The organism is Methanobrevibacter arboriphilus JCM 13429 = DSM 1125 (genome assembly GCF_002072215.1).
GTDB lineage: Archaea > Methanobacteriota > Methanobacteria > Methanobacteriales > Methanobacteriaceae > Methanobinarius > Methanobinarius arboriphilicus.
Map to the genome: position 1 here is coordinate 57,672 of NZ_JXMW01000003.1, position 57,671 is coordinate 115,342.

Genomic DNA, 57,671 nt, shown 5'->3' on the forward strand with positions numbered 1-57,671 from the left:
TTCATTAATCCAACTTCTAGAGTTTATCGGAAAAATAGCCTTATTTTTGTTCAATATTTTCATGTAATAATCTCTTACATGCTCTCTTCCAATATCTTTTAAATCTTCTCCAAACAAGATTAGTCTTAAATCAACAATATCTTGCATGAAATATTTGTAATTTTTATATTTATTAATAGTCTTTTCTACAAAATTAGCATATTTTTTAACAGAAGGTGTTATATTCAGTGCTATTTTCGAATCATTATTAATTTCAGGAGGAGTTATATTGTATTCTGGACCGTTTAAATAAATTGATGGGCATCCTAAAACATTTATTTCATTTTCATCGAAACCTAGCCTGTTTAAATATTTAAAAGTTAATTCACCTCTAACACCCACTGATTTAGATTTTTCTAATATTGCCCTTACAAATTTTTCCATGGTTTCATTTGTTTTGGTATCGTTGAAGCTATTAACATCTAAACCAATACCAATTCCTAGTCCTAAAACACATAGTGGAATATCTAAATTCTTTATTAATGTTGTTATTCTTTTAACATGATTTATTTGTGTTGGTTTTAAAAAATCAGCAACAGGAAGCACAAATGCATCGAATTCACTATTTATTGTTTCAGCAACATTTTTTTTATAAGATTTTTTTGATCCAAGCAAATAGCTATCAACTGTTATAGAATTATCTGGAGTTGAAATTAGTTTATAAACAGAATCGGAAATTAAATAGAACCCTACATTATGTCCAAACATGCTTCTTTTTCTGTATGAAAATGTTGTTTCAGGTGAAAAACTTTCAAAATAATCCTTTCCTGCACGAATTAGAATATTTTTTATATATACCACCGTTTAATAAAATTTTAATAGCTTTAATTTTAATAGCTTTAATTTCAATAGTTTTAGTCCCGATAACTTTAATTTCAATTTTTTGTTATTTATATATTTAAATAATCATTTGCATTAAATTATTTTAATATACTTTTTTATCTTTTGAAAAAATTCTTTAATTTTTTTATAGAACTATTATCCTTGTTAATTGGAATTATTTTTTCATTTGCAATGAAAAATGGAGGCTTATATTCGCATTGTTTTTTATTTGCTAGGTAATCAATCCTAGATAAAAGCTCTTCATCGTTTATACCTGTACTTTTAGAATAAATCTGTCTAGGTATTTTTGGAATCTCAATTTCTTTTTCTTTTTCTTGAATAATAGGGTTTGGATATTCATTTACTGTATCAACTTTATTCTCTTTAAAGAAATTAATTAATTTTTTATAATTTTTTTCAGAAGAATTATTAAAGGCTTCCCAATTTGTGTTATTTGCAACTTCTTTTAAAGATGTATCTTTAGAAATATCTTCAATTTTTATATATGGTATTTTATGGTGATCTGCAATTTCTTGTGTTCTAGAATCATGAACAACTAATGTTGATGGGATTCTAGCATTTAATGACGCTATTGTTCCATGTAATCTTGTTCCAATTGAATAATCAAAATTTTCCAATTCATTAATCCAACTTCTAGAATCTATCGGAAAAATAGCTTTATTTTCTTTTAGTATTTTATTATAATAATTTCTTGGTTTTTGTCCACCAGGACCCCACTCTTCTCCATATAAAATTAATTTTAAGTCCCTAATATCTTGCATGAAATATTCATAATTTTTATAATTTTTAATAGTTTTATTTACAAAACTCCCATACTTTTTTACAAAAGGAGTTATATTCAGTGCTATTTTTGAATTTTTATTAATTTCTGGAGGTTTAATATTATATTCTGGACCGTTTAAATAGACTGATGGGCATCCTAAGACTTTTATTTGGTCTTCATTAAATCCCAATTTATTTAAATATTTAAAGGTTAGCTCACCTCTAACTCCTATTGAGTTAGATTTATCTAATATTGAAGAGATGAAATTTTTAACAACTTTGTCAGTTTTATCATGATTAAATTTACCTACTTCTAATCTAACACCGATTCCTAGCCCTAATACACATATAGGAATCTCCAAATTTTTTATCAACGAAGTTAATCTTTTCATATGTCCAATTTGTTTTGGTTTTAAAAAATCCGCAACAGGAAGCACAAATGCATCGAATTCATTATTTATAGTTTCGGCAACATTCTTTTTATAAGATTGTCTTGAACCAATCAAATAGCTATCTGGAGTTATAGATGTATTTGGTGTTGAAATTAGTTTATATACTGAATCAGAAATTAAATAAAATCCTACATTATGTCCAAAAGTACTACGATTTCTAAAAGACAATGTAGCTTCAGGAGAAATGTTTGTAAAATAATCTTTCCCTGCTCTAATTAAAATATTTTTCATTAAATTCATTCCCCATAAAATAAAAATAGAAAACTAAAGTTTATGCATATTGATTAAGACTTTATAATATTTTATTTTTTTATAATACTTTAGATTGTAAATTATGATAAGTAATTATAATATATAGGTGCCGGTATAAATACTTCACGAAGGTTGAATATGTATGTTCTGTTTTAATTGAAATGCTAGTGGATAGTTGGTTTTTATATTCTTTACTAATAATGGGTTTTATATATTATTTACAAATAATAGTAAAACTATTATATCAAATGTTGTTTGATGAGATAATATATGAACTTGTATTGAATAGATACTTTAATTTGTATTATACTTTAGTTATTTATCATATTAAATGTTTGAAAATTTATAATATAAATAGAAATTTATAATATAAATATCATTAATAGAAACTTATAAATTAGCATAAAATAATTTATATTAAGTAAACTATATATTTTTTATATAAAAAACTATACTTATATCAATAATTTTAATATATCTGTATTAATATATTCATATTAATGTTTTTAATGTATATTAAAATTTAAAATATTAGAATTATACAATATTATATTTTAAAAATATTGAAATTTTATAATAAATATTATATATTTTTATTATATTATATATCTTTATTAATTTTATCCAGCAATTTAATGAAACAGGAGATACTATGATATTTGCAGCTATATTAGCAGGTGGAACTGGAACTAGAATGGGAAACGTTGGAAAACCTAAACAATTTCTTTTATTAGGTGATAAACCAATTATAATACACACAATAGAGAAATTTTATATAAATCAAAATTTTGAAGGAATCATTGTTTTATGTCCAAAACAGTGGGTTAGTCATACAGAGGATCTTATATCAAAATATATTCCAGATTCAAAGTCAATAAAAGTAATTGAAGGTGGAAATCTTAGAAATGATACTATAATGAATGCAATTTTATATATTGAGAATAATTTTGACATAAATGAAGATTCGATTATTGTGACTCATGACTCTGTGAGACCTTTTTTAACTCATAGAATAATTGAGGAAAATATTAAATATACAAAGGAATATGGTGCTTGTGATACTGTAATTCCTGCTACAGATACTATTGTAAAAAGTGAAGATAATAAATTTATTAATAGTATTCCAAATAGAAAACATATGTATCAAGGACAAACACCACAATCATTCAAGATTAATAAATTAAAACAACTTTATAATAATATACCTAAAGAACAAAAAGAAATATTGACTGATGCTTGTAAAATATTCTCAATAAACAATGAGAAAGTATTTCTTGTTAAAGGGGAAATAACCAATATTAAAATCACTTACCCTTATGACTTAAGAGTTGCTAATTCTATTTTAAAATAATTCAGCACAGATTTAAACATTATTAAATTAAGAAATAATCAATTAATGAACAATATATGAATTTATATATTCTGAATTTTTAGAGTGAAATAATGATTAACATTATATATAAATTAGTTTCTCCAAAACTATTTGAGGAAGTTTATGATGAGGCAACTGATTTAGATAATAAAGTAGTTGTAAGGCCAACTCATTTATCAATATGTCAGGCTGATCAAAGATATTTTCAAGGAAATAGAGATCCTGAAACTTTAAATGAAAAATTACCTATGGCATTAATTCATGAAGGAATAGGAGAAGTAATTAATGACAATACTGGAACTTTTAATGAAGGAGATTTAGTTGTTATTATTCCAAATACTCCTACTGAAGAGGATGATATAATAGCTGAAAACTATTTGAGGTCAAGCAATTTCAGAGCTAGTGGTTTTGATGGATTTATGCAGGATTATATAATTTCTGATTCAGATAGACTTGTAAAAATATCAAAAGATATTAATAGAGAAGTAGCTTCATTTACAGAACTTATTAGTGTTAGTGTTCATTCAATTGATAGATTTTCTAATTTTTCACATAAAAGAAAAAAGATAATTGGAGTTTGGGGAGATGGAAATCTAGGATATATAACCTCTCTTTTACTTAAAATATTCTTTCCAGAATCCAAAATCATAGTATTTGGAAAAAACAATGAAAAACTAAATTTATTTACATTTGCCGATGAAACATTCAGAATAAATGAAGTTCCAGATGAAATAAAAATAGATCATGCATTTGAATGTGTGGGTGGAAGGGGTTCCCAACCAGCTATTAATCAAATAATAGATTTAATAAATCCTGAAGGAACAATATCTCTTTTAGGTGTTTCTGAATATGATGTACCAATGAATACAAGGATGATATTAGAGAAAGGATTACTTTTATTTGGAACAAGTAGAAGTGGTCGCAGTGATTTTATTAAAACAATTGAAATTTTTAAAGAACACCCAAAAATATTAAAATATTTGGAGAATATTATAAATGATATTATTGAAATTAGAACTCTTAATGATATTAATCTAGCTTTTGAAAAAGATTTTAATTCTAGCTTTGGAAAAACTGTTTTAATTTGGAATAAATAGCATTTTTCTTATATGAATTCAATATTGTATTCCTAAATATTAAAAGTTAATAACTATTTAGTAGATATAATAAAACAAACTAAAATTATATATTTTTATTATATGAATGTTAGAATATGCTAAAAAATTCTATAATTAATTTAAGTTTATAATTAAGTTTATTAATTAATATAACTATTAAAATTTATAATTTAAATAGCTACTAAAATTCATAATTTAAAACTTATTTTAGAATATATAAATTAAATACTATATTTGCTATATATTTTAAATACTATACTTATCAATATTTTAAATACTATATTTATCAAATTAAATTAATATAACATTAATTGTTTAATCATTAATAAAATATTAAATTGTTTAATCATTAATAAAAACATCTTAAATATCATTAAATTTTCTTGATTGGAGTTAATCTATGGCTTTTGGAAATATTATGGATAATAGATTCATTCAAAACTTTATGAAGTACAGATATTTACTGTATGAGCTTGTTAAAAAGAGTGTGAAGTTAGAGTATAGAAGATCGTTTTTAGGTGTTTTTTGGATTTTTTTAAGTCCATTACTATATACAATAGTTTTGAGTATAGTATTCTCTACATTTCTAGGAAAATCTGTTGAAAATTACCCAGTCTATCTTTTATGTGGTAGATTAGCATTTGACTTCTTTTCAGGAGGATCGAAAGCGGCTTTAAGGTCATTAAAAAAAGCCACTATTATTAAAAGAATTTATGTCCCAAAATATATTTATCCATTAGCTAGTGTTCTTGGAAAATATGTTACTTTTATAATGTCTTTAATAGTTTTAGCTCTACTTGTAATTGTTACAGGTGTTGTATTAACTTGGCATATCTTTTTTGTGATAATACCTTTTGCACTTTTATTTTTCATGACATTAGGTGTTGGATTAACTCTTGCTACTATTGTAATGTTCTTTAGAGATGTTCAACATTTCTGGGGAGTTTTTACAACCTTACTTATGTGGGGTAGTGCATTATTTTATCCAGTATCAGTTGTTCCAGAAAAATATCAATTTATTTTTGATTATAATCCTTTGTTTCAAGTAATTGACATGATTAGAAGATCTGTAATATATGGTCAGGCATATGATCCATTTCAAGTTTTTTATGTTCTTGGAGTTACTATATTTTTCCTAACAATTGGAATTATCCTTTTATATAAATATCAGGATAAATTTATACTATATATCTAGGTGATAATTTGAGTGATAAGGTTATTACTGTAAATGATGTTTCAGTAAGATTTAATCTAAAAAAACAAGGTAAAATTAGTTTAAAAAATTATTTTAAAAACCTTAAAAATAGAGAGCTAATGTTTCAAGAGTTTTGGGCACTTCAGAATATTACTTTTGATGTAAATAAGGGTGATAGACTAGCTATTTTAGGTTTAAATGGTGCAGGAAAAAGTACTTTACTTAAAGTAATTGCTGGTGTTATGAAACCAAGTAAAGGGTCTGTTGAAACAAAAGGTAGGGTAGTACCTCTTTTGGAATTAAGTTCTGGTTTTGATAAAAGATATACTGGCCGCGAAAATATATTTTTAAGAGGAGCTACTTTGGGATTTTCTACAAAATACATGGAGGAACGTTTTGATGAAATTGTTGATTTTGCTGAAATAAGGAAATTTTTGAATGTTCCTGTTTCAAATTATTCTTCTGGAATGAGAGCAAGATTAGGGTTTTCAATTTCTACTATGGTTAATCCAGACATTCTCATATTAGATGAAGTTCTTTCGGTTGGTGATGCTAAATTTAGAAAGAAAAGTTTTAAAAAGATGATGGGGATGATTGAAAATAAGGATACTACTGTTCTTTTTGTTTCTCATTCAATAAAACAGGTAGAAAAATTATGTAATAAAGCAATACTTCTGGAAAACGGTAATTTAAAAATGTCTGGGGATGTAAAAGAAGTTGTGAAAGTTTATAAAGAAAAATATTAGATAATATAGAAATATTAGATGATTACAAGGTTAAAAAATGAATTTTAATTATAAATTATTTGCTATTATATTTAATATTTTTAACTTTTTTCCAATTAAAAAAGATGAAATTTCATTTATAATAGAAGGTAATTCATTTGATGGTAATTTAAAATATATTAAAAAAGAATTAGATACTAGGGGCTATTTTAAATATAATTTCATTTATAAGGACAAATTTTCTTTTAATAACATTAAATCCTTTAAATTTTTTTTTGAAATGATCTTCTTTTTATTAGAATTTTTCATTATTAAAACATATAAATTAGCTAAATCTAAATATATATTTCTGAATGATAATTTTTTTCCTATGGCATATATGAATTTTAGTGAAGATACTCTTGTTATACAACTTTGGCATGCTCCTGGTGCTTTTAAAAAATTTGGGTTCGAAATATTAGATGATAATAACATTAAAAATTTATTTAAATTAATCGGACCTAAAATTGATTATTTATTTGTTAGTTCTAATAATCTTTCTAAAATTTATCAAAAAGCTTTTTGTGTTGATGAAAATAAAATATTAGCTCTTGGAACTCCTAGAATAGATTATTATTTTAATAAAAATAATAATAATTCTGAAAATATTATGAAAATTAAGAATAAATTTGAAAAAGCTTATCCTGAGATTAAAGGTAAAAAAATAGTATTGTATGCTCCTACTTTTAGAACAAATAAAGAATTAAATGACAATATTTCTAACCATTTCAATGGTAATCTTTTTCAAAGAGAATTAGGGGATAAATATTGTCTTTTTTTTAAATCACATCCTAAATTCAATATTTCTAAGATTGATAATTCTATTGATGTAAGTGAATATGAAAATCTACAAGAATTATTATTAATTTCAGATATTTTAATCACAGATTATTCATCAGTAATGATAGAATATTCTATACTTTCTAAACCAATTATTTTTTATCCTTTTGATTTAGATTATTATTCTAATAATGAAAGAGGATTTTATTTTGATTATAATAATGTTCCTGGTCCCATAGCTAAAAATACTAAGGATATTATCAATATAATCCAAAATAATCATTTTGATATGGGTAAAATTGATAGTTTTTCAAATAAAAACCATGAATATTTAGATGATAAATCTTCTAAAAGGATTATTGACTATTTATTTGGAAAAGATAACTGATCTATTAATTTATTTTTTCAATTCATTTCATTTATATAATATTCAATTAATATTCAATTAAGTATTTTATTTAAATAATTAAATAATTAAATAATATTTAAATAATCTGAAATTCAATATTATAAATTATAAAAACTAATTAATTTGATAATATAGATAAACTAAACAATTTAAAATAATTTATTGATAGTGTACTTATGAATCCGAAAATCCAAATTGATGAATTGAGTATTTTGGATAACATTTTAAATTTATCTTTAAAAATAGAATTTAAAAGTCCAACTGAATATAATCCCTATCTAGAAATTATTTTTTCTAATTCAATTGAAAATAGAAGAATTCCTTTTAAAATTAGGGGCTTTTTTAGAGACAATATTTCTAATAATTGTTTTATATTAGCTAGTGAAACTTTTGAAATAAACCATATTTTTTGGAATAAGGATTTTATCGATGATATAAATATTAGCATTAGTTTAATATATGGAAATGATTTCATTGAAGAATTTTTAATAGATAAAACAAATTCTAACTTTAATTTTACATTAAAAGATAATGATTATGATCCAAAAATAGAGAATAATTTATTAAAACTTGAAGCTAGAAAAGATATACTAAAAAAAAAGCTGAATAATAGAAATAAGTTTACTTATAAATCAATAAGCTTTTTGGAAAGTTTTTTTTTATTCATACTTTCTATTCTAGCATTTCCTATTTTTTTTCTTGATGGATTTTTAGCTTCTAAAGGCTTAAAAAATAAATCTCCATTTTATTTAAAAGGAAGAAATACTTTTAAGTCAATATTACTTCATATAAATTGGAAAACTTTAAATTTTTCTGGATTTATATATGGTAAAAGATCATTTAAGATAGCTATAATGAAATTTTTATATATTTTCTTTAGAACGAAAAAAATTAAAGAAAACAAAATATTGTTTTTATCTGAAAGAAGAAATGATTTATCTGGAAATTTTGAATTTATATTCGATATTTTTAAAACTAATGATAAATTAGAGATATCAAAATTCTTAATTGATAAAAAAATAAAGGATTTAAGCTTTTCTGAAATGATTACTTTTGTTAATTCAATATCTACTTCTAAAATTATTCTTTTAGATGATTTTTATCCTAATATCCATAATTTCAAATTAAAAAAAGGTATTAAGCTTTTCCAACTATGGCATGCAGTTGGAGCATTTAAAACATTTGGTTTTTCAAGATTAGGGAAGTTTGGTGCAGCTAATCAGGATTCTCCAAACCATCGAAGCTATGATTATGCAATTGTCAGCTCAAAAAATATAAAAAGATTTTATAGTGAAGGTTTTGGTATTTCTGATGAAAAAGTCATAGTTACAGGGATTCCGAGAACAGATATATTCTTTGATGAAGAATATGGGGAGAAGATTATAAATAAAATTTATAGAGAACACCCTATTTTAAAAAATAAGAAAGTTATTTTATTTGCCCCTACTTTTAGAGGAGAAGGTAAAGATGATGCTTATTATCCAAAGGATAAATTTAATATTGAGACTTTTTTTGATTTATTAGGAGATATCGATAAAGATGAAGATGATTATTTATCCAATTGCATTTTAATAGTAAAACATCATCCTTTTATAAAAGAAAAAATGAATATTCCAAAGAAATACAAAGATCAGGTATTGGATTTATCAAGATATACAGAAATAAACGATTTATTGTTCATCACAGATCTTTTAATTACAGACTACTCCTCAGTTATCTTTGAAGCATCAATCTTAAATATTCCAATGCTATTTTATTCATATGATCTAGAAGAATATTCTAAAGATAGGGGATTTTATTTTGATTATAGAATTTTTGTTCCAGGAAAAATAGTTTTTAATCTTAAAGACTTAGTTAAAGCGATTTATCATAATGATTTTGAAACATTTAAAGTTCAAAAATTCAAAAATATGTTTTTCAATGATTTTGATGGTAAATCTTCACATAGAGTAGCTAATCTAATTTTAAAACTACTCAATAATGAATTTAATAATAAATAACTAATAATAACTAAAAATAATATTAAAAAGATAATAATAAAAAAATCAATAATAAACAAATATAAAAATATTAAATTAGAAAATGAATTAATATTAAAATTTAAAATAGTTTAATTTATTTTTGGAATGAGAATATATGGAAAAAATGCTAATTCGTTGTGGAACCTCTCCTTTAGATAATTTTAATCCTTCAAAAATGATTGTTAGAAATTCTATTGGTAATAATATTGGTAATTTAGTATATCAATTTTCAATATTTAGGGCATTGCTTAAAAAGGATGTTTCTCTAGTTTCTGATTATTATGGTGTTGATCGTGGATATATAACCTCAGCAAACTCTAAAAAAATTAATAAAAATTATTCTGCTTATATTTGTCCAATGGCAAATTCTTTTCGAGATAATTTTATTAAAAAGTTAAATAGATTCACAGAACTCTTTAAAAGCTTAGATATTCCTATTATTATTCCGGGTATTGGTCTTAGTGCAGATTTAAAAAGTGATGGATATGAAAATTTCTCATTTGACCAAGATGTTATTAATTTTGTGGAAAGTATAACTGAAAACGGAAATATAGTAGGGGTTAGAGGTAATGTAACTGGAAACTATCTTTCAAATTTAGGCTTCACTAAAAAAGAATTCATGGTTATTGGTTGTCCTTCAATGTTCACTTTTGGCAATCATTTAAAAATCAAAGATTTTATAATTGATGAAAATTCTAAAATATCTTTAAATTCTGCTCCATATGGTCATTTAATTGAAGAAATTATTTCAAAAACTATGAATGACTTTTCAAATTATTATTTTATTCCTCAAACTAAAAGTGAGCTAAAATTATGCTATTTAGGAAAACCTTCTTTAAAATTTAAAAATCATAATTATCCTACAAATATGGAATCAGATTCTTATAAAAATAACCGTGTTAAAGTGCCAATAAGTGTTTATACATGGATTAAATTTTTAAAATCTGTTGATTTAAGCTTTGGAGCAAGGTTACATGGAAATATCATGGCGGCCATTTCTGGAACACCAAGTATAATGATTGTTAAAGATGCTCGTATGAAAGATGTATCTGAATATCATGATTTAACAAGGATATATAAAGAGGACCTTAATGAGTTAAATTCTATACAGGATATTATAGATAATGTTAATTTCAAATCCCCTCTGAAGAATCATGAAAAACTTTTTAAAAATTATTTAAAGTTTTGGAAGAAAAATAATATAAAAACTGTTTTTGATCAAGATATAAATGTTAAAAGAGTTTATATAGATAAATTTATTGAAAAGATTCCTTATATGCCTCCTGTAGAAACTATTTCAAACCTTGAAAAAGAAGAATTTAATAATCGCATTAAAGAATATAGGTCTGAAAAAAAGATATGGAAAAATAAAAAATATCAAATTAAAAAGAAAAATGAATTTGAACAGATTAAATCTATGAAGATAGGCAAAAATAAAATATCAAAATTAATTAATTTTTATAAAAAATATAATTATTAGGATGTATTATTTAATATGGAATATAATAATTATTAGTAGATGTTTAATATGGAATATAATACTAATAATATTAATATCAATAATATTAAGAAATATTAATATTAATAATATTAGGAAATTTAATATTAATAATTTGTCAACTTCTAATTCACTGATTTTAATTATTTTATTAAAACTTTTAAATAAATTTGATATTTTATTTTTAAATAATAAAAGATTTATATATGTTTTAAGTTAATATATTTATAATTATATTTATTTTTTATTTTTTTCAGAGTAAAGGGCTATTTAATAGCTATTTTTATGATTCGTCATGTTAAACAATTTAATATATATTTGGGAGGCATTAAGATTAATTATAGATTTTCAATAATTTTGCCAGCTTATAATGTAGAAAATCATATTAGGGATACTTTAAATTCTTTAGTTAATCAATCTTTTCAAGATTTTGAAGTTATTCTCGTCAACGATGGTTCCACTGATTCAACTCAGAACATAATTGATGAATATTGTAATAAATATTCTAATTTTAAATATATTTATCAAGAAAATCAAGGTGTAGCTGTTGCTCGTAATAATGCATTGAAACTAGTAACTGGAGAATATATTGGATTTTTAGATCCTGATGGGGATCTTTTTTTTGAAGAAGCTCTTTATAATATTAATGAGACTATAAAATTTCATAAATCACAAAATACGATTCCTGATCTGATTATTGGTCCTCAAACTTCTTTTGATACATGGTCAAGAAGAGAATATAAAAATGCTAAAATACTTTCTCACTTAGATAATATTCTTCCTCATGATGAAAAAATAATTTGGACTATGTTGATACTAAATAAAATGTTTAGGAGAGAAAAACTCATTGAAACTGGAGTTAAAATGCCTCTTTTAACTCATTCTAGTGATGCTGGCTTTTTTTTCTCCTATCTATATCAGTGTGATAAAATTGTAGGTTGCCCTCACAATTTTTTATTATATAAAAAGAGATTATTCTCTGATGATTCTTCACTTTCACAAGATTCAAATTTAGATTCTGTTAATTCTTACTATAAATCTTATAAAATCATTTTAAACGCTTTCCAAGAGTATTGTGATAAATATAAGATTGAATTAATTAAACAAGGGAGAGAAAATGAATTAACGGGATTTAACAGATATATGTTGAATTATATTGATACTTTAAGATATAAAGAGTGCACAGCCTTATTTATAAAAATAACATACAGATTTTTTTGGAAAAGTGATGATAAAACATTGAAGAGAGTTAAAGAAATAATTGATGAGCTAAAAGAAGATATGTTTCCTCCAACTTGGGAGAAATGTATAAAAAGTAATAATGATTTAGATCTTAATAATTTGATTACTAGTCATAAAGAAATGGCTAAAAACCCAATAATTTCAATTGTTTTAGGCAACTTAAAAGTAGATTCAAATAAAGATTCAGACATTAATAACTTTAATATTAATAAAATTTCTTTAAATAGAATTATTCATAATATTTATAATTCTCATTTTCCGGCATTTGAATTAATAGTTCCTAATGAATTTAAATCAATCTTAGATGATAATGTAATTAATAAAGAAAATATTAAGTTTATTGAGTCTGACTATAGTCATGATTTTAAAAACAGGGCCATTGAATTATCTAAAGGAAAATATATGTTTTTTATTGAGGAAAATATTCTATTTTCTCCAAACTTATTTAAAAAAATGTTTGATAAGATTAATGGAAACGATTATAATTGGGTTATGGATCCAATGTGTTCTGTTATAGAAGACAAATTCTCAAATAATGATACTTATAATATCAATAAATTTTCTAAAAGAGAATTAATAAATTCTAATACAGAATATGATTGTTTTTTATCGGATAAACTATTTAATAAGGAATTTTTAAAAAATAATGATTTTAAGTTTTCTAATGATATTCGAGTAGATATTAAAAGGTTGTATGAAATTGGCAAATATAAAAAAATAAATGAAAATTTTATTTTAACAAATAATGAATACCTAAAAGCTCCTTTCATATCTTTAATTATTGATAATATGGATATATCTAATGAAAATTTCAATAAGCTACTTGAATCAATTTATACTCAGAATTTTAATTCTTTTGATGTTATTTTAAATGGAAAATTGAAATCTAAAGTTAATGAAGAATTTTTAGAAAAGTCAAACTTATCTATTTTAGAAACTGTTGAAAAATTTAACTTTAAAAAAATAGCCATAGAAAGGTCTAAATCAAAGTATGGATTTTTCATCGATGTTCCACTATATTTGGGTTCAAATTCATTAAAAAATCTTTTCTTTAATATTGAAAAAAAACAAAATATTAAAAGATCAGATAAAAATGGATACGCGTTTACATCTTCTCCTTTTTATTATTTTAATGATAATGATGGCGATAAAAAATTAATAAAAATTTTTTCTTCAAATTTATTAGCTTATACCTACAAAGATTTAAATTATTCTTCTTATAAGTCAAAGTTCATGATTTTTGATCTCTATTTATCAAATAAACTTTTTAATTTAGATATATTAAAGGAAAATAATATACATTTTGAAAATTCCTATGAAGATGTTTTAAATTTATACAAAAACTTCAAATTCTCTAAAATTAATCAAAAATCTATATTAACTTCTCTAAATCAGAAAAATCTTTTTAAATCAGGTTTTAACAATGGAAAAATACCTTTTTTAATTAATTTTCAATATTATATTCATAAGCTTATATTCATTATAATTATTTTAAGAAGAAATTTAAAAAACATTGCTAATTAAATATTATAAATAATACTACTATTAAAATTAAACAATTTTAATAGTATAATATTAAAGATAATAATATTTATTATAAATTTTGTTATTAAAGTTATTATTATAGTATCAATTATTATAGTATCTATTATATTTATTATTAAAAATATCTACAGGTGAATTTATGGAAATTTCTGTTGTTATTCCTAATTATAATGGTAATAAATTTCTTAAAGGATGTTTAGATTCATTAAAAGAAGAAAAAATTCATAAATTGCAAATTATTCTTGTTGATAATGCTTCTGTAGATAATTCAATAGAAATTTTTAAATCATATTTCGAAAAAAACAATGAAAATATCGAATATCATTTAATAGCTAATAATTCTAATCTTGGATTTTCTAAAGCTGTAAATCAAGGAATTGAATTAGTTGTAAATCGTGGAAGTGAATATGTTTGTTTATTGAATAATGATGTTGAAATTGATTCTAACTTTTTCAATAGACTATTTAATACTATAAATAATGATAAAAAGATTTTTAGTGTAAGTTCTAAGATGCTACAATATGATAACCCGGACTTAATTGATGATGCTGGTGATGAATATACTTTACTTGGTTGGACGAAAAAGTCAGGTGATGGGTTAGATAAATCAATAACAAGATATTCAAAGCCACGAGAAATATTTAGTAGCTGTGCAGGGGCTGCATTATATAGAACATCAATTTTCAATGAAATTGGATATTTTGATGAGAATTTTTTTGCATATATGGAAGATGTAGATATTGGGTATAGAGCTAGAATATTTGGATACAAAAATGTTTATTCTCCTGATGCTATTGTATATCATATTGGAAGTGGGTCAAGTGGAAGTAGGTATAATGAGTTTAAAATACCTTTAGCTGCTCGTAATAACATATGGGTTATATATAAGAATATGCCTTGGCCTCAAATACTATTAAATATAGGATTTTTAGCTATTGGATTTTTAATAAAATATATTTTTTTCATCAGGAAAGGTTATGGAGATTTATACCTAAAAGGATTAAAAGAAGGAATAAAAAATAGAAATAAAATAAAAAAAACAGAATTTAAAAGGAATAACTTAAAAAATTATTTTAAAATTCAATGGAGACTAATAATCAATACATTTAAACTTATTTACAAATAATTATAGAATTATTCTAATTATAGAATTATTTTAATTATGGAATTATTTTAATTATAGAATTATAGTGATTATAAATTTATAGTGATTATATGGATTTATCAATAATAATTGTTAATTATAAGACTTATGAATTAACAAAAAATACAATTAATTCTGTTTTAGAAACAACAGAGTCATCTTATGAGATTTTCATAGTTGACAATAATTCTCAAGATGGGAGTTATGAAAAATTAAAATCTTATTTTTCTCATTTTTCAAATGAAGCTTCCAATGGAAAGATAAATTTTATAAATAATCCAACTAATCAAGGATTTGCTGCTGCTAATAACATAGCTATTAAAAAATCTAAAGGGGACTTCATTCTTCTTTTAAATTCTGATACTATTGTAAAAGATGGCTCAATCGATGATTGTTTAAAATTTATAAAAAGTCATAATGATGTTGGGGCTGTTGGTTGTAAGATTCTTTTACCTAATGGTGATTTAGATAAATCTTGTAAACGTAGTTTTCCAAATCCTAAAAATTCTTTTTACAAGCTTTTTGGTTTTAATAAGATTAAAAATTCTAATTCCGATGATTATAATTTAGATAATCTTGATGATAATGGGATTTATGAAGTAGATAGCTTGGTTGGAGCGTTTATGCTTGTTAGAAAGGTAGCTATAAATGAAGTAGGTCTTTTAGATGAAGATTATTTTATGTATGGTGAAGATATTGATTGGTGCTATAGAATAAAAAGTGCTGGTTGGAAAATTATATACTATGGAAAATCTGAAATTATCCATTATAAAGGTGCAAGTAGCAAAAAACAAAAATCTAAGCTAATATTTGAGTTTTATAGAGCTATGTATCTTTTTTATAATAAACATTATGATAAAAAATACTCTTTTTTTACTAAATTATCGGTATATTTAGGTATAATCTTTCTTTTAACGATTAAATTAGTGTTCAATGTTTTTAAGAAATGATGCTGATTTAATTTCTATAAATATTAAATAATTAGTATTCATAATTGTATTTATATAAATTTATTTAAATTACAATAATGATATAAATAATAGTGATTATATTATATAATTGTATAATTATTTAACATATTAAAATATTATAATTTATATTAGTTCATCTCCAATATACATTATATCTAATTTATATCAACATATTAATAGGGATATTATGATAAAACAAAACCAAAGACTTTTAAATGCTATATTAATTACAACTGACGCCTTAGTGGTTGTTTTAGCATTTATTGCTGCTTGGTTTTTAAGATTTAAAACAACTATTTTTGGACCTTTGGGAGGATTTCTTCCATTTGAAAATTATTTGTTACTTGCACTATTTATTATTCCATTGTATTTAATTTTTTACTATTTTTCAGGATTATATAAGCCTTTTAGAAACCAATCAAGTATAATATCTGAGGCTACAGAGATTTTTAAAGTCAATTTAATGGCATTTATAGTTTTAATTGCATTATTATTTATTATAGATGAACCTAACTATTCAAGAAAGTTAATTTTTGTCTTTGCCTCTTTTAGTACTGTTTTTGCTATAATTGAAAGAGCAATATTTAGATCTATATTAAAACATATTAGATCTAATGATAAAAATCTTAAACATATTTTAATCGTTGGGGATGGAGAGTTAGCTATTAAATTTGCTAAAAAAATCATATCTAAGAAATATTTAGGCTATTCTATTAGTGGATTTTTAGGTTCTCATCATAAAATTGGTCATGTAATTGATGGAACTAATGGGGCTTCTGTTATTGGATTAATAGGTGATTTAGATGATTTTTTAGCTAATAATCAATATGATAGGGTTATAATAGCTATTCCTCTTAAATATTATGATAATTTAACTAGATTGGTGGATATTTGTGAAAATCATGGTGTAAAAGCTGAGATAATTCCTGATTATTATAGATATTTCCCTGCAAAGCCTTCTGTAGATATGATTGATGAATTACCTATTATCAATATTCGTTATGTCCCTTTAGATGATGCTTTAAATAGATTCATGAAAAAAATTTCTGATATTGTGATATCTTTAATAGCTATTATTATAACTTCTCCAATAATGATTTTAACAGCTATTGCTATTAAGATAAGTTCTCCAGGCCCTATTATTTTTAAACAAGAAAGAATTGGTTATCAAAGAATGCCTTTTATGATGTACAAGTTTAGAAGTATGAAGGTACAGGATGAATCTGAAGAGAAATCCGAATGGACTACTGAAGATGATCCTAGAAAAACTCGAATTGGGGATTTTATTAGGAAAACTAGTATTGATGAATTGCCTCAGTTTTTCAATGTTTTAAAAGGTGAAATGAGTGTTGTTGGTCCTAGACCTGAAAGACCTTTTTTTGTAGAGAAGTTTAGAGATGAAATTCCAAAGTACATGGTAAAACATCAAGTTAGACCAGGACTCACTGGATTGGCTCAAATACATGGGTATAGAGGAAACACTTCTATTAAAAGGCGTATTGAGTATGATATTGAATATGTAGAAAATTGGTATTTTGGTTTAGATGTTTTAATTATGTGGAAAACAATTTTAAAAGGTAATAAGAATGCTTATTAAATTTTCTTTATTAATTTTTAATTTGTAAATTTTTTAATATTTTTTTAATTAGCTTTTTATTAATTTTTAATTAATTTTTTAATACTTTTAAATATTTTTTAATATTTTTTAATTATTTTTTACTATATTTTATATTGCTACAAGGTTATTGTATGATTATAATTTTTTAAAATAATTGTAATAATATTTATATAATAGTTATTACTATTCTTTTAATAGTAATACTAAATTACTGTTAATTATTATAATAGTTATGTTAATAAAAGTTATAATAAGTTTCAAATATTTTTTGAAATCTGTGAGATCTGAATATCAAAATATTATATAACAGGTTTTTTATAAAAATCTTTGAATTAAATATAAAAATCTTTAAGTTAAATAATATAATTATATTATTAATATAATTAAAAATTTATATGGAGTTTTATATTTATAAAAAAGAGCTTTTTGTTTATAAAAAGAGTATTATAGTTGTAAAAGAGTATTATAATTGTTAAAATTTAATATTTATTTTAAAATATTACTCCTCATTTGCTCTTGGAAAAAGTTCTAGATATATAAAAAAATAATTAATATTTAATTGTGAGGGTTTGGTATGGATAATGAAATAATAGAAGAATATAACAAAATCAAGGATAAAATCTCTGAAGAAGAATTTTTAGAGAAAATGAATGAAAAAAAGAAAGATTATAAGGATATAAGCTTTATGAGTGATGTTGACATTGCTCGGACTGTTGTAGGGGAATATATCAATGAAAAAAATGAACATAGGTCTGAAAGTCAAGAACATGCAATGGATAAAATATCTAAATTAGAATCTGGAGCTCAAAATTTAAGTGTAATTGGCAGAGTAATTGGTATTTCAAATCCAAAAATTTTCACAAGTCGTAAAGGGAAAGATGGAAAACTAGCTAATTTAAAAATAGCTGATGATACTGGAGAAATAAGGGTAGTTTTATGGACTGAAAACATAAAATTATTAAAAAATTTTAATGAAGGAGATATTATTCAAATAAATAGAGTTGATGTTAAAGATGGTTATCAATCTGGAACTAAAGAAATTCATTTACAGCCACGTTCAACAATAAATGTTTTAGATAGTAATGATTATCCTAATTTTCCAGAATATGAGGAAATAATAACTCCTATAGATGAAATTGCCCCAGATACTACTGTAAATATTATTGCAAGACTAATAAGAGTTCCTAAAATTAGAAGCTATGAAAAAAATGGAAAAGACGGTAAAGTAACTTCTTTAGAACTACAAGATGAAACTGGAAAAATTAGTTATACATTATGGAATAAAGATACTGGCTTAATAAACAGTTTGGATATTAAGGAAGGAGATTCTTTAAAAATATTAGGTGCTTCTGCTAGAGAAAGAAATGGTGAAGTATCTTTATCTCATTGGGATGGAAGAATAGTTAAAGGGGATTTTGAAGTTCCAGAATATGAGGATAAAATCTTAAAAATTGCTGAAGCTCAGGAAATGAAAGATGTGACCTTACTTGGGATTGTCACTAAAATTCAAGATACTATAGAATTTGATAGAGCTGATGGTTCTAAAGGGGCTGTTAAATCTATTGAGGTAGCTGATGATACAGGTTCTATCCGAGTAACTCTTTGGGGTGATGATACTAAATTAAACATCAATAAAGGAGATATTATTAAAATTACTGGTGGAAACATTGAATTTGATGAATATACTGAAACTGGTTATAGAGTTAATACTAATTGGAACACTCAAATAATAACTAACCCTGATGAAGATAATAGCTTAATCGATCTTTTAAAAGATTATCAATCAAAACTAGGACCAATTAAAGTTGAAGTTATTCAAGAAATTGAGGAAGATGGTGAAGAGGTTGATGTTCTTGGTAGAATTATAACCATGCATGATCCAAGAGAGTTTCAAAGAGATGATGGTACTACTGGTTTAGTTAGATCTGGAGATTTAGCTGATGAAACCGGTGTTGTTAGGTTATCTTTTTGGGATGAAAAAGCTCAAAATAATTTTGAACCTGGAAATGCTTTTTTAATTGAGAATGCAAGGACTCGGATGGGTCTTTATTCAGTTGAACTTAATATAGGAAAAACTGCAAGAATTATAAAATTAGATGAAGATGAAACTGGTGATTTACCTTCTTTTTCAGAACTTGAGGACATGATTTATATTCCTAAAAAAATCGATGAATTAGAAGAAGATGATTCTAATATAAGAGTTTTAGCAAGAGTTATTGATATTCAAGATGTGAATGAATTCCAGAGACAAGATGGAACTCCTGGATTAGTTAGAAATATTGAAATTGGTGATGATACTGGAATTATAAGAACTACTCTTTGGAATGAACAAGCAAATAATCCTTATGAAGTTGGAGATGCATTAAAAATTGAAAATCCGAGGGTAACTTTTAGAAATGATAATCTTGAGTTAAGTATTAGTAATAATACTAAAATAACTAAGGCAAAAGATGATGAATTAGATGAATTACCTTCTTTTGAAGAGTTGGAAGAAATTTTATATAGATCTAAAAACATTGTTGATTTAGAGGATGATGATAGAAATATTAAGATTCAGGGGGCACTGGGTGATACTTTTGGTAATAATATTCTTTCTGCTAGATGTCCTAGCTGTAGCAATAGGTTAGATCAAATTGATGATGAATATGTTTGTGATTATTGTGGAGAAGATGTTGAAAAGCCAAGATATCTTTTAATGATTCCTGCTAGGATTGAGGATGATACTGGAGAAATTTCTATTACTTTCTTTGGTAAATTAGCTGAAAAACTTCTTGGAATGACTACTGATGAAGCAGCAGAGATTGTTGAAGAAAGTGCTGATGAAGGTGTTTTAGAAGGAAAAGTTGAGAATTTAGCAGGGCTTAGTATTAAAATTATTGCTGATGTTAATTTTGATGAATATAATGAAGAAATTAGATTAAATCCTAAAAAAATTATTTCTACAGAATTATAGTAGCTGATTTAGTAATTTATCTTTAGAACTATTAAATTATGAAATTTATAAATGAATTATAAAAGCAAAAATTATATAAATAAAATATAAATAATATAGGGATGAGTATTATGGTAGAACTTGAAGATTTGCCCAGTGTTGGGGAAAAAACCGCACAAAAATTAAGAGACGCCGGTTTCGCTGATATGATGAGATTAGCTACGGCTACTGCAAAGGAATTAGCTGTAAAAGCAGAAATTGGAGAAGGTGTTGCTGAAAAAGTTATTGAAGCAGCTAGAAAAGCAGAATCTATTGACTTTGAAACTGCATACGATGTTATGGAAAGAAGACGTGATGTTGGAAGGATTACAGTTGGAAGTGAAGCTTTCAATGAATTAATTGGTGGAGGAATTGAAACTCAATCTATTACAGAAGTTTTTGGTGAGTTTGGGTCTGGTAAAAGTCAAATTTCTCACGAATTAGCTGTAACTGTTCAACTTCCAAGAGATCTTGGGGGGCTTGATGGAGAATGTGTTTTTATAGATACTGAGAATACTTTCCGTCCAGAAAGAATTGAACAAATTTCTGATGGTTTTGAACTTGATCATGAAGAGGTTTTACAAAAAATTCATATTGCTAGAGCTTTTAATTCTGCTCATCAGATTTTAATGGCAGATAAAATTAATGAATTGATTCAAAGTGGATCAAATATAAAATTAGTAATTGTTGATTCATTAATGGCTCATTTCAGAGCAGAATATGTAGGAAGAGAGTCATTAGCAACAAGACAACAAAAATTAAATCAACATTTGCACGCTCTTCAAAATATAGCTAATACTTACAATGTTGCTGTTTTCATTACTAATCAAGTTCAAGCAAGACCAGATGCTTTCTTTGGTAGCCCAACAAAAGCAATTGGAGGTCATGTTTTAGGTCATGCTTCTACTTATAGAATTTGGCTTAAAAAAGGTTTAGCTGGTAAAAGAATTGCTCGTTTAGTTGATTCTCCTCATTTACCAGAAGGCGAATGTGTATTTAAAATTACTAGTGATGGTATTGTTGATTAAGTTATTAATTTAACTTCTTTTTTATTTTAATTTTTTATTCTTTAATTTTTATTCATTTGATTTTTAATTGTTTAATATTTTCTTGTTTTTTCTTAATTGATTATCTTAATATTGACTTTGATTTATTTTTTATATTGACTTTGATTTAGATAATGCTTTAGTTTTATTAATGATGAAATAAAAAAATATTATTAATTAGAATAGAGTTTACCTGATAAAATTAAGAGATTACCGAATATATTTTTTATGAAAATTAAATTTCATAATTAAAAATGTTATAATCATATTTATTAAAATATTTTATAATCACATTTATTAAAGTGAAAACTATGTCTGAAGTAATGAGTACTATAATTGTTATTTTATTTTTGATTTTTTTGGGATATTTTCTTAAAAGAATTAATTTGCTTAATATTAAAGACATTGAAGTGTTGAATAAATTAGTTATTAATGTTGCAATGCCATGTCTTATTTTTTCTTCTTTATATTCTGCAAATTTATCTAATATTACAACCCTAGCTGTAATGCCCACAATTAGTATTACTGTAGGTGCAATTTCAGGGTTGATTGTTTATATTATCCTTAGAAAGAAAAATTTGCCTGAAAAAAAATTATGGGGGGCTATTGTACCTGTTGTTATTGGAAATACTGCTTTTTTAGGATTTCCAATGGTTTTAGGTGTTTTTGGCCAATCAGGTCTTTTAAGAGCAATTTTTTATGATATGGGTACTCTAATATTGTTCCTTTCTTTAAGCATAATATTGATTGCTAATTTTGGAGGTAATATTAAGGATGTGTTTAAAAGAATTCTAGGTTTTCCAGTTTTATGGGCGTTTATTTTGGGAATTACTTTTAATCTTTTAAATATTCCTATTGGAAATATACCTGCTAGTATAATTGGATATTTATCTGCAGCGGCTATTCCAATAATAATGATTTCATTAGGCCTTTCTCTCCAATTTAAAGGTCTTAAGAATAATTTGAAAATAGCTGGATTGGATGTCATTGTTAAACTTGTAATTGCTCCTATTATTGCTTTAACTATTGTGACTTTGTTAGGTTTGTCTAATATGGAATTTACAATAGCCATTGTGGAAGCTGGAATGCCATCTGGAATGTTGACAATGGTTTTGGCAGTTACTTACAATTTAGATTTTGGTATTTCTGCTGATTGTTCAGTTGTTACTACTGTTTTTAGTTTGATTACTTTACCTATCTTAATTGGGATTTTGCCTTTTATTACTGGCACTATATAAAATTATATTTTGTTTTAAAAGTTTACATAATTTTCTTTTTTTTTTAAAAAAATTTTCTCTTTTTTAATTTTTTATAATTATAATTAAAAGACTTTTTAACCATTTTTCACCGCTTCTAATTCCTTTTAATATTTTTTAGTTCTTTTCAATGGCTTAATTATTATTTTATTCTTTTTAATCCTTTTTTTATTTATTCTAATCAATTTAATTCAAATTCTTTTTATCATATATAAACTTTACTCAATAATAAAAATAGAAACCTTTATTTATTTAAATGGCATACATAACACTATCTAAGATTTTATAAATATTAATAAATTGAAATTATAAAAAATTAATTAATGATAAATTAGTCAATAATTTAAATATTAGTTAATAATTTTATTTAATAATTTAAAATATTTAGTATTAAACAATATTCTTTAAATTTAGTATAATTAATTATTGAAAAATTGATTATTAAAGGTTATTTAGGGCATTATAAAATATTAGATATCATCAACTTGTACAAGGTGATTATAAATGGCAGAAGAGAAGAGAGATATAGAAAATGAAGAGCCACGTATTGGAGTATATGTTTGCCACTGTGGTGTAAACATTGGTGGGGTCGTCGACGTCCCAGCAGTTGCCGAATATGCAAAAACACTCCCTAATGTGGTTATTGCAAAGGATTATAAATATTATTGTTCTGACCCAGGACAACAAGTAATTCAAGATGATATTAAAGAACATAATCTTAACAGAGTAGTTGTAGCTGCATGTTCTCCTAGGCTCCACGAACCTACATTTAGAAGATGTATTAGAGAAGCTGGATTAAACCAATTCTTGTTTGAGTTTGCTAACTTAAGAGAGCATGATTCTTGGGTACACATGGGTGAACCAGAAGCTGCTACTGAAAAAGCAAAAGATTTAACAAGAATGGCTGTAGCTAAAGCTAGACTTTTAGAACCTTTAGAAGCTTCTGTTGTGTCTGTGGATAATAAAGCTATGGTTATCGGTGGAGGAGTAGCTGGTATTCAATCTGCTCTTGATTTAGCTGATATGGGATTCCAAACTTATATGGTTGAAAAACAACCTACCATCGGTGGAAGAATGGGACAACTTGATAAAACTTTCCCAACACTTGATTGTTCAATGTGTATTCTTGCTCCTAAGATGGTGGATGTTGGTAAACACGAAAACATCGAACTTTTAACTTACTCTGAAGTAAGAGAAGTAGATGGTTATATTGGTAACTTTAAAGTAAAAGTTGAAAGAAAACCAAGATATATTGATGAAGAGCTTTGTGTCGGCTGTGGATCTTGTGTAGAAGTTTGTCCAATTGAAATGCCTAATTACTTCGATGAAGGTATTGGTATGGTCAAAGCTGCATTTATTCCATTCCCTCAAGCAGTACCTTTATGTGCTACTATCGACAAGGATTACTGTATTGAATGTAAACTCTGTGATCAAATATGTGAACGTGGAGCAGTTAAACATGACCAAGAATCTGAATTTATTGATTTAGAAGTAGGAACTATTATTGTAGCTACTGGTTATGATCCTTATGATCCTACAGAAAAACTTGAATATGGTTATGGTGCTCATACTAATGTAATTACTGCTATGGAAATTGAAAGGATGATTAATGCATCTGGTCCTACTGAAGGACATGTTATTAAACCATCTGATCATGAATCTCCAAAACGTGTTGCATTTATCCATTGTGTTGGTTCAAGAGATGATAAGATTGGTAAACCATATTGTTCAAGAGTATGTTGTATGTACTCTATGAAAAATGCTCAATTGATTATAGATCACGAACCAGATACTGATGTAACTCTTTATTACATGGATATCAGAGCTTTCGGTAAAGGATTTGAAGAGTTCTATAAAAACTCTCAAGAAAAATATGGTATTAAGTTCTTAAGAGGACGTCCTTCTGAAATTATCGAAAATGATGATTTAACTTTAACTGTAAGAGGGGAAGATACATTACTTAACACAGTAACTGAATATGATTATGATTTAGTTGTTTTAAGTGTTGGTCTTATACCTCCTGAAGGAGCAGAAGAGTTAAGACAAACTATTGGTTTATCTAAGAGTGGAGACGGTTTCTTAATGGAAGCTCACCCAAAACTCAGACCTGTTGATACTTTAACAGATGGTGTTTACTTAGCTGGTGTTTCACAAGGTCCTAAGGATATTCCTGATGCAGTTGCACAAGGTTCTGGTGCAGCAGCACGTGCAGCGATCCCTATGGTTAAAGGTGAAGTGGAAATTGAACCTATTATTGCTACTACTGATGTAGATGTCTGTGGAGCATGTGAAGTTTGTGTTGAACTTTGTCCATATGGTGCAGTAGCTATTGAAGATGATCAAGCAACTGTTAATGTTGCACTATGTAAAGGATGCGGTACTTGTGTAGCTGCATGTCCATCTGGAGCTATGGATCAAAATCATTTCAAAACTGACCAAATCATGGCACAAATTGAAGCTGCTCTTGAAGATGGTAAATAAACCTGGAGATTTATTCTCCATTTTTTATTTTTTTATTTATTTTTAAAATATTCAATTAAGAATTTATTTGTTTTTACTTTGTTTTTTTTTAGCTGTATTTGGCTATATTTAGCTATTTTTAACTATACTTAGTTATATCTAATTATATTTAACTTTTTTTAACTTTTTCAATTTTTTCAATTTTTTTATTTTATTTGTTTTTTATAATTTGACCTTATTTTTGAAATTTTTAAAACTATAAATAATTAGAAAATAATATAGAATAATTGTAATATGAAAATGTTATATTTATAAAAATCTTAACTAAAATATTTTGATATATCTTAATATTATAATATTTTAATATAAATAAAATATCTTAATATGATATATCTTAAAATTTATAAAATTATCATTTTGATAAATTACTAGTAAGTTTTATTATTAAATTTTTTATTATTAAATATAATTTCAAGAAGTATTAATTTTTAATATTCGTTATATAGGTGTATAAATGTTTGAAAATGAAAGTAATGTTACTGAAATTCAAAAATTGATGAAAGACCACAATGATTGGATGAAAAATAGTATAAATCTCATTGCTAGTGAAAATATAACTAGCTCTCAAGTACAATCTGCAATGGCTTCAGATCTTTCTCATAGGTATGCTGAAGGTAAATGTGGTGAAAGACTTTATGAAGGTTGTAAATACATTGATGATATTGAATCAATTACTATACGTCTTTCAAAAGAACTTTATAAAGCAGAACATGTAAACGTTCAACCAACATCTGGTGTTGTAGCTAATCTTGCAGCATTTTTTACTTTTTCAAAGCCAGGAGATTCTATAATGGCTCTCGAAGTTCCCGTAGGTGGACATATTAGTCATGCAAATGTAAGTGCTGCTGGTATAAGAGGTCTTAAAGTACATCAACATCCCTTTGATGAAAAATCCATGACTATTGATGTTGATGCAATGAATAAAAAGATTCTTGAAATAAAGCCTAAAATAATTCTTTTCGGTGGTAGCTTATTCCTTTTCCCTCATCCTGTTAAAGAAGCATACGAAGCTGCTCAAGAAGTTGGAGCTAAAATTATGTATGATGGTGCTCATGTTTTAGGTCTTATTGCTGGTGGAAAATTCCAAGATCCTCTTCGTGAAGGTGCTGATGTTTTGATGGGTAGTACTCATAAGACATTTCCTGGAACTCAAGGAGGTATTATTTTAACTAAAGAAGAATATGCTAAAAAAATTGATGAGGCAGTTTTCCCTGGTGTTGTTAGTAATCATCATCTTCATCATGTAGCTGGACTTGGAATAGCAACAGCTGAAATGCTTGAATTTGGCGAAGATTATGCTAGTCAAACTATTAAAAATGCTAAAGCTTTAGCTCAAGCTTTAAATGAATATGGTTTTAATGTTCTTTGTGAAGATCAAGGATTTACAGAATCTCATCAAGTAGGTTTTGATGTTTCTAATATTGGTAGAGCATCTATTTTAGCTAAAGATTTAGAATCTAATAATATTATTTTAAATAAAAATCTCCTTCCATGGGATGATGTTAATAGATCTGATGATCCTTCTGGTATTAGAGTGGGTACTCAAGAGATTACAAGAAGAGGCATGAAAGAATCTCAGATGTCTGATATAGCTGAATTTATAATGAGAGTTTGTATGGATAAAGTTTATGTTAAAGATGAAGTTAGTGAATTTATGAATGATTATACTAAAGTTCATTATGCTTTTGAAGAATCAGAAGCTTATAAATATATTCAATTCTAATTTTGATTTAGAAATAATTTATTATAGGAGTTAAAAATGCGTATTGGATGGGCAATAACTGGAGCTGGACATTTATTAGATGAAAGTGTTGCAGTAATGGAAGAGTTATCTAAGGATAATAAGATAACAGTTTTACTTTCAAATGCTGGAGAAGAAGTTCTAAATATGTACGGCCTCTTTGAAAGAGTTGCTGCTATTACAGGAGGATATTATAAAGAATTAGCTTTAGAAAGCGATCAAAGTTTTAGTTATCCTATTTCTGGACGTTTTTCTCTAGGAAAATATGATCTTTTAATTGTTTCTCCTACCACTTCTAATACTGTTGCTAAAATAGTTCATGGAATTTCTGATACTCTTGTTACAAATTCTGTTGCTCAAGCTGGAAAAGGTGGAGTTAAAACTATTATTATTCCAGTGGACATGGAAGAAGGTGATGTTGAAACAATTCTTCCATCTAAATTAGATCTTGAAAGCTGTGCAGATTGTGATGAGTGTGAAGCAGCTAAATCTTGTCCTCAAGATGCGATAATAGCTAAACAGGAAATTGATTTACTTAAATGTGTTGGATGTGGAGATTGTCAAGATTCATGCTCATTTAATGCTATAAAAGCTGGAAAATTAATAACTATTCATATGAGAGAAATAGACATTGAAAACACTCATAAATTGGTCTTAATGGAAGACATAGATGTTTTAAAACATCCTAATGAAATTGTTGAGTTTATATCTAATATATTATAATATACTTGATATAGGTATTATAGTTAATATATTAGCTAATATAGCTCTATTGTCTAAAAATATAATCAGTATAACTATTATAAACAATACAATTAATTATAACTAATATAATTAATAGAATTATTAGTATATAGGTGTTATCTAAAAATATAATCAATATATTTATTATATAAACTCACAAACAAAATCTAATTTATCCCCAATTTTTATTTTATATTTTTTAATACTTCCTTCTTTTAATTCTAAAATATAATGTGCTTTGTTTTTGGGGTTATAAAACTTCCAGGGTGAAATATGTGCTGTTTCTATAACTTTTTTTTCTTCATTTAAAAAAATGACATCAATATTTATTCGCATAAAGAATGTATGTATTGAAGAATAAATTTTAACATTAGAATTAGCTGTTTTTATAACAAGAATATATTCTAAATCTTTTTTAAACATCAATCCTTGGAATCTAGATAAAAAATCATTTGCAAATTTTATAGGACCTAAAACTATTTTTTCTTGGAGGTTCTTTTTTTCTTTTATTAAAATAGTTTTATTGTTTATCTAAATCACCTTCTATAAATTATCTTTTTATAGACTATTGCATTATTTGTCAATTTTTATATATAATTAATTTTTTATTATTCATCAATTTTATATTATTAATTGATTTTCATATTTAATCAACTTTCATATTATTAATTAACTTTTACTTTCCTATTATTAATTAAATTTTATATTACTAATCAATTTTTATACTATTCATAAATTTTTAATTAATATTTTCATTTTTCATTAATATTAAAAAATTTATAAAAGCTTTTAAGTATTGAAGTTAAATTAATTATTTACATGATATTATAATATTATATTTTATTATCTATCACATACTAAATCCTGTTATGTTATATATCTCATTATATTCTATATTTTATTATTAATTTTTATATTATTAATACTTATAATACTAACATTTATTTATTATCTTATCAAAAAGATAATATGGAAAGTTAAATTATATCTATATATACTATTTAAACTATTAAATCTTAAAATTTAAATCTTAAGGTTAATACTAAAATTAATACTAAAATTAAAAAATAGATTGATCTTTAATACTTTACTAAAATCTTATGTGAGGGTTTTTATGAGAAATATCATTGTTGAAAAGCTCAACCAAACACCAATAGAAAAATTAGACATTGAAATTGTAGAAAGGAAAGGAATTGGTCATCCTGACAGTATTAGTGATGGAATTGCAGAGTCTGTAAGTCGAGCTCTTTGTAAACTTTATATGGATGAATTTGGAGGAGTACTCCACCATAATACTGATGAAGTTCAAATAACTGCTGGTGAATCGAATCCTATTTTTGGTGGAGGAGATATAATTAAACCTATTGATTTCCTTCTTACAGGTCGTGGAGTTTCTGAATATGAAGGTAAAAAGTTACCAGTTGATGTTGTAGCTATTGATGCTGCTAAAGCTTATTTAGATGAATATATTCCTAATCTTGAAGTAGAATCTCATGCTGTAGTTGAATGTAAAATAGGACATGGTTCAGGAGACCTTGTCGATGTGTTTAAACGAGATGGTGCACCTTCTTCTAATGATACTTCTTTTGGTGTAGGTTATGCTCCATTTTCAGAAGTTGAAACTATAGTCTTAGCTATTGAAGAATTATTAAATTCTAAAGCTTTTACAAAGAAAAATCCTGCTGTTGGTGAAGATATTAAAGTTATGGGCCTTCGTGATAATGATAAAATTACTTTGACTATTGCATGTGCTATGGTCTCAAAATATGTTGCTGACCGTGAAGAATATATATCTGTCCGTGAAGGCTTGAAAGATGTAGCTTTTGATATAGCTAGCCAAGTTACAGATAGGGAGATTGAAGTATTTGTAAATACTGCTGATAATGATAATGCTAAGGGTGAAGAAGGTTATTATTTAACAGTTACTGGAACTTCTGCTGAAATGGGTGATGATGGTTCTGTTGGTAGAGGTAATAGGGCTAATGGTCTTATAACTCCTAATAGACCAATGTCTATGGAAGCAACTTCTGGTAAAAATCCTATAAATCATGTTGGTAAAATTTATAATATTTTATCTAATGAAATGGCTAATGATATAGCTAACCATGTTGAAGGAATAAAACAGATTAATATAATGATTTTAAGTCAAATTGGCAAACCTATTGATCAACCTAAGGCTGCAACTTCTCAAATAATTCTTGAAGATGGATATAAAATGGATGATGTTAGTAAAAAAGTTGCTTCTGTCATGGATAGTTGGCTTGAAAATATATCAACTATAACCGAAAACGTTGTAAAAGGCAAAGCAAGAACATTTTAAGAATATTGTTTAATTAAATTGTAGGTTACAAAGATAATCTACCTTTTTATTTTCCATTATTTTAATATTATTAAATCTATTTTTAGTTTTATTTTTACATTTTGTTTAATCACTTAAGCAAGTTTAATCACATAAGCAAATATTAATTATTCCATAATGTTTAATTATTAATTATAAATTTTATTTAATAATCTTATTTAATCATAAAACTTATTTAAATCATATAGCTTATTTAGCTTAAGTTTATTTAACTAATAAATCTTATTTAAATTATATAGTTTATTTAATTATATAGCTTATTTAAATCATAAGTTTATTTAACTCATTATTATAAGGAGAATTCTAATGCCAATAAAAGAGGCAGAAAAATCATATGAACATAAAAAAATAGAAAAAGAAGTCCAAGAGGAATGGATTAAAAATCAAGTTTATTCTAAAACAAACCAATTAAGGGAAGAAGGTCCAAAATATTCCTTTTTAGATGGTCCTCCTTATTGTAGTGGTAAAATACACCTTGGAACAGCTTGGAATAAAATTATTAAGGATACTTATCTTCGATTTAAGTCAATGAAAGGCTATTCATTAAGAAGACAGGCTGGCTGGGATACTCATGGTCTTCCTATTGAACATAAGGTGGAACAGTTACTTAATATCAAGAATAAACAACAGATTGAAGAAGATATTGGAATAGCTAATTTTGTTTCAAAATGTAAGGAATTTGCATTGAAAAATAAAGATGCAATGACAAGTCAATTTGAAGATCTTGGAGTATGGATGGATTGGGATAATCCTTATGTGACTTTTGATCCAAAGTACATGGAATCTTGCTGGTGGACTCTTAAAAAAGCACATGAAAAAGATCTTCTTTTAAAAGATAAAAGAGTTATTAGTTGGTGTCCAAGATGTGAAACAGCATTAGCTGCTGCTGAAATAGACTATGAAGATAAAATTGACCCTTCAATATATGTTAAATTCCCATCAACAGAACCCATATTAGACAAAAAAAGTAATCCTGATGCATTAAAAGAGTATTTTTTAGTTTGGACTACTACTCCTTGGACACTTCCAGCTAATTTGGCTATTTGTATGAATCCTGATTTTGATTATTCATTTGTTAAATTTTTCAATGAGATAAAAAGCGATAAAATATCAAACGATTTAATATTAAATAATGAAGGAATATTAATTTTAGCTAGTGATTTAGTTGAAACAATATTTGGTCCAGCTGTAAAAATAACAAATATTAAAAAAGATACTGGTGAAGTAGACGAAAATGGAAAACCTATTAAAGAAGTTGAAGAAATTAGAGAACCTATATATGAAGTTATAAAAATCGTTAAAGGTTCTGATTTAGAAGGTTTATCTTATGTATATCCTCTTTTAGATGAAATTCCCGAACAAAAGAAATTTGATGAAGATAATGAAGATAAATATTCATCTAATGTTCACACAATTTTACCAGGAGACCATGTAGAGCTTGGAGAAGGAACTGGACTCGTTCATACTGCTCCAGGTCATGGACCTGACGATTTTGAAATAGGAAAACAGTTTAATCTTCCAATATTTTGTCCAGTTGATGAAGAAGGGAATTTCACTCAATTTGGAGGCAAATATTCTGGAGAATTTGTTAAAGGTGCAAATCCAAATATTATCAATGATTTAAAGATGAAAAATCTTTTATTTAAGGAAGAAACAATAGAACATAGATATGGAACTTGTTGGAGATGTAAAACTCCAATTATCTATTTAGCTACAGAGCAATGGTTTCTAAAAATAACCGAAATTAAAGACAAAATGCTATCTGAAATTGAAAAAGTTGAATGGATTCCTAAATGGGCAGGTGAAGGAAGATTCCATGATTGGGTTGATAATGCAAAAGATTGGACAATTTCAAGACAAAGATATTGGGGAATTCCTATTCCTGTTTGGGTATGTGAAGATTGTGGAAATATAAAGGTTATTGGATCTGTAAAAGAATTAAAAGATAATTCTATCAATGAAATTAAAGCTAATGATGAAGATTTAGTTCATAGGCCTTATGTTGATGAAATAATTATTAAATGTGATTCACTTGGGTGTGATTGTAATAGCAATGATAAAGTGGAGTCTGATGATCTAAATAATATATGTAATGGTGATATGAAACGTATTCCTGATGTATTAGATGTTTGGATTGATTCAGGAGTAGCTGGATGGGCATCTCTTTATTATCCTCAAAAAAAGGACATGTTTGATGAATGGTTCCCATATGACTTTATAACTGAAGGGCACGACCAAACAAGAGGTTGGTTCTATTCACAACTTGGTACTAGTGTTATTGCATTTGATCAAGTACCTTATAAAAAAGTTTTAATGCATGGCTTTGTCCTTGATGAAATGGGCAAGAAAATGAGTAAATCTCTTGGAAATGTTGTTCAACCTGAAGATGTTATTGAAGATTATGGTGCAGATGTTTTAAGATTCTATCTTTTATGGGCAAGTAAGCCTTGGGATGATCTCAAATTCGTTTGGGACGAGCTTAATAATATAAAAAAGATGTTTAATATTCTTTGGAATGTTTATGTTTTTTCAACAACTTATATGTCTCTTGATAATTTTAATCCAGAAAAGTGTGATTTAAATGATGAAAATAGTGTTGTTCTTCGAGATGAAGATAAATGGATTATTTCTAAAGCTAATTCATTATTAAGGGATGTTGAAGAGGATTTAGGCAATGCATTTTTCCATCAAGCTACAAGAAAGATTAACAGTTTTATATTGGAAGATCTTAGTCGTTGGTATGTAAGACTTATAAGAGGTAGAACTTGGGTTGAAAAAGATGATCCTGATAAGTTAGGTGCATATTATGGGCTATATACTGCAATTGAACTTTTAATTAAAGTTTTAGCTCCAATAGCTCCTCATATATCTGAAAAAATTTATGAAAATTTAGTTAAAGGTACTAAATCTGATGGGAAGCTAAGTATTCATATGGAAGATTGGGATTATGATGAAAATCTAATTGATGTTGATCTTGAAAATCAAATGGACATTGTAAGAGAAATTATTGAAGCTAGTGCAAGAGCACGAGATGTAGCTAAATATAAATTAAGATGGCCTGTAAGTGATATCACGGTTGTTTCTGATGATAATTTTGTTTTTGAGGCTGTCAATAATCTTAAATCCGTTATTAAAGATCAGTCTAATACTAAAGAAGTAATCACTTCAAAAGAGTTTGAAAATATTAAATACATAGCTAAACCAAATTTAAAAACTCTTGGACCTAGACTTAGACAAGATATGGGTTTTGTTAAGAAATATTTAGCTGAAAATGATGGAAATGAGATTAAATCTGAATTAGAAACTAGTGGAAAGATTAATATTTCTATTTCTAATAATAAAAAAGATTCTAATAATGAAAAACAAGAAAATATTAAAATAATTGAATTATCAGTTGAAGATGTTTTATTTGATAATGAACTTCCTGAAGAGATTGTTAGTTCTGATTTTGATGGAGGAAATGTTTTTGTTAATACTCAAATTACTCCAGAAATACTATCTGAAGCTATGGCAAGGGAATTAATTAGAAGAATCCAAGATATGAGGAAAGATATGGATTTAGATGTTGAAGCTAATATTAATGTTGCTGTTGATGCTGATGAAGACTTTAAAACTACAATAGCATCTCAAATTCATTTTATCTCAAATGAAGTTAGAGCTAATAATATTTTGTTTGAAAATATTCATGAAACTTCTATAAATGATAATGATAATAAAGATAATAAATATAAAAAACAATATATTAAAGAGTGGAAAATAGAAAATGAAAATATTATTCTTAAAATTGAAGTTTAAATTATTAAAGCTGAAGCTTAATAATATATTAATATTATTCAAAAACAATTTTATAGGGAGTATGTGTTTTTAATGACTTTAACAGATTCTGAAATTGATTATATTGAACAAATGCTTGGAAGAAGTCCTAATGAGTTGGAAGAGGGAATGTTAGATATAATGTTTTCTGAGCATTGTTCTTATAAAAGTAGTAGGCCAATACTTGGACTTTTCCCTACTGAAGGGGAAAACATTATATTAGGTCCTGGTGATGACGCTGGAATGGTTTCTATAACTGATAAGTTAGCTCTTGCAGTAGGAATTGAAAGTCATAATCATCCTTCAGCTATTGAACCTTATGGTGGTGCTGGAACAGGAATTGGTGGGATTCTTCGAGATATTATTTCAATGGGAGCAATGCCAATAGCACTTTTAGACTCTCTTCGTTTTGGACCTCTTGAGGATCAAAAATCTAGATATCTTTTTGAACATGTTGTAAAAGGAATTTCTGATTATGGTAATCGTGTTGGTGTTCCAACAGTTGGTGGAGAAGTTGAATTTGATGAATCTTTTAGAACAAATCCTCTTGTAAATGTTATGTGTGCAGGAATTGTTGAAAAAGATAATATAGTTAAAGGAATAGCTCCAAATATAGGAGATGTCTTTTTGCTAATGGGTGGACTAACTGGTAGGGATGGAATACATGGTGTTACCTTTGCTTCAGAAGAACTTACATCTGATAGTGAAATTGAAGATAGGCCTGCTGTTCAAGTTGGAGATCCTTTTACAAAAAAGAAAGTTTTAGAAGCTTCTTTGGAAATACTTGAAAATATCGATGTTGCTGGAGTTAAAGATCTTGGTGGTGGAGGATTAACCTGTTGTATTTCTGAACTTGTTGATAAATGTGGAAATGGTGCTTTAGTTGATTTAAATTCAATTCCTTTAAGGGAAGACGGTATGACTCCTTATGAAGTTATGCTTTCTGAATCTCAAGAAAGAATGGTTTTTGTTATTAATCCAAAATATGTAGATGAAGCTTTTGCTATTTGTGATAAGTATGAACTTCCAAGAGCTATTATTGGTGAAGTTACTGATACGAAATTGATGGTTGTTGAAGACACTACTAAAAAAGATGTTAATGGAGACAATAGGATAATAGCTAATATGCCTGCTGTTCTTCTTGCTGACCCTCCTTCTTTAAATCGTGAAATAAGAACTCCAAAAAAAGATAGAAACTATGTAGCTGTTGAAAATCCACCGATTGATCAATCTATATTAAAAATATTGTCTTCTCCCAACATAGCTACTAAAAAATGGGTTTATAAACAATATGATCATGAAGTTCAAGTTAGAACTATTGTAAAGCCTGGTGATGATGCTGCTGTACTTAAAATAGATGATGAAAATGCGGTTGTTCTTAGTTGTGATTGTAATAGTATTCATACTAAGCTTTCTCCTTATGATGGTGGTGCTGGAAGTGTTGCTGAAGCAATTAGGAATGTTGTTTCAATGGGGGCAGAACCTTATGCTGTTGTTGATTGTTTGAATTTTGGAAATCCTGAAAATCCTGAGATACTTTGGCAATTTAAACAATGTGTTCAAGGAATGGCAGATTTAGCTGAAAAATTTGAAACTCCTGTTATCAGTGGTAATGTAAGCTTTTATAATGAAACTGAAGGCATTAAAATTAATCCTTCTCCTACTGTAGGTGTTATTGGTGTGGCTGGCCTTAATAATATTAGAACTATGGAGTTTAAAAATGAAGGAGATAAAATTTTAATTATTGGTGCAACTTATGATGAGATTGATGGTTCTGAATATCATAGAGCTGTTCATGGTCTTGAACAAGGTGAAGCTCCTAAAATTAGAATTGATAATGAAATAAAATCTTCAAAGTCTATTTTAAAACTTTTAGCTAATGATAATGGTGAATTTAATAGTGTTGAAAATATTTCAAATAATACTGTAACTGCGATTCATGATTGTTCTGCAGGAGGAATTGCTATTGCTCTTTCTGAAATGGCAATATCAGGTGGTATTGGGGCTGAAGTCGATCTATCTAATATTCCTATTGAAAATTCTGAAGATATTAATGATAATAACTTATTATTTTCAGAAAGTCATGGAAGATATCTTGTTACAGTTAAATCTAATGAATTAAAGAATGTTTTAGATTATATAGATGTTCCTTGTGCTTGTATTGGGGAAGTTAAAGGAGACTCTTTGAAAATAAGTGGTTATGATAATAATATTAATGTACTTGTTAATGATTTAAAAGATGCATATAATGGTGTAATTGAACAATATATGACATAGTCATGACACATAATATTTTATGAAATAATACTAAACATTTTAGTTTATAACATAATACTAGATATTTTATGTTTTTATATTTTTTATATTTTTCAATAATAAATTGTATTGTTTAGGGAGGATTCATGTTTTTATCAGAATTAATTCCAATGAAGGATGCATTAGATATCCTTGATAAAAATCAGATAATTATGGAAACAGAAATTATTGATTTAAAAAATTCATATTTAAGGGTTTTATCAGAAGAAGTTTATTCTTTTCACGATTCTCCTCCTTTTGATAAATCAGCTATGGATGGTTATGCTGTTATTGCTAGTGATACTTTTGGTGCTTCTCCAAATGCTATAAAAAAACTAAACATCATTGATCAAATTGGTGCTGGAGATTTTTCCAATAAAATTATCAATTCTGGAGAAGCTATTAGAATTGCCACTGGGGCTCCAATCCCAGATGGGGCTGATGCTGTTTTAATGGAAGAATATACTATCACTAATTCTAAAGGATCTTCTGATGAATATATCGAAATTCATTCTCAAGTTACTCCTGGTGAAAATGTATCTTTTCAAGGAGAAGATATTAAATCAGGAGATTTAGTGGTTAAAGATTCAACCATTATTCGACCTCAAGAGATGGGAATTATAGCTTCTGCAGGTATAAGTAATATTGAAGTTTATAAAATACCTAAAGTTAAATTGATTATAACGGGTAATGAATTGATCAATCCTACTAAAAAACTTGAAAAAGCCCAAATAATCAATTCAAATCAATATGTTATATCTTCCATGATTAAAAGTTGTGGAGTTCATGTTGATGTTGTTTCTGCTAAAGATATATTTGAAGAAGTTAAAAAAACTTTATTAGATTCTTCTAAAGACTATGATTTAATTATTACAACTGGAGGGACAGCTATCAGTAAAGGTGATGTTGTTGTAGATGCTGTTGATTCTATTGGTGATGTTTTGTTTCATGGCGTTGCATTAAGACCAGGAAAGCCTGTTGGATTTGGTATCATTGCTAATACTCCTGTATTCATGTTATCTGGCTATCCAGTAGCGGCAATGGGTCAATTTGATGCTTTAGTTCGAAATTTCTTATTTAAAATGCAAAATATTGAATTTAATCCTAGAAAAGAGAAAAGAAGGGCTGATGTTAAAATATATTCTAACTTGGGACGTACTGATTTTATTAGATCTTATGCTGATGATGATAAAGTCAAAGCTGTTTTAAGTAGAGGTTCTGGAATTCTTAGGTCTATGATTGAAGCTAATTCTTATATTATTGTTGATGAAAATCAGGAAGGTATTTCTAAAGATGAAATTGTAGATGTGGTCTTTTTTGAATCTATGAATTGGAATAAATAATTTTTTATATTTAAAAATAACTTTTATAATAATTCTTATAACAATTCTCAAATAATTTTTATAATAATTTTTTATTTAGTAGTTCTATTTTAAATAATAGGATTACTAATAACAAATATTAATAATGTTAACATGTTAATTAGAATAAATTTGTGTAGATTTATTTAGGTTTATGTAGATCTATATAGTTTAGATTTATTTAAATTTATTAGATCAGATCTATTAGATTTGTTTTTGATAAAGAGTGAAATAATGAATGGTTTATGGTATTACGCAATAGCATTTGCAATTATATGGGCTATTGCCCTAATTTTTAAGAATAAACTTACTAATCATGGATTAGAAGTAAATTTTCCACTGTTAATGTGGAAAACCAAAAGACTTAGAGGATTTATAAATAAATTAGCTAATATTTCTCCAAAATTTTGGCGATGGTTTATGAATGTTGGTATTTTCATTTCTTTTGGCGCTATGATTGTAATGACTTATTTACTTCTTTCATCTCTTTCAACAGTATTTGAAACTCCTTCTGTTTCCCTTGTTATTCCTGGAGTTGAAATTCCTGGTTCTCCAATATATATTCCATTTGCTTATGGGATAGTTGCTCTTGCAACTGTATTAATTGTTCATGAATTTTCTCATGGAATTTTATCTAGGGTAGAAAAAATCAACATAAAATCAATAGGTTTATTGTTATTTGCTGTTCTTCCAGGTGCTTTTGTTGAACCTGATGAAGAAGATATGAAAAAAGCTGAAAAAACTTCAAGAATGAGAGTTTATGCTGCTGGATCGATAGCCAACATATCTCTTTTTGTAGTAGCATTTTTAATTACGATGTCTATTTCATCTTTTGTTATTCCTGAAACATTTCATGAGGATGGGATTCAAATAGAAAGAGTTCTTGAAGGAACTCCTGCCTATAACATTCTACAAACTGGAATGATAATAGAGTCTTTAAATGGAGTAAATGTTACAGATGGAAATGCTTATTCAAGTGCTTTATCTACTTTAAAACCAGATGAAACTGTTAATGTCACGACGGACAGGGGAAACTATAGTTTTAAAGCTGGTAAAAATCCTAATAATAATTCTCTTGGTTATATGGGGGTTCAAGCTGTTAAAAATTACCAAATTAATGATAATGTAGCTGATACTTATGGAAATACACTTCCTTGGATTTGGTTTTCACTTCTAGAATTGTTTAATTGGATTGCATTCCTTAATTTAGCTATTGGCTTGTTTAATCTTCTTCCAATGAAACCATTGGATGGAGGACATTTACTTGAAGAGCTTTTAGACTATAAATTATCTGAAAATATTGTAAAACCTATAATAGTCCTTATATCTTCTTTCATGATATTTATAATAGCTATAAGTCTAATCGCTGGCTTAACTGGAGGATTATTTTAATATAATTTATATCTTAATATAATTTATAAAAATTTATAAAATTTTATTTTTATAAGTTTAAAAATGAAATTTCTTTTTTTATTTATTTACATTTCTAATATTTTTTATGTATTGATTTTATTTTCATTTATTTTTTAATAATTTATTGATTACTTTATATTATTTCTTATTTTCATTTTTTTCATTTTTTAAAGCTTTTTTCACTGATTCATAATGTAGTTGAGATGCTAACTGTTTATGGGATTCTTCGTCTGCAAATAATCGTAATTTATGCCCTCTACAAGGATAATGTTGAATTCGAAGACCTGCTTTTTTAGCTAAATTTTCTACATCATCTACATTTTCTCCTAGAATATCTTCAGCCATAAAATTGGTAGCCCCACAGGGTGATCCTCTTATAACATCAATTTCAGCTATTTTTTCTCCTTGGCAGTTTATTTTTATTTTTGGCTTTCCAAACACACTTGTGAATTCATCAAAAACTGGATTTTTTTTACCTATTTCTAATTCACACATTGCATCAGGAACAGAAACATTTTCATATTTTAGAAGTTGATTTTTAAACCCTTCACCTCGCCAAGTTCCGATTATTATCCATGCAACTTTATCATGCAACTTTTCTACAATTTCCATGACCATATCGGCTTGTTTTATATAAGTTATTAATAAATCAAACTTCTTTAATTTTTCAAGGGTATTTTTATCAATGTTTATATCATCTATGAATGTTCCTTTTGGAGATTCTATATTAACCATTTCTACATTAAACTTTTTTTCTATAGTCTTCAATGCTCTTTCTCCAAGATGGGGTTCATCTCTGATAATACCTATATTGATATTCATAATATCCTCTTAAATTTGGTTTTTATCATGTTTTTATTTTTGAAGGTTTATTAAAATTATATTCACATTTTTTTTAATTCAGCTTCTATTACATTTTTCAGTTCTTTAACAGCTTTTTCACCCTCAGAGTCTAATCTAGAAGGGTCTATAACTTTTAAATTTTTCTCTTCTAAAATTTTGTCTATATTATAAGTTTTTTCTGTTTCAATATCTTTTGATTTAAGTATTTTGTTCACACAATCATCTGAACATCCATTTATAGCTATAATGGGATATTTTTTAATAATTTGATTAAATTCTTGATTATCTGCTGCAGTAGCCGTAATACATATAGATAATATATTATCATTCTCGGTTGATAAATCATTACATGCAGCTCTACCAACAAGCCCTAAAGCACTCATTCCATTACATGCAGCTATTGAAATTTTGTTTTCCATTTTTTCACCAACTATTATTCTATATTTAAGAATTTTATAATATTTATAAATATTTTCTAGTTTAATATTATGATAGTTAATAGTATAGTTTATTAATAAAATAATCATTATTACTAAAATAAATATTAATAACTAGTATTAATGATTCATTATTAAAATTTAATTAGAAAATTAGAATAATAAAAAAAATTAGAAGTCAATATATAATCAATTTTTGATTAAAATGAATTAAATGATTATAAATTTAAAATAAAAGTATTAAAATAAGTTATAATGAAAATTTATATTTAAATATCACTATAATTATATAATAGAATATGAGTTATAATAGAATATAAATATAATAGGATATAAACTATATGAAAATGAATTATAATATGAGTTATAATAATATAAACTATAATAAAAATAAAGAAATAAAAATAGATAAATAAAAATAGATAAATAATAAAAATATATTTATAATATATTTAAATTTTTTAGAATATATTTAGAAATATTCAGAAATATTTGGAATAAATTTAGAATGAGTTTTCTAAGATTTATTTAGAAGTATCTTTCTAATATTCCTTCTAATATTTTAGCATGGCGACCTTCGTCTTTAGAACTTTCTTTAAAGAAATCACACGGATCTTCAAGTTTACAATCTCCAGCTTTCTCAGCAGCAGATCTTTTTTCTTTATTAGCCATTAATTCCCCTTCTAACATCATTTCAACATTTTCTTTTAGGGTTGGCTTTATAACTCCATTCATCTCTGCAAATCTAGCAGCATGTTCAGCTTCTTCCCATGCAAGCCTTTTAAAAACTTCAGCTAATTCCCCATATCCTTCTCTAGAAGCTTGTCTGGACATAGCTAAATACATTCCAACTTCCTGGGTTTCCCCCATGAAATTTGCTTTAACTTCCTTCTCTAAATCTGTTCCTTTAGTTACACCTATTTTATGTTCATACTTTGGCATTTTTTCTCCTCGTATATACTATTTTTAAACTTAATATTTTGGTTTTATATGTATAATTTTTAATTTATGTAAATATTTATGAAGTTTGTTGTTATTATAGCTTTTTATTTTATTTTAAACTTCTTTATAATAGATTTATACAAACTTTTTGATAAATTAATTTTTTATTATAATTTTTTAGCTTCTTCAACTAATTTTTGCCCTAACTTGAAACAAGATTCATTTTCTTTTTCATCAGGAACATAATATACTTCATAGTTATCTACAACATCAAATCCATATTCTCCTAAATCTTTAGCTAAAGATCCTGGTGCTCCCCCTTTTCCACCCATGGAACCGAAAGTTATAGCTTTCCTTTCAATTCCTGTTCTTTCAAATTTTAAACCTTTTAAATAGTACATCAAATCTCCAATGCTTGGATAAGGCTGATCATTGATTGTAGGAACTCCAATAGCTATTGCTTTACTATCTAATATACTTTTAACTATTTCACTTCTTTCATCTTCATGTAAAAAGAACATTTCAACATCATATCCTTCTGCCATTACTCCTTCAGCTATTTCATGAGCCATCTTTTGTGTGGAGTAATGCATGGTGTCATATACTATTGTTACTTTATCTTTACACTTTCCAGTTGCCCAATCACTATATGCACCGATAACTTTCATAGGGTCTGTCCATATTTGTCCATGTGAAGGAGCTATCATTTTTATTTGTTCAAGTAATCCAAGTTCTGTAACCTCTTCAAACTTCTTTAAAACTAGTTTAGATAGTGGCACTATGAGATTTCCATAGAATTTTTTGGTAGCATCCATTAAAATATGTTCTGGTATTTCATAATCGAAACGTTTTGAATAGCATAAATGTTGACCAAATGCGTCATTTGGGAATAATATTCCTTCTTCTAGGAATAATGTAAACATACTGTCTGGCCAGTGGAGCAAGAATGCATCTAAGAATGCTAAAGTTTTACCACCAAGATCTAATGTATCTCCTGTTCCAACAGTGATAAATTCAGCTTCACTAATTTTAGGATAATGTCTTTTCAATCCTTTTACAGCTATTTCAGTACAATAAATTGGGGCTTCTGGATATCTCCTATGGATATCTACTAAAACGCCACTATGATCTTTTTCAACATGGTTTTGTATAATTACATCTACTTTAGATTCATTATCAGTTTTTCCTTCTTGTTGAAATGCATCATCTACACGAGCCATTAGTTCTTCGGTTTTCCCTGGATAAGCATTGTCTATCAATGCTACTTTCTCATCACCAAAAACTAAATACGCATTGTAACTTGTCCCATCTAAAGTATATCCATGATAAGTTCTTAAATCCCAATCAAGAACTCCTATCCAATATACTCCATCACCTATTTTTGTTGCTTTTGCCTTCATTTTTTTATCTCCAATTATTTAATATTTTATTAACATTTTATTTAATATTAATATTTTTATTAATATTAAACATATTTGTTCGTATGGATATGAACATATTTAGAGGAACTCATATTTAAATGTTGTTTTTTTGTAATATTTTTTTATCTTATAATAGGTTTTATTTTCTAATATGCATTGTTTTTATAATTCAAATAGCTTTATATGTAGTAAGTTTATGTACGATTAAAAATAATATTATACATATTTTAATTATATTTCCAATATTTACGAACTGTTTTATTTTAATAAGTATCTTTAATAGGATTTATTTTAATTTAAAACATAATTAAACATTATTTTTTAGATTACTAGGATATTATCTAATTATTATTTACTATAAACTTATCTAACCTTTAGTAATTATTTATATTTTGAAAGAAAAAGATTTATATACTTCTTTTTATAGATAAAACTATATATTCTTTCAATATTAAAATAAAATAAATACACATATATAGTTCTATCATGCTAATTTTAATGCTTATATGGCACTGTTAAGATTATAAAAATTTAAATGAATATTAAGAACTTTAAGTAATATTAAGAACTTTAAATAATATTAAAAATCAGTCTAATAATAATTTAATAATAATTTAATAATAATTGATGTCATATTTATAAGGGGTATAAATATGGATTTTACTGATAAAATCACTGAAGCAAAAAAACAAAAACCTATTCAAATTTTTTCCAAAGGTCATAAGGAAATAGGGGTTAATGTAATTAAAAGCCCTGTAAAACTTGTCATACTGTCTATGTTAAAAGATAATGAGATGGAATTTGACGAAATCGTTAAAAATACTGGCAAATCTAAATCAACAATTTCTGTTCATTTAAAATCTTTACGAAATGATGGTGTTATTTCTTTTAAATTTGATCCAGATGATCAGAGAAGAAAAATATTCTATATAAATTCAAGATTTTTAGGAGAAATTGAACCTCCTGAGCCATTTGAACTTGAAGAACAAAAAACTAGCTTTTTATTAGAAAATATTGTAAATAAAGAAATAGATAAAGATGGCAAATTTAATTTTTCACATCTATTATTTCATACATTTAGATCGACATTAATTCAAGAAGGATTTAATATTAATCCAATACTTTATGAATCTGGTCGTCGTATAGGATTAGCTTTGTATGAACAAATTAAAGCTGATGATATAGATGCCTTTATTAAAAATTTAAAAGAATTTTGGAAAGATTATGGATTAGGCCGTTTAGAGCTTAAACTCGGAGAAAAAATAGAAATTACTGCTTATGATTGCTTTGAATGTGAATTGCTCCCTAAAACTGGAAAGCCTGCCTGTTATTTAGATGCTGGTATAATTGAAGCTACTTTATCTTCTTTCTTAAAAAAAGAAGTAAGGGTTATTGAAACAAAATGTTTCACAATGGGCGATAATTGCTGTGTTTTTGAAGTAGAAACTTTAGAATAAGATTTTCAATAATTATAATATTTTTTTTAAATAATTGGATTATATCTAATATTTATTTTTAAGGATTTATTATATCTAATTAATAATATTAGTTTTTATATTAATTACTAATAATTCTTAGATTAATCAAATTACTTTTTGATTAGTTAATAATTAATTTTAGTTAATTGCTAATAATTCTTAGATTGATTAATAATTACTTTTTTGATTAGTTAATAATTAATTTTAGTTAATTGCTAATAATCCTTAGATTAATTAATAATTAATTTTTAGATTATTTATTTTTTTAATTTTAATATCGTTGTTGTTAAATAGGGTTTGTTTTTTGGAAATCCTTCTATTATTTTTTCATTTTCCATTGTACAATTTTGAACAGAGGTAATTTCTTTTTCTCCGCTTTGTTCATATATTATATTTTCTAATTCTTCAGTATTTCTGGATGTTTTCATTAAAACAAAGCTATCTCCTTCTTTAAGTAGCTTGTCAATTCTATCATCTATTTTTGGAATTATCATTAAAATTTCATCTTTTTCTACCAATGGTTTACCAATACTTGAGGCACAAGCTGTAAATGAGTTAATTCCAGGAATTACTTCTATTTTGAAACTTTTTTCCAATCTTTTTTGGACATAGGAAAATGTACTGTATATTGATGGGTCACCTAATGTAATAAATGCAACATCTTGTCCTTTATTTAAATATTTAGATATCAATTCAGAAGCTTCATCCCAATGTTTTTCTAAAGTTTTTTTGTCTTCAGTCATAGGGAAAACAGGTTCTAAAATTTTTAAACTTGGGGTTTGATTTTCAAGATTATCTTTATAATTATATTCGCTCTTTTCATTCTCTCTTTTTTTTATAATCGGATTAATGATTGAAAGAGCTATACTTTCTTTTTTTGGTGCAGATCTAGGAGAACATATAATTGGCACATTTTTTAGAACTTTTAAAGCTTTTATTGTTAAGAGTTCATAGTCTCCAGGTCCAATACCAATTCCAAATAATTTACCTTTTTGTAATGTCAATAAAACACCATTTTCTATTTTTTTATTGGATTAAAATAAATTTGGTTATAAAATTAGTCTTTTTAGACTTATTAATTCTTTCTAGACTTATCAATAATAACAGATGGTTAATTACAAATTCATTTATATAATTAATTTTAGTTAAGCTATAAATAAGTAATTTTAGTTATCAATAACAAGTTTTTAAAACAAATATTATTTTTCATAACCATTAACTATAATTTATTTATACTCCTATCACTAATATACTTTTGATGTCAAATTCTTTATTTTGTCCAAATTGTGGAATGCTAAAAACTAACTGTGTTTGTGGAAAAACACAAAAAAACCTTAAATCTAATTATTCAATAGATTCTAATGATATTTCATCTAATATAGTAAATATGAGTTCGATTAATATAGATGATTCTTATTCTATTGGGGAAAATTCTATTGGAGAAGAAAGAATAAATGAATTAAAAAAAGAATTTCCAAATATTGATAATGAAATAATTGAAAATTTCCCTTTTTCTTCTCCAAGAAAAGGTCAGCTTGAAATTATATCGGATATTAATGAAGCTATTGAAAATGGATATAAATATATAATTCTCGAGGCAGGAACTGGAACTGGAAAGTCAGCAATAGCTACTACATTAGCTAAAATGTATCAGTCAGCATATATTCTTACTATGACTAAACAATTACAGTCTCAATATTTTAATGAATTTAAATTTCCACTGGTTAAAGGTAGGGGAAATTTTTATTGCTTGAATGATGATTTAGATTCTACGTGTGATGTTGGAACTTGTAAAACTACACCAACTTCTAAAAACTTTTTTTGTAAATTTGGTATTTCTAAAACTCCCAATTTAACTGGTTCAGAAGCTTTTGAAGATCAATTTGGAGGCTCTGTTTTTTATCAATCTGAAGAACATTGTCATTATTGGCAACAAAAGTCTAATGCTATTAATTCTCCTATTACTTTAATGAATTATGATTATGCTATTCTTGAATTAAACTATGTAAAGCATTTTGCTCCTAGAAATCTTTTAATTCTTGATGAAGCTCATAATATTGAAAATAAATTAATGAATACAATGGAACTTACTTTATACAATAGAAGGCTTAGAAAAGATATTAAAAAGGTTATTAACCCTAATATACTTAAAGAAAAGGATTATAAGGATTGGATAATGGAAATTGACGCAATTAAAGATGCTTATCGTGATATTGAACTTAAAGATCTTCCAAAAAATAAAGTAGATAGAATTAATTCTACAATTTCACGACTAAAGCAATTGAGAGAAAATCTTGAAAATGAGCCTAAAAATTGGATTATTGATCCTTTATCTGATGGTGTTTCATTTAAACCACTTAGAGTTCATCAATATGCAAAAGATTATTTATTTAAACATGGAGAAGTTTGTATTTTTTTAAGTGCAACTATTTTATCCCATAAAATGTTTTCTAAGTGGCTTGGTTTAAATCCTAATGAAGTTTATCATATTAAAGTCGATAGTCCTTTTCCTCCTAGTCAAAGACCTATTGAACTAAATATTGCTGGTAAAATGTCTTCTAATAGAATTAAGAGGAGTGCTCCTAAAACTTTACCTATTCTTGAAGCTATATTAAAGAAACACAAGAATGATAAAGGTTTAATTCATACAAATAGCTATAAATGTCAAGAATATATTATTAAAAAAATGCCTAATTCACGATTAATCTCTCACACTTCTACTAATAGAGAACGTGTTTTAAATCATTTTGAGAAAAGTGAAGATCCTCTTGTTTTAGCTAGTCCTTCAATGAGTGAAGGAGTAGATTTGCCTTATGATAAATGTAGATTTCAGGTTATTTATAAGGTTCCTTTTCCTTATTTAGGCGATGAACAAGTTAATATGCGTATGAAAAGAGATAGAAGATGGTATGCATATAAAACTGTAATGACATTGATGCAAGCCTATGGAAGGGGTATGCGGGCTGAAGATGATTCTTGTTACACTTATATTCTTGATGGAGATATAGACATTCTATTTAAAAGTCCGTTATATAGATCTTTAGTTCCAGAGTTTTTTAAAGAGGCTATTATTAAAGATTAATTGATTTAATATATTTTAATCCAATTTTAAAGAGTTATTTTTCTATATTTATAAAATTTTTCCCTATTTTTTATTTTTTTATTTTTTTCTATTTTATTACTCTATCTTTCTATTATTACATTATTTTTCTATCTATGTTACTTTGTTTTTCTATTATTATTACGCTATCTTTCTATTGATATTGTTTTATTCTTCTATTATCACTATTTATTGATATTGTTTTATTTTTCTATTATCATTATTTATTTTTCTATTAGTATTATATTATTAATATAATTATAATAATTGTTAATAATTTTACTTTATAATGTTTTTTATTCATATTTTTTTATTTTTTCTTAAAAGAAAAACATCTTTTTTAGATAAAAAATTATCAATGTCATTAATATGTTTAAAATTTTTATATATCATAATGATTTCGTAATACTTGGAATGTTTGCATATATCCTAAAGATATATATAATTAAGAATAAACATTAATTTTTAATTCTTTAAATATAATAATATTTTTAGAATTTTGGGGGGAGAATATGGAATTTAGATTACATAATGTAATCGCTTTTTTAGTCTTAATTTTAACAGTTGTTTTAAGCGTTGGATTTGTATGTGCTTCTGAACTACAAGATAACCAGAGTAATAGTGCTGATGGTTCTGTTTTAGGTGTTGAACTTAGTGATACATTAAATGATGATGTTACGTCTTCTAATTCTAATTTAGCTAATAGTGCTGATAATGGGGTAGATGCCGATAATGTTATAAATACTAATATAAGTACTAATGGTACAGATATTAATGATAATATAATTACTAATACTTCTGTATCTAATAATATTTCCACATCTAATAATATTTCTGTATCTAATAATACTTTTGTATCTGATAAATCTAATGGAATTTTTAATAATCTTAAAAATATTTCTATTTCTGGTAAAGTTATTAGATGTGATTCTGGATTAGCTTTTTCTGGAGTTACTATTAAAGTATTTGATTTAAAAGGAAATTTACTTTACAAAACTCAAACTGATAAAAACGGTAAATATAATATAAATTTTACCAATGAAAATTCTATTTTTAAAGTAACTGCAAGTTATTCTGGGCATGTTACTTTGTCAAAAATTTTAAATTTATCTTATTCTAATGGTTTTTATAGTGGAGTTTGTAACTTTCAGTTGGGACCTGAACCTATTATAATTTTAGATGGGGATTTAACTGAGTTTTTGAATGAAGAATTTAAATTCCAAATTCATTTTGATAATATTGGTAATGAAACAGGGTTTGGTCCAATAGTTTATTTAACATTACCTTCTGGAGTTCAATTTAAGAATGCAAAATTCTTAGGGTCTTCTGTAAAAGCCACTTTTGTTGGAATATTTCCTACTAATGGTACTTTGATTGATCCTTTGACTAAAAAGCCTGTTACTGGTACACCAGGTGATAGTTTTTATGTGTTAGAATATCCTTTAGGAAGTTATACTAAAGGTCAGCCTATTGCAACTATGGAGATAACTGCATTCCTTTTGGCTAATAGTACTATAGGAAAACCTTTAAATATTACTGTTACTCCTGTTTTTAGATTTGGTGCTAATGAAACTGGAAATATTCCTTTAATTGGTAATAAATCTACTTTAAAAGTTACTCCAACTGTAATTAAGATTACTAAAATTTCTAATGCTCCTGAAAGTGAGGTTGCTACTGGAAAAAGTAACCCTCATATATACAGTTTAATAATTGATATTGCTAATGGCCAAACTCTTTATAATATTACTCTTAAAGATATTTTGCCTAAAAATATTCAATTTATTCAATTAATTGATAGTGCCACTGGCCAAATTATTACATTACCTTCTACAAGTATTCCTGGTGGAGTTTTAGAATTATTTTTTAATAATATTACTGGTACTTTAGGTAATGACAAAATTGTAAGATATTCTTTTTATGCTCCTTTACTTGATAATGAAAGTCAACATGTAATTAATCCTAATACCGGTGTATCTGTTAATGCTACTAATCAAGTTAATATTTCTGGTAAATATAATTCAGAAAATGTTTCAGCAAAGGATAACAATACTTTATTTTTGAAGTCTGTTGCAACTCAAAAATATGTTAAGGATTTAAATTCTTCTGGTTCTAAACCAAATAATATTTTAGAATATCTTATTAAGTTTCAAATTTCTGATTATTTTGCTTTAGATAATATAATTATATATGATACTCTTAGTGATGGTCAAACTTTCTTAACAAGCTATGTTCCATATTTATATATTCATCTTCCTAATGGAACAATCGTATCATTAGCAATTAATTTAAATAATCCTAATCAGTTCCAATCTACTTATAATACTACCACTGGTATTACTTACCTTAAGTTTAATATTACTAGAATTTTAATTGATAATGGTTATAATGGTGTATTAGAAGGTTGTAATTATTATTCTAATGAAACAGCAATTAGTCAACTTTTTGGTAATTTAACATTCCGTAGTCAGATTAATACTAATTATGCTGTGAATAATAGTAGAATTGTTTCTAATGATCTAATAAGGAATTCTATTGATATAAAAGCTAATTTAGCTAATCAAACTGCTAATGTCACTGACTCTAGTGGAACTCGAATTAATATTGTTGCACCTACTTCTAATAAGATTATTATTGAGATAAATGGAAAACCTATTTCTCCAGATTCTAACATTATTATTAGACCAGGGGATAATATAACATTTTCTTTAGAGATAAATGTACCTACAACTAATTTAAATAATTTTGTTGTTATTGATTATTTACCTATTCCATTTTTAAATGCTCTTCAGTTTTACACTGGACAACTTCAAAATACTACTTTAACTATTCCTATTTCTGGTCAATGGAGATTAGGTGAAAAGGATACTTTAACTGCTTTAACTGGTATATTACCTTATTTAATTGTTGATCCTACTCAAAATACACTTACATTTAATTATGGTAATATTTCATTACCATCTCAACAATCTTCTATTGTTCATATTTTATTTACTGTAACAGCTACAGGTTTTCCAATGGATGATGCTTTGAATCTTGCAAATCTTCTAAATATTAAATATGAAAATACTGAAAATATTGTTTTTTCAGATAATTCAATTGTTAACTTTGTTACTGGTCAACCTGTTCTTTCAATTGAAAAAAATGCAACTCCAAAGAAAGATTTGGAAGCTGGGAGTAATGTAACTTATACAATAATTATTAAGAATACTGGTAATGGCACTGCTTATAATGTTGTTGTTAAAGATAATTTCCTTAATATTAATTCTGTATATATTAATAATATTAATGGTATTGCTGCTTATTATCTTAATGGGGATCAAATGATTCCAATAACTGGGCTAAATCTTCTTGATTTATTTAGTCCTAATGGTTTGAATTTTGGAGTTTTATATCCTCTTGGTATTAATGCTACAAATAATACTATAGTTATTACTTATAATGTTACATTATCATCTAAGGTTTATCCTTTACAAGTAATTAATAATACTGTACAAATTACTAATTTCACTTCACTTCCTGATAGTTCAAGCCCTAACTTTGTAACCGATCCACGTAATTATGAAAGTAATGCAAGTGTAAGTGTTAAAGGTATAGAATTTAATAAAACTTATGTGGGGTCAAAAAATGGTCCAAGCAATGGTAACAATTTAACAATTGGTGAGGTTGGAAAATATAGATTAACAATAGTATTACCTGCTGGACAAATAAAAGATATAGTCATTGTTGATACTCTTCCAAATGGACTCAAATATGTAGTTGGCTCTATTAATGTTATTTCAAATGATAATATAGAATTACCTAATTATACAATTGAAATAAATGGTAATATTATTACAATACGTTTCACTGGTTTAACTAACACTTCAGAAGGATTGAATAAGACTTTTTACATAGATTTCGATGCAATTGTACTTAATAATGCAACTTCTAATCCACCTAACACTGGTAATAGATCTAGAACTAATACTGCTACTATTGACTGGGATAACCCAGGTCATACTCCAATTACATCATCAGCTACAATTAATATCATAGAGCCACAAATTACTACAAATAAAACATTTAGCTCTAATGTTATTTATGGTGATAAGTTTATAACAGTAACTATTACTATAAAAAATAATGGTATGTCAAAAGCATATAATGTAATTATTAAAGATTATCTTGCTAGTGCAAGTAATATTTTTAATTTAACTGGTTCTAATGTTGTAGAAATATCTACTCCATCAGGTTTTACCTTTAATTATGATCCTGTTACTAAAGTTGTAACATACGCTGGTGGAAATCTTGATGTTGGACAATCAGCTACATTTTCATTTAATTTAACTGTGTTACCTGATCCGGTTTTAGGGACTAACCATACTAATATAGCTAATGTTTCTTATTGGTCACTCCCATGGATTGAATCTACTCCTAATCCAGATAGTAGAAATTATAATGGTTCTGGATCAGCTAATTTAGTGGTTGGAGATCCTCAAATAAATAAAACTTATATAAATTCAACTATTCATGGTTCATCTCCTAATGTTACTATTGGTGAGAATGTAACCTATCGTATTTTAGTAAAATTACCTAAATGTAATGCTACAAACCTTTTAATAACTGATATTTTGCCTACTGGATATAAATATATTTCTTATAGTTTAAATTCATCAGATTGGGTAGGTACTCTTGGTAATCTAAATTTTACTATTAATAATGGAGTTTTAACTTTTAAATTTAGTGGAATAACTACTAGTCTTTCTAATGATAATATCTTTTACATTGATTTAATTGCTCAAGTATTAGATGATTCATCAAATAGGGCAGGCCTAACAAAGACTAATAATGTAAATCTTACATGGGATGAAAATCTTAAAGAACCATTTAAATCTTCTGTTAATACTTATATTATTGAGCCAAATATACAAATTAATAAAAGTGCTAATGTAACTACTGTTGATGGTGGAAACAAATTATTAATTACTATTATAGTTACTAATAATGGTAAGTCTAATGCTTATAGGTTAAATATATCTGATATTTTAGATCCTAAATTCTTTAATTCAAGTACTGTTGTTTTTAATGAAATTTCTGGATTCACTTTTATTAGAGAAAATAATATTATTTATATAATAGCTAATGAAGGTACTTTTATTGGAAATGGAACTTCTCAAACATTTAATTTTACAGTTAATGTAATTCCTGATGTTGTTAGTAACTCTACTTTCACAAACACTGCAAACGTATCTTTTTCATCTATGCCTGATGATTATGATGTAACAAGAAATTATACTAATGTTTCTAATGTTGTAACATTTAAAACAACTTCTCCAAACATTTCAAAATCTGTTAATTCAACTTCAGAACCAGGTTCTACAGGAATTTATTTATTAATTGGTGAAGTTATTACTTATAAAATTGATATTATCATTCCTGAAGGTAAAACACTTGCTGTTGTTCTTAAAGATATTTTATCTAATAATATAAGGTTTAATAGCGGATCTGCTAAAATAATGATTAATAATATAAATATTAAAGCTTCAGATTTTAATTTTGGTTCTAATCCTGGAGAATATATTAGTTTATCTGATAGTTACTTTTTAAACAATATTCTTAATCTTTCATTTGGTAATATAACACTTAATGGCAGTGAAGGATTAAATAATGGTTTAATCAGTATAATATTCAATGTTACTGTTTTAAATATACCTGGAAATCAGAATGGAACTAAAATAGCTAATAATGCTACCTTAACATTTACTAATGCTTCAGAAAGTCAGAAGTCTATTACTTCTTCTGCTGAAAATTTGACTGTAGTTACTCCTAAGTTAATCATTAAAAAGACTCCGAGTAAAACTACTATTAAAGGTGGAGAAATATTTTCATACACTATATTACTCCAAAATAATGGTTCTGCTCCAGTTTATGATATTATTATAACTGATTATTTACCTGATGGTTTGTCTTATATTAATATTATAGAAATCCCAGAAGGTTGGACTGTAGTTAATGATGGTCAAAAAATCATGTTTATTTCTCCTGTAGGATTTAATATTAGTTCTGGTAATAATGTTACAATTAAATTTAATGTTAAAGCTTCACAAGACATTGATTATGCGTCTAAAATAACTAACATTGCTAATGCTACTGGAACAAGTTTACCTGGTGAACATGGAACTAATAATGCTACTATTGGTAATCCTGGAGATACTACTGGTGAGAGAACTGGAAATTCATCTCAAGGTTTGGTAAATGATATATTTAGCAATGTTACAAATGTGATTAATACAACTTCTCCTTCTATATCTAAGAATGTAAATAATAAAACTTCTTCAATTGGAGGTAAGTTAATATATACAATTGTAATAAATTTACCTGAAGGATACACAAAAAATCTAACATTTTCAGATTTACTTCCTCAAGGATTACTTTATTTACTTGATAGTCTTCAAGTTTCTTCTTCTGATTCTGTAGATTATCAATATAAAAATAATCTAATAATAAATAGTGATAATAATAGGATTAAGATTAACTTTGGTTGGGTAAATACTACTTCTGATGGTAATATAACCTTAATTTACACTGTTTTAGTACAAAACATTTCTACTAATCTTAATGGAACTGTTCTTTCTAATAATGCAACTATCATATTTGTAAATGGATCTAATGATAGTTTCAATTCATCTGATACAAGAAATGTCACTGTTGTAGAACCTAAACTTAATATTAGTAAAAATTCTGATAAAAAGAATTATGTTCCAGGAGAAAATGTTGTTTTCACGCTAGTTATAAATCATTTACTTGGAAGTGTTTCTTCTGCTTATAACTTAGTTATAATAGATAATATACCAAATGGATTAATTTATAAAATTGGCTCTGCTATACTTCCAACTGGATGGTATGTTGATGATAGTTTAGCTAGCTCTAATATTTTAAAATTTTATACTGTTGATGGCTATGAGCTTCCAGTAGGTCAAAATGTTACTATTATATTTAATTGTACTGTTGGTAATTCTAGCTTTGCAGGTAAGAATTTAACAAATATTGTCGCTTTAAATTATTCTTCAATTAATGATACTAATAATTCAAGGATATATGGTCCGATAAATGCTAACTCCACTATTCATGTTTTAGGTGCTGATATTTATGTTATTAAAAATGGTAATATAACTATTAATGCTGGTGAGTCTTTCAATTATTATATTGAAATAGGAAATAATGGGCCTGATTCTGCTATAAATGTTACAATTCATGATTTAATAGATCAAGAATGGTTTATATGGATGAAAAATGTCAAATATTATTTAAATGGAAATTGGTATGATTTTAATAATCCATTGGATAGGATTGTAATAGAAGAACTTGCCTCTGGTCAAAAGATTTTCATAAACATAACTGGAACTTTAAATTCATCTGCACCAATTGGAAATGTAACTAATAAAGTTAATGTTACATCATCAACTCCTGATCCAAATATTGATAATAATAAGGATAATTTCACAACTGAAATAAAACAAAAAGCTGTACTTGATGTAGAAAAGACTGTAAATGAAACAATAGTTATAGCTGGAAATTCTATACATTACACTATTACTATTATAAACAATGGTCCAAGCTATGCCTATGATCTCATTATTAAAGATAATTTACCTCCATATGTTGTTGGAAAATTTTATTCACTTGATGGTGGGGTTACTTGGATTCCTTGGACTTCTAATCCATTAAAAATTAATCATTTAGCTGATGGGGATACTATTGTACTTTTAATTAATGCAACTGTTAATTCAACTACTCCTAATGGCACTATTTTAAATAATACTGTTAATGTAAGCTCTAATGGAACTCCTGAGATTGAAAAGTCTGTAACTTCTAATGTTACTACTCATGCTAATTTATATTTGAATAAATCTAACAATCCTTCTTTGATTGTTGTTGCTGGTGAGAATCTTATTTATAAGATTATTTTGAGGAATTATGGTCCTTCAGTTGCTTGGAATGTGACTTTGAATGACTTGCTCCCTGATTGGTTGCTTAATTCTTCTTATCGCTATAGTCTTGATAATGGTGTTTCTTGGTCTAATTGGATTTCATTCGGTGGAAATTTAGCTTTAAATGTTTCTGAATTTTTCCCTAATGGTTTTGGTTTAGATGATATCTTTACTTTAGAAATTAATTCTACTGTGAATGCATCTACTCCTAATGGCACTATTATAATTAATCGTGCTAATGCCACTTCAACTACTGATCCTGATGGTGTTGAATCTAATAATGTGACTAATACTATTATTGCTGTTGCTAGTTTATCTATTGTGAAGTCTGGTGATAATAAAGTTACTGCTGGTGGTCCGATTAAGTATATTATTACTATTAAGAATAATGGTCCTAGTGATGCGATTGATATTTTATTAAGAGATGATTTACCAAGCTATGTGACTGGTTTGTATTATTCTGTTGATAATGGTACTACTTATCATGCTTGGTCTCCTAGTGGAGAAGTATATTTAGGAACTTTAGGTGTTAATCAAACTGTTGTTGTTTGGATTAATGGTACTGTTGATCCTACTACTCCAAATGGTACTGTTTTAAATAACACTGCATTTGTTACTTCTCCAACCGATCCTGAATCTCACAATGATTCTTTTATTACAAACGTCACTACTCAAGCTAATTTAACTTTGAATAAGTCTGTAAACTCTATTGTTGTTGTTGCTGGTGAAAATCTTATCTATACTATTGTTTTGACCAATAATGGACTTAGTGTTTCTAGAAATCTAACTTTCTTTGATAATCTTCCTAATGGGTTGATTAATTCTCATTATAGATATAAGGTTGGAAATGGTTCTTGGAGTGATTGGGCTGATTTTGATGGTTCATTTGTTATTGTTTTACCAGATGGTTATCTTTCTGTTGGTGAAAATGTGACTGTTGAGATTAACACTACTGTTAATTCTTCTGTTCCTAATGGAACTGTTTTGGTTAATTATGCTAGTGTTAATTCTAGCACTGATCCTTTTGAAGTTATATCTCCTCCAGTTAATACTACTGTTATTTCATCACCTGTTTTATCTTTAAATAAATCTGTTGATAAGATTCTTGTTTATGCTGGTAATGGTTTGATTTATTCTATTATTTTGAAAAATCATGGTCCTTCTGCTGCTTGGAATGTGACTTTATCTGATAGTATTCCTAGTTGGTTGATTAATGCTTCTTATCGTTATAATATTAATGGAGGGTCTTGGTCTAATTGGATTTCATTTAATGGAAATTTAGTGTTAGATGTTTCTAGTCTTTTCCTTAATGGATTTGTTGATGCTGATGATATTTTTAATTTAGAAATTAAGAGTACTGTTAATGCTTCTACTCCTAATGGAACTATGATGTTTAATAATGCTACTGTTGTTTCATTAACAACTCCTGATGAAGTTATATCTCCAACTGTAAATACAACTGTAATTACACTTGCAAACTTAACAATTACTAAAGTAGCTAATGTTGAAAAGATAGTAAGAGGTCATCCAATACAATACATTATTGTGATAACTAATTTAGGGCCTTCTGATGCTTTAAATGTATCCTTGTATGATTATTTCGATACTAATATATTATTGAATACACATTATTCAACATCTTCAGGTATTCCTTGGACAGCTTTCAATGGTCCACTAAATTTAACCTATCTTGTATCTTCAATTTCTCCTGGAAGCAATGTTACTATATGGGTTAATGGAATAATTGCTAAGAATGCTACAAATGAAATTACAAATATAGGAATAATTAGCTCAGAAACTGATCCTGAAGGTAATAAGTCAGCTATTGTTAAAACTTCAATACAAAAATCACATATTACAATTAAGAAGACTGTTAATAATCCTAAACCACTTATTCATGAAACAGTTTATTTCACATTAACAGTTAAAAATTGGG

The 57,671-nt window shown here is 26.2% G+C and carries 33 protein-coding genes (2 of these 33 cut by a window edge); 25 read left to right on the forward strand and 8 right to left on the reverse strand.

Translation table 11 applies throughout. The annotated features are described in order from the left end of the window. Together MBBAR_RS02065 and MBBAR_RS02070 are read right to left on the reverse strand one after the other, a co-directional pair. Nucleotides 1-840, reverse strand: the 5' portion of a protein-coding gene (locus tag MBBAR_RS02065) for a polysaccharide pyruvyl transferase family protein (protein ID WP_143746099.1). The gene continues 510 nt to the left of window position 1, outside the view; the window shows 840 of its 1,350 coding nt (coding positions 1-840); the start codon lies at nucleotides 838-840; the stop codon falls past the left edge of the window. Nucleotides 841-977: 137 nt separating this feature from the next. Further along, nucleotides 978-2,327 (reverse strand): polysaccharide pyruvyl transferase family protein, encoded by a 1,350-nt coding sequence (locus MBBAR_RS02070; protein ID WP_158082502.1) that lies wholly within the window; start codon nucleotides 2,325-2,327, stop codon nucleotides 978-980. 673 nt (nucleotides 2,328-3,000) lie between these two features. On the opposite strand from MBBAR_RS02070, the gene MBBAR_RS02075 reads away from it, so the two are divergent. The 17 genes from MBBAR_RS02075 (at nucleotide 3,001) to MBBAR_RS02155 (ending at nucleotide 28,282) form a co-directional block, all read left to right on the forward strand. Continuing rightward, on the forward strand, nucleotides 3,001-3,699 hold the full coding sequence (locus MBBAR_RS02075; RefSeq protein WP_080459626.1) for an IspD/TarI family cytidylyltransferase: 699 nt from the start codon (nucleotides 3,001-3,003) through the stop codon (nucleotides 3,697-3,699). Between the two features lie 92 nt (nucleotides 3,700-3,791). Continuing rightward, entirely contained in the window at nucleotides 3,792-4,817 is a 1,026-nt protein-coding gene (locus MBBAR_RS02080) for an alcohol dehydrogenase catalytic domain-containing protein (protein ID WP_080459627.1), read from the forward strand. Between the two features lie 421 nt (nucleotides 4,818-5,238). Then, a complete protein-coding gene (locus tag MBBAR_RS02085) occupies nucleotides 5,239-6,033 on the forward strand; it encodes an ABC transporter permease (protein WP_080459628.1) in 795 nt (264 codons plus the stop codon). A gap of 8 nt (nucleotides 6,034-6,041) precedes the next feature. Further along, nucleotides 6,042-6,779, forward strand: coding sequence for an ABC transporter ATP-binding protein (locus MBBAR_RS02090; protein WP_080459629.1), 738 nt, complete (start codon nucleotides 6,042-6,044; stop codon nucleotides 6,777-6,779). Nucleotides 6,780-6,816: 37 nt separating this feature from the next. Next, complete coding sequence (locus MBBAR_RS02095; protein ID WP_080459630.1) at nucleotides 6,817-7,965, forward strand: CDP-glycerol glycerophosphotransferase family protein; 1,149 nt, start codon at nucleotides 6,817-6,819, stop codon at nucleotides 7,963-7,965. A 197-nt stretch (nucleotides 7,966-8,162) separates the two neighbouring features. After that, nucleotides 8,163-9,986, forward strand: coding sequence for a CDP-glycerol glycerophosphotransferase family protein (locus MBBAR_RS02100; RefSeq protein ID WP_080459631.1), 1,824 nt, complete (start codon nucleotides 8,163-8,165; stop codon nucleotides 9,984-9,986). Between the two features lie 136 nt (nucleotides 9,987-10,122). Continuing rightward, nucleotides 10,123-11,487, forward strand: a complete 1,365-nt coding sequence (locus MBBAR_RS02105; protein ID WP_080459632.1) for a polysaccharide pyruvyl transferase family protein — start codon at nucleotides 10,123-10,125, stop codon at nucleotides 11,485-11,487. Between the two features lie 303 nt (nucleotides 11,488-11,790). Then, nucleotides 11,791-14,271, forward strand: coding sequence for a glycosyltransferase family 2 protein (locus tag MBBAR_RS02110; protein ID WP_080459633.1), 2,481 nt, complete (start codon nucleotides 11,791-11,793; stop codon nucleotides 14,269-14,271). A gap of 160 nt (nucleotides 14,272-14,431) precedes the next feature. Further along, on the forward strand, nucleotides 14,432-15,418 hold the full coding sequence (locus MBBAR_RS02115) for a glycosyltransferase family 2 protein (protein WP_080459634.1): 987 nt from the start codon (nucleotides 14,432-14,434) through the stop codon (nucleotides 15,416-15,418). Nucleotides 15,419-15,507: 89 nt separating this feature from the next. After that, a complete protein-coding gene (locus MBBAR_RS02120; protein ID WP_080459635.1) occupies nucleotides 15,508-16,386 on the forward strand; it encodes a glycosyltransferase family 2 protein in 879 nt (292 codons plus the stop codon). Nucleotides 16,387-16,594: 208 nt separating this feature from the next. Further along, nucleotides 16,595-18,004: an undecaprenyl-phosphate glucose phosphotransferase gene (locus MBBAR_RS02125; RefSeq protein WP_080459636.1), complete on the forward strand. Its 1,410-nt coding sequence runs from the start codon at nucleotides 16,595-16,597 to the stop codon at nucleotides 18,002-18,004. A 595-nt stretch (nucleotides 18,005-18,599) separates the two neighbouring features. Then, nucleotides 18,600-20,978 carry an OB-fold nucleic acid binding domain-containing protein gene (locus tag MBBAR_RS02130; RefSeq protein ID WP_080459637.1) on the forward strand — a complete coding sequence of 793 codons (2,379 nt, stop codon included), beginning with the start codon at nucleotides 18,600-18,602 and terminating at the stop codon, nucleotides 20,976-20,978. 110 nt (nucleotides 20,979-21,088) lie between these two features. Further along, on the forward strand, nucleotides 21,089-22,024 hold the full coding sequence (gene radA / locus MBBAR_RS02135) for a DNA repair and recombination protein RadA (protein ID WP_080459638.1): 936 nt from the start codon (nucleotides 21,089-21,091) through the stop codon (nucleotides 22,022-22,024). Nucleotides 22,025-22,353: 329 nt separating this feature from the next. Then, nucleotides 22,354-23,280 (forward strand): AEC family transporter, encoded by a 927-nt coding sequence (locus MBBAR_RS02140; RefSeq protein ID WP_080459639.1) that lies wholly within the window; start codon nucleotides 22,354-22,356, stop codon nucleotides 23,278-23,280. A gap of 522 nt (nucleotides 23,281-23,802) precedes the next feature. After that, a complete protein-coding gene (locus MBBAR_RS02145) occupies nucleotides 23,803-25,779 on the forward strand; it encodes a CoB--CoM heterodisulfide reductase iron-sulfur subunit A family protein (RefSeq protein ID WP_080459640.1) in 1,977 nt (658 codons plus the stop codon). A 493-nt stretch (nucleotides 25,780-26,272) separates the two neighbouring features. Then, nucleotides 26,273-27,541, forward strand: coding sequence for a serine hydroxymethyltransferase (gene glyA, locus MBBAR_RS02150; protein ID WP_080459641.1), 1,269 nt, complete (start codon nucleotides 26,273-26,275; stop codon nucleotides 27,539-27,541). 36 nt (nucleotides 27,542-27,577) lie between these two features. Next, nucleotides 27,578-28,282, forward strand: coding sequence for a dihydromethanopterin reductase (acceptor) (locus MBBAR_RS02155; RefSeq protein ID WP_080459642.1), 705 nt, complete (start codon nucleotides 27,578-27,580; stop codon nucleotides 28,280-28,282). Nucleotides 28,283-28,447: 165 nt separating this feature from the next. Here MBBAR_RS02155 and MBBAR_RS02160 read toward each other — a convergent pair whose 3' ends face one another. Then, nucleotides 28,448-28,834 (reverse strand): DUF192 domain-containing protein, encoded by a 387-nt coding sequence (locus tag MBBAR_RS02160; RefSeq protein WP_346218170.1) that lies wholly within the window; start codon nucleotides 28,832-28,834, stop codon nucleotides 28,448-28,450. Nucleotides 28,835-29,417: 583 nt separating this feature from the next. On the opposite strand from MBBAR_RS02160, the gene MBBAR_RS02165 reads away from it, so the two are divergent. The 5 genes from MBBAR_RS02165 to MBBAR_RS02185 all read left to right on the forward strand — a co-directional run bounded on the left by MBBAR_RS02165 (nucleotide 29,418) and on the right by MBBAR_RS02185 (nucleotide 39,523). Then, nucleotides 29,418-30,623: a methionine adenosyltransferase gene (locus MBBAR_RS02165; RefSeq protein WP_080459644.1), complete on the forward strand. Its 1,206-nt coding sequence runs from the start codon at nucleotides 29,418-29,420 to the stop codon at nucleotides 30,621-30,623. A 345-nt stretch (nucleotides 30,624-30,968) separates the two neighbouring features. After that, on the forward strand, nucleotides 30,969-34,457 hold the full coding sequence (ileS, locus tag MBBAR_RS02170) for an isoleucine--tRNA ligase (protein WP_080459645.1): 3,489 nt from the start codon (nucleotides 30,969-30,971) through the stop codon (nucleotides 34,455-34,457). Nucleotides 34,458-34,529: 72 nt separating this feature from the next. Beyond that, the gene (gene purL, locus MBBAR_RS02175) at nucleotides 34,530-36,752 is read left to right on the forward strand and encodes a phosphoribosylformylglycinamidine synthase subunit PurL (RefSeq protein WP_080459646.1); all 2,223 of its coding nucleotides are present in this window, start codon (nucleotides 34,530-34,532) and stop codon (nucleotides 36,750-36,752) included. Between the two features lie 125 nt (nucleotides 36,753-36,877). Then, nucleotides 36,878-38,113, forward strand: a complete 1,236-nt coding sequence (locus MBBAR_RS02180) for a molybdopterin molybdotransferase MoeA (RefSeq protein ID WP_080459647.1) — start codon at nucleotides 36,878-36,880, stop codon at nucleotides 38,111-38,113. A 252-nt stretch (nucleotides 38,114-38,365) separates the two neighbouring features. Beyond that, on the forward strand, nucleotides 38,366-39,523 hold the full coding sequence (locus MBBAR_RS02185; RefSeq protein WP_080459648.1) for a site-2 protease family protein: 1,158 nt from the start codon (nucleotides 38,366-38,368) through the stop codon (nucleotides 39,521-39,523). A 159-nt stretch (nucleotides 39,524-39,682) separates the two neighbouring features. Here the strand turns inward: MBBAR_RS02185 and MBBAR_RS02190 are convergent, their stop codons facing one another. The 4 genes from MBBAR_RS02190 to MBBAR_RS02205 all read right to left on the reverse strand — a co-directional run bounded on the left by MBBAR_RS02190 (nucleotide 39,683) and on the right by MBBAR_RS02205 (nucleotide 43,166). After that, entirely contained in the window at nucleotides 39,683-40,366 is a 684-nt protein-coding gene (locus MBBAR_RS02190) for a DUF166 family protein (RefSeq protein WP_249025009.1), read from the reverse strand. A gap of 62 nt (nucleotides 40,367-40,428) precedes the next feature. Further along, entirely contained in the window at nucleotides 40,429-40,806 is a 378-nt protein-coding gene (locus MBBAR_RS02195; RefSeq protein WP_080459771.1) for a putative zinc-binding protein, read from the reverse strand. Nucleotides 40,807-41,352: 546 nt separating this feature from the next. Continuing rightward, on the reverse strand, nucleotides 41,353-41,766 hold the full coding sequence (locus MBBAR_RS02200; protein ID WP_080459649.1) for a ferritin-like domain-containing protein: 414 nt from the start codon (nucleotides 41,764-41,766) through the stop codon (nucleotides 41,353-41,355). 167 nt (nucleotides 41,767-41,933) lie between these two features. Continuing rightward, nucleotides 41,934-43,166, reverse strand: a complete 1,233-nt coding sequence (locus tag MBBAR_RS02205; RefSeq protein ID WP_080459650.1) for an FprA family A-type flavoprotein — start codon at nucleotides 43,164-43,166, stop codon at nucleotides 41,934-41,936. 674 nt (nucleotides 43,167-43,840) lie between these two features. Between MBBAR_RS02205 and MBBAR_RS02210 the strand changes: the two genes are divergently transcribed. Then, nucleotides 43,841-44,644, forward strand: a complete 804-nt coding sequence (locus MBBAR_RS02210) for a V4R domain-containing protein (RefSeq protein ID WP_080459651.1) — start codon at nucleotides 43,841-43,843, stop codon at nucleotides 44,642-44,644. A gap of 278 nt (nucleotides 44,645-44,922) precedes the next feature. Here the strand turns inward: MBBAR_RS02210 and cobI are convergent, their stop codons facing one another. Continuing rightward, complete coding sequence (gene cobI, locus MBBAR_RS02215; RefSeq protein WP_080459652.1) at nucleotides 44,923-45,669, reverse strand: precorrin-2 C(20)-methyltransferase; 747 nt, start codon at nucleotides 45,667-45,669, stop codon at nucleotides 44,923-44,925. A gap of 254 nt (nucleotides 45,670-45,923) precedes the next feature. On the opposite strand from cobI, the gene MBBAR_RS02220 reads away from it, so the two are divergent. Together MBBAR_RS02220 and MBBAR_RS02225 are read left to right on the forward strand one after the other, a co-directional pair. Continuing rightward, nucleotides 45,924-47,747, forward strand: a complete 1,824-nt coding sequence (locus MBBAR_RS02220) for a helicase C-terminal domain-containing protein (RefSeq protein WP_080459653.1) — start codon at nucleotides 45,924-45,926, stop codon at nucleotides 47,745-47,747. A 530-nt stretch (nucleotides 47,748-48,277) separates the two neighbouring features. Then, on the forward strand, nucleotides 48,278-57,671 hold the 5' portion of the coding sequence (locus tag MBBAR_RS02225; protein WP_080459654.1) for a DUF7507 domain-containing protein. The gene runs 413 nt beyond the window's last position; 9,394 of the gene's 9,807 nt are visible here — the first part of the coding sequence; its start codon is at nucleotides 48,278-48,280; its stop codon lies beyond the right edge, outside the window.

What these genes read in the sequence shown, in the direction of transcription:
- MBBAR_RS02070 (WP_158082502.1), bottom strand. Translation starts at nt 2,327, where the DNA reads ATGAAAAATATTTTAATTAGAGCAGGGAAAGATTATTTTACAAACATT.
- MBBAR_RS02075 (WP_080459626.1), top strand. Translation starts at nt 3,001, where the DNA reads ATGATATTTGCAGCTATATTAGCAGGTGGAACTGGAACTAGAATGGGA.
- MBBAR_RS02080 (WP_080459627.1), top strand. Translation starts at nt 3,792, where the DNA reads ATGATTAACATTATATATAAATTAGTTTCTCCAAAACTATTTGAGGAA.
- MBBAR_RS02085 (WP_080459628.1), top strand. Translation starts at nt 5,239, where the DNA reads ATGGCTTTTGGAAATATTATGGATAATAGATTCATTCAAAACTTTATG.
- MBBAR_RS02095 (WP_080459630.1), top strand. Translation starts at nt 6,817, where the DNA reads ATGAATTTTAATTATAAATTATTTGCTATTATATTTAATATTTTTAAC.
- MBBAR_RS02100 (WP_080459631.1), top strand. Translation starts at nt 8,163, where the DNA reads ATGAATCCGAAAATCCAAATTGATGAATTGAGTATTTTGGATAACATT.
- MBBAR_RS02105 (WP_080459632.1), top strand. Translation starts at nt 10,123, where the DNA reads ATGGAAAAAATGCTAATTCGTTGTGGAACCTCTCCTTTAGATAATTTT.
- MBBAR_RS02110 (WP_080459633.1), top strand. Translation starts at nt 11,791, where the DNA reads ATGATTCGTCATGTTAAACAATTTAATATATATTTGGGAGGCATTAAG.
- MBBAR_RS02115 (WP_080459634.1), top strand. Translation starts at nt 14,432, where the DNA reads ATGGAAATTTCTGTTGTTATTCCTAATTATAATGGTAATAAATTTCTT.
- MBBAR_RS02120 (WP_080459635.1), top strand. Translation starts at nt 15,508, where the DNA reads ATGGATTTATCAATAATAATTGTTAATTATAAGACTTATGAATTAACA.
- MBBAR_RS02125 (WP_080459636.1), top strand. Translation starts at nt 16,595, where the DNA reads ATGATAAAACAAAACCAAAGACTTTTAAATGCTATATTAATTACAACT.
- MBBAR_RS02130 (WP_080459637.1), top strand. Translation starts at nt 18,600, where the DNA reads ATGGATAATGAAATAATAGAAGAATATAACAAAATCAAGGATAAAATC.
- radA (WP_080459638.1), top strand. Translation starts at nt 21,089, where the DNA reads ATGGTAGAACTTGAAGATTTGCCCAGTGTTGGGGAAAAAACCGCACAA.
- MBBAR_RS02140 (WP_080459639.1), top strand. Translation starts at nt 22,354, where the DNA reads ATGTCTGAAGTAATGAGTACTATAATTGTTATTTTATTTTTGATTTTT.
- MBBAR_RS02145 (WP_080459640.1), top strand. Translation starts at nt 23,803, where the DNA reads ATGGCAGAAGAGAAGAGAGATATAGAAAATGAAGAGCCACGTATTGGA.
- glyA (WP_080459641.1), top strand. Translation starts at nt 26,273, where the DNA reads ATGTTTGAAAATGAAAGTAATGTTACTGAAATTCAAAAATTGATGAAA.
- MBBAR_RS02155 (WP_080459642.1), top strand. Translation starts at nt 27,578, where the DNA reads ATGCGTATTGGATGGGCAATAACTGGAGCTGGACATTTATTAGATGAA.
- MBBAR_RS02165 (WP_080459644.1), top strand. Translation starts at nt 29,418, where the DNA reads ATGAGAAATATCATTGTTGAAAAGCTCAACCAAACACCAATAGAAAAA.
- ileS (WP_080459645.1), top strand. Translation starts at nt 30,969, where the DNA reads ATGCCAATAAAAGAGGCAGAAAAATCATATGAACATAAAAAAATAGAA.
- purL (WP_080459646.1), top strand. Translation starts at nt 34,530, where the DNA reads ATGACTTTAACAGATTCTGAAATTGATTATATTGAACAAATGCTTGGA.
- MBBAR_RS02180 (WP_080459647.1), top strand. Translation starts at nt 36,878, where the DNA reads ATGTTTTTATCAGAATTAATTCCAATGAAGGATGCATTAGATATCCTT.
- MBBAR_RS02185 (WP_080459648.1), top strand. Translation starts at nt 38,366, where the DNA reads ATGAATGGTTTATGGTATTACGCAATAGCATTTGCAATTATATGGGCT.
- MBBAR_RS02190 (WP_249025009.1), bottom strand. Translation starts at nt 40,366, where the DNA reads ATGAATATCAATATAGGTATTATCAGAGATGAACCCCATCTTGGAGAA.
- MBBAR_RS02195 (WP_080459771.1), bottom strand. Translation starts at nt 40,806, where the DNA reads ATGGAAAACAAAATTTCAATAGCTGCATGTAATGGAATGAGTGCTTTA.
- MBBAR_RS02200 (WP_080459649.1), bottom strand. Translation starts at nt 41,766, where the DNA reads ATGCCAAAGTATGAACATAAAATAGGTGTAACTAAAGGAACAGATTTA.
- MBBAR_RS02205 (WP_080459650.1), bottom strand. Translation starts at nt 43,166, where the DNA reads ATGAAGGCAAAAGCAACAAAAATAGGTGATGGAGTATATTGGATAGGA.
- MBBAR_RS02210 (WP_080459651.1), top strand. Translation starts at nt 43,841, where the DNA reads ATGGATTTTACTGATAAAATCACTGAAGCAAAAAAACAAAAACCTATT.
- MBBAR_RS02220 (WP_080459653.1), top strand. Translation starts at nt 45,924, where the DNA reads ATGTCAAATTCTTTATTTTGTCCAAATTGTGGAATGCTAAAAACTAAC.